General features: G+C 72.0%; 48 protein-coding genes, 1 pseudogene and 1 riboswitch (1 of these 50 only partly in view). Of the genes and pseudogenes, 26 read left to right on the top strand and 23 right to left on the bottom strand.

The window, feature by feature from the left end:
• The 10 genes in view from ACZ6I3_RS34710 to ACZ6I3_RS34665 are tightly spaced (at most 6 nt apart) and all read right to left on the bottom strand, a layout consistent with a single transcriptional unit that may run on beyond the window.
• On the bottom strand, positions 1-1,372 hold the 5' portion of the coding sequence (locus ACZ6I3_RS34710; RefSeq protein ID WP_469420150.1) for an NADH-quinone oxidoreductase subunit N. 152 nt of this gene lie to the left of the window's left edge; only the first 1,372 of its 1,524 coding nucleotides appear in the window; it begins with the start codon at positions 1,370-1,372; its stop codon lies beyond the left edge, outside the window.
• Positions 1,369-2,943 carry a complex I subunit 4 family protein gene (locus ACZ6I3_RS34705; RefSeq protein ID WP_469420149.1) on the bottom strand — a complete coding sequence of 525 codons (1,575 nt, stop codon included), beginning with the start codon at positions 2,941-2,943 and terminating at the stop codon, positions 1,369-1,371. Before ACZ6I3_RS34705 ends, ACZ6I3_RS34710 begins: the two co-directional genes overlap by 4 nt.
• Positions 2,944-2,949: 6 nt before the next feature.
• The gene (locus ACZ6I3_RS34700; protein WP_469420147.1) at positions 2,950-4,944 is read right to left on the bottom strand and encodes an NADH-quinone oxidoreductase subunit 5 family protein; all 1,995 of its coding nucleotides are present in this window, start codon (positions 4,942-4,944) and stop codon (positions 2,950-2,952) included.
• Entirely contained in the window at positions 4,941-5,354 is a 414-nt protein-coding gene (nuoK, locus tag ACZ6I3_RS34695; RefSeq protein WP_469420145.1) for an NADH-quinone oxidoreductase subunit NuoK, read from the bottom strand. Before nuoK ends, ACZ6I3_RS34700 begins: the two co-directional genes overlap by 4 nt.
• Positions 5,354-6,100 (bottom strand): NADH-quinone oxidoreductase subunit J family protein, encoded by a 747-nt coding sequence (locus tag ACZ6I3_RS34690; RefSeq protein WP_469420143.1) that lies wholly within the window; start codon positions 6,098-6,100, stop codon positions 5,354-5,356. Before ACZ6I3_RS34690 ends, nuoK begins: the two co-directional genes overlap by 1 nt.
• Positions 6,097-6,783, bottom strand: coding sequence for a NuoI/complex I 23 kDa subunit family protein (locus ACZ6I3_RS34685; RefSeq protein ID WP_469420142.1), 687 nt, complete (start codon positions 6,781-6,783; stop codon positions 6,097-6,099). Before ACZ6I3_RS34685 ends, ACZ6I3_RS34690 begins: the two co-directional genes overlap by 4 nt.
• A gap of 2 nt (positions 6,784-6,785) precedes the next feature.
• The gene (locus ACZ6I3_RS34680) at positions 6,786-7,754 is read right to left on the bottom strand and encodes a complex I subunit 1/NuoH family protein (RefSeq protein WP_399018713.1); all 969 of its coding nucleotides are present in this window, start codon (positions 7,752-7,754) and stop codon (positions 6,786-6,788) included.
• Positions 7,751-9,364 (bottom strand): NADH-quinone oxidoreductase subunit C, encoded by a 1,614-nt coding sequence (locus tag ACZ6I3_RS34675; RefSeq protein ID WP_469420140.1) that lies wholly within the window; start codon positions 9,362-9,364, stop codon positions 7,751-7,753. Before ACZ6I3_RS34675 ends, ACZ6I3_RS34680 begins: the two co-directional genes overlap by 4 nt.
• Complete coding sequence (locus ACZ6I3_RS34670; protein WP_469420138.1) at positions 9,361-9,954, bottom strand: NADH-quinone oxidoreductase subunit B; 594 nt, start codon at positions 9,952-9,954, stop codon at positions 9,361-9,363. Before ACZ6I3_RS34670 ends, ACZ6I3_RS34675 begins: the two co-directional genes overlap by 4 nt.
• Positions 9,945-10,352 carry an NADH-quinone oxidoreductase subunit A gene (locus ACZ6I3_RS34665; protein ID WP_030234112.1) on the bottom strand — a complete coding sequence of 136 codons (408 nt, stop codon included), beginning with the start codon at positions 10,350-10,352 and terminating at the stop codon, positions 9,945-9,947. Before ACZ6I3_RS34665 ends, ACZ6I3_RS34670 begins: the two co-directional genes overlap by 10 nt.
• Before the next feature lie 220 nt (positions 10,353-10,572).
• Here ACZ6I3_RS34665 and ACZ6I3_RS34660 point away from each other — a divergent pair, with 220 nt between their 5' ends.
• The 5 genes from ACZ6I3_RS34660 (at position 10,573) to ACZ6I3_RS34640 (ending at position 17,402) form a co-directional block, all read left to right on the top strand.
• Complete coding sequence (locus ACZ6I3_RS34660) at positions 10,573-11,799, top strand: sensor histidine kinase (protein ID WP_469420136.1); 1,227 nt, start codon at positions 10,573-10,575, stop codon at positions 11,797-11,799.
• A gap of 143 nt (positions 11,800-11,942) precedes the next feature.
• Positions 11,943-13,307 carry a sensor histidine kinase gene (locus tag ACZ6I3_RS34655; protein WP_469420134.1) on the top strand — a complete coding sequence of 455 codons (1,365 nt, stop codon included), beginning with the start codon at positions 11,943-11,945 and terminating at the stop codon, positions 13,305-13,307.
• Positions 13,308-13,592: 285 nt separating this feature from the next.
• Positions 13,593-14,252: a response regulator gene (locus tag ACZ6I3_RS34650; RefSeq protein WP_469420216.1), complete on the top strand. Its 660-nt coding sequence runs from the start codon at positions 13,593-13,595 to the stop codon at positions 14,250-14,252.
• A 149-nt stretch (positions 14,253-14,401) separates the two neighbouring features.
• Entirely contained in the window at positions 14,402-16,330 is a 1,929-nt protein-coding gene (locus tag ACZ6I3_RS34645) for a 2-oxoacid:acceptor oxidoreductase subunit alpha (protein WP_469420133.1), read from the top strand.
• Positions 16,323-17,402 (top strand): 2-oxoacid:ferredoxin oxidoreductase subunit beta, encoded by a 1,080-nt coding sequence (locus tag ACZ6I3_RS34640; RefSeq protein ID WP_469420131.1) that lies wholly within the window; start codon positions 16,323-16,325, stop codon positions 17,400-17,402. The genes ACZ6I3_RS34645 and ACZ6I3_RS34640 overlap by 8 nt, the downstream gene beginning before the upstream one ends.
• Positions 17,403-17,433: 31 nt before the next feature.
• Here the strand turns inward: ACZ6I3_RS34640 and ACZ6I3_RS34635 are convergent, their stop codons facing one another.
• Positions 17,434-17,820, bottom strand: coding sequence for a winged helix-turn-helix transcriptional regulator (locus ACZ6I3_RS34635; protein ID WP_469420130.1), 387 nt, complete (start codon positions 17,818-17,820; stop codon positions 17,434-17,436).
• A gap of 91 nt (positions 17,821-17,911) precedes the next feature.
• On the opposite strand from ACZ6I3_RS34635, the gene ACZ6I3_RS34630 reads away from it, so the two are divergent.
• The 5 genes and pseudogenes from ACZ6I3_RS34630 (at position 17,912) to ACZ6I3_RS34610 (ending at position 21,674) form a co-directional block, all read left to right on the top strand.
• Positions 17,912-18,766 carry an SDR family oxidoreductase gene (locus ACZ6I3_RS34630; RefSeq protein WP_469420128.1) on the top strand — a complete coding sequence of 285 codons (855 nt, stop codon included), beginning with the start codon at positions 17,912-17,914 and terminating at the stop codon, positions 18,764-18,766.
• Between the two features lie 138 nt (positions 18,767-18,904).
• Positions 18,905-19,918 (top strand): EamA family transporter RarD, encoded by a 1,014-nt coding sequence (gene rarD / locus ACZ6I3_RS34625; RefSeq protein WP_469420126.1) that lies wholly within the window; start codon positions 18,905-18,907, stop codon positions 19,916-19,918.
• 53 nt (positions 19,919-19,971) lie between these two features.
• Positions 19,972-20,094 (top strand): annotated as a pseudogene (locus ACZ6I3_RS34620) (winged helix-turn-helix transcriptional regulator); the annotation flags it as partial.
• 7 nt (positions 20,095-20,101) lie between these two features.
• Complete coding sequence (locus ACZ6I3_RS34615) at positions 20,102-20,575, top strand: VOC family protein (protein WP_469420125.1); 474 nt, start codon at positions 20,102-20,104, stop codon at positions 20,573-20,575.
• 151 nt (positions 20,576-20,726) lie between these two features.
• Positions 20,727-21,674: a M28 family metallopeptidase gene (locus tag ACZ6I3_RS34610; protein WP_469420124.1), complete on the top strand. Its 948-nt coding sequence runs from the start codon at positions 20,727-20,729 to the stop codon at positions 21,672-21,674.
• 6 nt (positions 21,675-21,680) lie between these two features.
• Here ACZ6I3_RS34610 and ACZ6I3_RS34605 read toward each other — a convergent pair whose 3' ends face one another.
• A complete protein-coding gene (locus ACZ6I3_RS34605; protein WP_469420122.1) occupies positions 21,681-23,555 on the bottom strand; it encodes a tetratricopeptide repeat protein in 1,875 nt (624 codons plus the stop codon).
• Between the two features lie 173 nt (positions 23,556-23,728).
• Between ACZ6I3_RS34605 and ACZ6I3_RS34600 the strand changes: the two genes are divergently transcribed.
• From ACZ6I3_RS34600 to ACZ6I3_RS34590, 3 genes are all read left to right on the top strand, one after another.
• Complete coding sequence (locus ACZ6I3_RS34600) at positions 23,729-24,220, top strand: DUF6668 family protein (RefSeq protein WP_469420214.1); 492 nt, start codon at positions 23,729-23,731, stop codon at positions 24,218-24,220.
• 83 nt (positions 24,221-24,303) lie between these two features.
• Positions 24,304-25,683: an amidase family protein gene (locus tag ACZ6I3_RS34595; RefSeq protein WP_469420213.1), complete on the top strand. Its 1,380-nt coding sequence runs from the start codon at positions 24,304-24,306 to the stop codon at positions 25,681-25,683.
• 111 nt (positions 25,684-25,794) lie between these two features.
• The gene (locus tag ACZ6I3_RS34590; protein ID WP_469420121.1) at positions 25,795-26,376 is read left to right on the top strand and encodes a flavodoxin family protein; all 582 of its coding nucleotides are present in this window, start codon (positions 25,795-25,797) and stop codon (positions 26,374-26,376) included.
• Between the two features lie 3 nt (positions 26,377-26,379).
• Here the strand turns inward: ACZ6I3_RS34590 and ACZ6I3_RS34585 are convergent, their stop codons facing one another.
• The 4 genes from ACZ6I3_RS34585 to ACZ6I3_RS34570 all read right to left on the bottom strand — a co-directional run bounded on the left by ACZ6I3_RS34585 (position 26,380) and on the right by ACZ6I3_RS34570 (position 30,769).
• Positions 26,380-27,255 (bottom strand): ABC transporter permease, encoded by an 876-nt coding sequence (locus ACZ6I3_RS34585; protein WP_469420119.1) that lies wholly within the window; start codon positions 27,253-27,255, stop codon positions 26,380-26,382.
• Entirely contained in the window at positions 27,242-28,240 is a 999-nt protein-coding gene (locus tag ACZ6I3_RS34580; protein WP_469420118.1) for an ABC transporter ATP-binding protein, read from the bottom strand. The genes ACZ6I3_RS34585 and ACZ6I3_RS34580 overlap by 14 nt, the downstream gene beginning before the upstream one ends.
• 59 nt (positions 28,241-28,299) lie before the next feature.
• Positions 28,300-29,526: a LolA family protein gene (locus ACZ6I3_RS34575; RefSeq protein ID WP_469420117.1), complete on the bottom strand. Its 1,227-nt coding sequence runs from the start codon at positions 29,524-29,526 to the stop codon at positions 28,300-28,302.
• 232 nt (positions 29,527-29,758) lie between these two features.
• Positions 29,759-30,769, bottom strand: coding sequence for a polyprenyl synthetase family protein (locus ACZ6I3_RS34570; RefSeq protein WP_469420116.1), 1,011 nt, complete (start codon positions 30,767-30,769; stop codon positions 29,759-29,761).
• 506 nt (positions 30,770-31,275) lie between these two features.
• Positions 31,276-31,450: riboswitch (cyclic di-AMP (ydaO/yuaA leader) on the top strand.
• Positions 31,451-31,453: 3 nt separating this feature from the next.
• Here ACZ6I3_RS34570 and ACZ6I3_RS34565 point away from each other — a divergent pair.
• Positions 31,454-32,221, top strand: a complete 768-nt coding sequence (locus ACZ6I3_RS34565; RefSeq protein ID WP_469420114.1) for a transglycosylase SLT domain-containing protein — start codon at positions 31,454-31,456, stop codon at positions 32,219-32,221.
• Here ACZ6I3_RS34565 and ACZ6I3_RS34560 read toward each other — a convergent pair.
• On the bottom strand, positions 32,185-33,033 hold the full coding sequence (locus tag ACZ6I3_RS34560) for an HAD family hydrolase (protein WP_469420113.1): 849 nt from the start codon (positions 33,031-33,033) through the stop codon (positions 32,185-32,187). The genes ACZ6I3_RS34565 and ACZ6I3_RS34560 overlap by 37 nt on opposite strands.
• Before the next feature lie 186 nt (positions 33,034-33,219).
• Between ACZ6I3_RS34560 and ACZ6I3_RS34555 the strand changes: the two genes are divergently transcribed.
• The 3 genes from ACZ6I3_RS34555 (at position 33,220) to ACZ6I3_RS34545 (ending at position 36,535) form a co-directional block, all read left to right on the top strand.
• The gene (locus ACZ6I3_RS34555) at positions 33,220-34,290 is read left to right on the top strand and encodes a GNAT family N-acetyltransferase (protein ID WP_469420211.1); all 1,071 of its coding nucleotides are present in this window, start codon (positions 33,220-33,222) and stop codon (positions 34,288-34,290) included.
• A gap of 41 nt (positions 34,291-34,331) precedes the next feature.
• The gene (locus tag ACZ6I3_RS34550) at positions 34,332-35,696 is read left to right on the top strand and encodes a glycosyltransferase (RefSeq protein ID WP_469420112.1); all 1,365 of its coding nucleotides are present in this window, start codon (positions 34,332-34,334) and stop codon (positions 35,694-35,696) included.
• 83 nt (positions 35,697-35,779) lie between these two features.
• Complete coding sequence (locus tag ACZ6I3_RS34545) at positions 35,780-36,535, top strand: polysaccharide deacetylase family protein (protein WP_469420111.1); 756 nt, start codon at positions 35,780-35,782, stop codon at positions 36,533-36,535.
• A gap of 16 nt (positions 36,536-36,551) precedes the next feature.
• Here the strand turns inward: ACZ6I3_RS34545 and ACZ6I3_RS34540 are convergent, their stop codons facing one another.
• From ACZ6I3_RS34540 to ACZ6I3_RS34520, 5 genes are all read right to left on the bottom strand, one after another.
• Positions 36,552-37,703 carry a glycosyl hydrolase gene (locus ACZ6I3_RS34540; protein ID WP_469420110.1) on the bottom strand — a complete coding sequence of 384 codons (1,152 nt, stop codon included), beginning with the start codon at positions 37,701-37,703 and terminating at the stop codon, positions 36,552-36,554.
• A complete protein-coding gene (locus ACZ6I3_RS34535; protein ID WP_469420108.1) occupies positions 37,700-38,152 on the bottom strand; it encodes a hypothetical protein in 453 nt (150 codons plus the stop codon). Before ACZ6I3_RS34535 ends, ACZ6I3_RS34540 begins: the two co-directional genes overlap by 4 nt.
• On the bottom strand, positions 38,149-39,954 hold the full coding sequence (locus tag ACZ6I3_RS34530) for a glycosyltransferase (protein WP_469420106.1): 1,806 nt from the start codon (positions 39,952-39,954) through the stop codon (positions 38,149-38,151). Before ACZ6I3_RS34530 ends, ACZ6I3_RS34535 begins: the two co-directional genes overlap by 4 nt.
• A 228-nt stretch (positions 39,955-40,182) precedes the next feature.
• Complete coding sequence (locus ACZ6I3_RS34525; protein ID WP_469420105.1) at positions 40,183-42,468, bottom strand: lipopolysaccharide biosynthesis protein; 2,286 nt, start codon at positions 42,466-42,468, stop codon at positions 40,183-40,185.
• A gap of 4 nt (positions 42,469-42,472) precedes the next feature.
• Complete coding sequence (locus ACZ6I3_RS34520; protein WP_469420104.1) at positions 42,473-43,720, bottom strand: DegT/DnrJ/EryC1/StrS family aminotransferase; 1,248 nt, start codon at positions 43,718-43,720, stop codon at positions 42,473-42,475.
• Between the two features lie 310 nt (positions 43,721-44,030).
• Here ACZ6I3_RS34520 and fahA point away from each other — a divergent pair, with 310 nt between their 5' ends.
• From fahA to ACZ6I3_RS34480, 8 genes are all read left to right on the top strand, one after another.
• Positions 44,031-45,248 carry a fumarylacetoacetase gene (fahA, locus tag ACZ6I3_RS34515; protein WP_469420102.1) on the top strand — a complete coding sequence of 406 codons (1,218 nt, stop codon included), beginning with the start codon at positions 44,031-44,033 and terminating at the stop codon, positions 45,246-45,248.
• Positions 45,249-45,490: 242 nt separating this feature from the next.
• Complete coding sequence (locus ACZ6I3_RS34510; protein ID WP_184591929.1) at positions 45,491-46,429, top strand: M56 family metallopeptidase; 939 nt, start codon at positions 45,491-45,493, stop codon at positions 46,427-46,429.
• Between the two features lie 164 nt (positions 46,430-46,593).
• Positions 46,594-47,394 carry a GntR family transcriptional regulator gene (locus tag ACZ6I3_RS34505; protein WP_469420101.1) on the top strand — a complete coding sequence of 267 codons (801 nt, stop codon included), beginning with the start codon at positions 46,594-46,596 and terminating at the stop codon, positions 47,392-47,394.
• A gap of 33 nt (positions 47,395-47,427) precedes the next feature.
• Positions 47,428-47,655, top strand: a complete 228-nt coding sequence (locus ACZ6I3_RS34500; protein ID WP_010986276.1) for a 4Fe-4S dicluster domain-containing protein — start codon at positions 47,428-47,430, stop codon at positions 47,653-47,655.
• 15 nt (positions 47,656-47,670) lie between these two features.
• On the top strand, positions 47,671-49,047 hold the full coding sequence (locus ACZ6I3_RS34495; RefSeq protein ID WP_469420100.1) for an ABC transporter substrate-binding protein: 1,377 nt from the start codon (positions 47,671-47,673) through the stop codon (positions 49,045-49,047).
• On the top strand, positions 49,044-49,979 hold the full coding sequence (locus ACZ6I3_RS34490) for an ABC transporter permease (RefSeq protein ID WP_469420098.1): 936 nt from the start codon (positions 49,044-49,046) through the stop codon (positions 49,977-49,979). The genes ACZ6I3_RS34495 and ACZ6I3_RS34490 overlap by 4 nt, the downstream gene beginning before the upstream one ends.
• Positions 49,963-50,784: an ABC transporter ATP-binding protein gene (locus ACZ6I3_RS34485; RefSeq protein WP_469420096.1), complete on the top strand. Its 822-nt coding sequence runs from the start codon at positions 49,963-49,965 to the stop codon at positions 50,782-50,784. The genes ACZ6I3_RS34490 and ACZ6I3_RS34485 overlap by 17 nt, the downstream gene beginning before the upstream one ends.
• A gap of 11 nt (positions 50,785-50,795) precedes the next feature.
• Positions 50,796-53,615, top strand: coding sequence for a fumarate reductase/succinate dehydrogenase flavoprotein subunit (locus ACZ6I3_RS34480; RefSeq protein ID WP_469420094.1), 2,820 nt, complete (start codon positions 50,796-50,798; stop codon positions 53,613-53,615).
• 44 nt (positions 53,616-53,659) lie between these two features.
• Here ACZ6I3_RS34480 and recQ read toward each other — a convergent pair whose 3' ends face one another.
• Positions 53,660-55,693 (bottom strand): DNA helicase RecQ, encoded by a 2,034-nt coding sequence (gene recQ / locus ACZ6I3_RS34475; protein WP_469420093.1) that lies wholly within the window; start codon positions 55,691-55,693, stop codon positions 53,660-53,662.
• A gap of 200 nt (positions 55,694-55,893) precedes the next feature.
• Here recQ and ACZ6I3_RS34470 point away from each other — a divergent pair, with 200 nt between their 5' ends.
• Positions 55,894-56,496 carry a Uma2 family endonuclease gene (locus ACZ6I3_RS34470; RefSeq protein WP_469420091.1) on the top strand — a complete coding sequence of 201 codons (603 nt, stop codon included), beginning with the start codon at positions 55,894-55,896 and terminating at the stop codon, positions 56,494-56,496.
• The last annotated feature ends 141 nt before the right edge of the window (positions 56,497-56,637 follow it).

Raw genomic sequence — 56,637 nt, 5'->3', positions numbered from 1 at the left:
TCGTCCACTGGAGGTAGTAGAACAGCGCGATGACGACGTTGACGGCCATGATCACGGCCAGCCAGCCGAGGCCCGCGTCGACGGCCGCCGCGAAGACGGTGACCTTGGCGAAGAGGCCGATGATGCCCGGGGGCAGTCCGGCGAGGCAGAGCAGGAAGAACGCCAGGAGCAGCGCGGACAAGGGGTTCGACGCGTACAGGCCTCGGTAGTCGGCGACGCGGTTGAGGGACTTCGTACGGCCGACGAGCGCGGCCACGGCGAAGGCGCCGAGGTTCACGGCGCCGTACATCAGGGCGTAGGCGACGGTGGAGCCGACCGACTTCTCGGCGTCCCCGGAGTACGCGGCGGCGGCGATCGGTACGAGCAGGTAGCCGGCCTGGCCGACGGACGACCAGGCGAGCAGGCGGACCGCGCTGTACGCGCGCGTGGCCTGCTGGCGCAGGGCTCCGACGTTGCCCACGGTCATGGTGAGCGCGGCCAGGACCGCCAGGGCCGGGCCCCAGAGGTCGGCGTACGACGGGAGGGCCACGACCGTGACGAGGATCAGGCCGCTGAAGCCGACCGCCTTGCCGATGACCGACAGGTAGGCGGCGATGGGCAGGGGCGCTCCCACGTAGGTGTCGGGCACCCAGAAGTGGAAGGGCACGGCGGCCGTCTTGAAGGCGAAGCCGACGAGGGTGAGGACGACGCCGGTCTGGGCGAGTGTGTGGAGCTGTCCGTCGACGTCCTGGATGCGGTCGGCGACCTGGGTGAGGTAGAGGGTGCCCGTGGAGGCGTACACGAAGCTGATGCCCATGAGGCTGACCGCGGTCGCGGTGACCGAGGACAGGAAGAACTTCAGGGCCGCCTCGGAGGACTTCCGGTCGCCGTACTTCAGGCCGACCAGCGCGAAGGCGGGCAGGGAGGCGACCTCCAGGGCGACGATCAGGGTCGCGAGGTCCCGGGAGGCGGGCAGGAGGGCGGCGCCGGCCGCGGAGGACAGCAGCAGGAACCAGTACTCCCCTTCGGGGAGCTCTTTGCGGCCGTCTTTCAGAGCGGTGACCGACAGAAGGGCGGTGAGGAGGGCCCCGCCGAGGACCAGGAACTGGATGACCAGGGTGAAGCGGTCGGCCGTGTAGCTGCAGGCGGCGGCGTCGCCGGTCAGGCAGAAGGTGCTGCGGTCGCCCTCCAGGAGGGGCAGCAGCATCAGTGTGGCGGCGGCCAGGCCCGCCACCGATGTCCAGCCGAGCAGCGTCTTCCGGTGCTCGGCGACGAACAGGTCGGCGACCAGGACGACGAGTCCGACGACCGCCGCGATGGTGGGCGGCGCGATCGCGAGCCAGTCGACGGACTGGACCAGCGACGCGGCCAGGGGCTGGGCCGGGGAGCTCATCGGTTTCCTCCTGCGAGGAGCTGCTGGACGGCCGGGTCGCTCAGGCCCAGGAGGGCCCTGGGCCACAGGCCCGCGACGACGGTGAGGGCGACGAGCGGAGTCCAGGCCGCGAACTCGTACGAGCGCACGTCGGTCAGTTTCGGGGCGTCCTGGGGAAGGGCGCCCATGCAGACGCGGCGGACCACGATCAGCAGATACGCGGCCGTCAGCAGGGTGCCGAACGCGGCGATCGCCATGAAGGTGAGGAAGGCCGGTCGGCTGAGGCCCGCGGCGGGCTGGAACGCGCCGAACAGTGCCAGCATCTCGCCCCAGAAGCCGGCCAGGCCCGGCAGGCCGAGCGAGGCGACCGCGGCGAAGGCGAGCAGGCCGCCGAGGCGTGGGGCCTTGCCGTAGAGCGCGGCTCCGGTCTCCTCGGCAAGAGTGTCGAGGTCGGTGGTGCCGGTGCGGTCCTTCAGCGCGCCGACCAGGAAGAAGAGCAGGCCGGTGATGAGGCCGTGGGCGATGTTGGCGAAGAGGGCGCCGTTCACGCCGGTCGGGGTCATGGTGGCGATGCCGAGCAGGACGAAGCCCATGTGACCGACGGACGAGTAGGCGATGAGGCGCTTGAGGTCGCCCTTCGCGCCCTGCTTGGCGAGGGCCAGGCAGGCCAGGGATCCGTAGATGATGCCGACGACGGCGAGCGCCGCGAGGTAGGGCGCGAAGGTGCGGAAGCCGTCGGGCGCGATGGGCAGCAGGATCCGGACGAATCCGTACGTACCCATCTTCAGCAGGACACCGGCCAGCAGGACCGAGCCGACGGTCGGCGCGGCGGTGTGGGCGTCGGGCAGCCAGCTGTGCAGCGGCCACATCGGCGTCTTGACCGCGAGCCCGATCCCGATCGACAAAACGGCGATGACCTGCACGGATGTGCTCAGCGACCGGCCGTTGTCAGTGGCGAGTGCCATCATGTCGAACGTGCCCGCCTTGAGCCCGATCAGGAGCAGGCCGAGCAGCATGACCACGGAGCCGAGCAGCGTGTAGAGGATGAACCGCCAGGCGGCTTGGCTCCGGCCCTCACCGCCCCAGCGGGCGATGAGGAAGTACATCGGGATGAGGACCATCTCGAAGGCGAGGAAGAACAGCAGCAGGTCGAGGACGGCGAAGGTCGCGAGAGTGCCGGACTCGAGGACGAGCAGCAGGGCGACGAAGGCCTTCGGGGTCGGGCCTTCGGGCATCTTGAAATAGGAGTAGAGCGCGCAGAGGAAGGTCAGCAGCGCGGTCAGGACCAGAAGGGGGAGGGAGATGCCGTCGATGCCGAGGTGGATGCGTACGTCGAGTGCGGGGATCCAGCTGATGTCCGTGCTGGCCTGCATCTTCGACGGCTGGTCGTGGTCGAAGCCGAGCGCGAGGACGATCGCCGCGATGAGGACCGCGCCGGTGACGGTGACGCCGTGCCGGAGCACCGCCTGCTCGGGTGACTTCCCCTTCAGCCCGGGCGGAGCCGGCAGGAGAGCGGCGGCGGCGCCGAGGAGCGGGCCGACGACGATGAACGCCAGAAGGACCTGCATCACGGACTCGTTGATATCGATCACGCCTGCTCACGCTCCCGTGGCGACGAGGACGGCGGCGACCGCGAGGACGACGGTGCCGGCGAGCAGCGCGCTCACATAGGTCTGGACGTTGCCGGTCTGGGCGCGTCGCACGGCGGCGCCGAGCCAGCGGGGCAAGGCACCCGCACCGCGTACATAGGTCTCGACGACCTCGCGGTCGAGGAACCGGACGAGGCTCGCTCCGGCCTGGACCGGGCGGACGAAGAGTGCCGTGTACACGGCGTCCAGGTGGAAGCCGACGGCCGCGTGCCGGTGCAGGGGGCCGAGCAGGAGCCGTCCCGGGTCGGCGGGGTCGGGCGCGTAGGCGATGTCCCCGTAGGCCGGTTCGTGGGTGGCGATGGCTTCCGCCTCGACCTGGGCGGCGTCGCCCTCGGGGTGGGCGGCGACCGCGCCGAGCGGGACGCGGGCCGCGAGCGCGGTGGTGTGCCGCCAGGCGCCGTAGGTGACGATGCCGCCGACCAGGGCCACGCCGGTGCCGAGCACGGAGGTGGTGAGCGTCGGGCCGAGGTCACGGCCGTCGAACCAGTCGGGCAGCACGCGGAACGCGAATCCGCCGAGGGCCAGGGACGGGACGGCCAGCACCCACAGCACGACGGTCATCGTCAGCGGCTCCTTGCCGTGGTCGGGGGCTTCGGTGCCCCGGCCCCGGAAGGCGAGCAGCCACAGGCGCATCGCGTAGGCGGCGGTGAGCACGGCCGTGAGCAGGCCGGCGACGAGGACGATCCAGCCCGCGGCGGCAGGGGCGTGCTCGGTGTGTCCGGTGACGACGTGCTCGGCGACGCCGAGGACGGCTTCCTTGGAGAAGAAGCCGCTGAAGGGCGGGATCGCGGCGAGTGCGAGCAGCGCCACGGTCATCGTCCAGTAGGCGTCGGGGACGCGGTCGCGGAGGTTCCGCATGCGGGACATGGCGGCGAGCGAGTTGGTGCCGGCGGCGTGGATGATCACGCCGGCCGCGAGGAACAGCAGCGCTTTGAAGGCGCCGTGGGACAGGAGGTGGAAGACGGCGGCTCCGCGGTCGCCGACGGCGAGGGCGCCGGTCATGTAGCCGAGCTGGCCGATCGTCGAGTAGGCGAGGACGCGCTTGATGTCGTCCTGGGCGAGCGCGGCGAGCCCCGAGCCGGCCATCGTGACGGCGGCCATGACGGCCAAGACGACCATCGCGGCCTGGGAAGCCTCGAAGACCGGGAGGAGACGGGCGATGAAGTAGACACCGGCGGCGACCATCGTCGCGGCGTGGATCAGCGCGGAGACGGGGGTCGGGCCCGCCATCGCGTCGGGGAGCCAGGTGTGCAGCGGGAACTGCGCCGACTTGCCCGCCACGCCCGCGAGGAGCAGCAGGGCGATCAGCGTCGGGTGGTCGAGCGAGCCGCTCGCGACGGCCCCGAGGACCTTCGTGATGCGGAAGGAGCCGGCGTCGGTGGCGAGGGCGAACAGACCGATGAGGAAGGGAACGTCGCCGAGCTTGGTGACCAGGAAGGCCTTGAGGGAGGCGGCGCGGGCCTCCGGGGTCTCCCAGTAGTGGCCGACCAGGAAGTAGGAGCAGATGCCCATGACTTCCCAGCCGACCAGCAGCACGATCAGGTCGCCGGAGTAGACGACCAGGAACATCGCGGAGGTGAACAGGGAGACGAGGGCGGCGTACGAGGGATAGCGCGGGTCGTCGCGCAGATAGCCCGTCGAGTAGATCTGCACACAGGAGGCGACGAGGCCGACCACGAGGGCGACTAGGGCGGCGAAGCCGTCGATGTGCAGGGCGAGTTCGATCGGGACCGAGCCGGTCGGGGTGAGTTCCGTGGCCGCGTTGAGGGCCGTGTCACCGCCCTGGCGTGCGGCGACCAGCGCGGCGAGCACCAGGGAGGCGAGGGTCGGCAGGACGGCGAGCGGGCGGACGAAGCCGGGTGCCGTGCGGCCCAGGAGCAGGCCGGCGGCGGCGCCGAGGAAGGGAAGGAGGGGGACGAGGACGGCGAGGGTGGTCGTGGTCACGCGGTGGCCTCAGCCTTCTGGGCCTCGCCGGGCTGCTCGGCCGTGCGGGCGTCGCTGTCGTGGCCGTCGGGGTCGTGGTCGTCCGGGTCGTGCCGTTCGGCGGTGTCGCGGAGCTTGTCGATGTCCGCGGTGCCGCGGTTGCGGTGGACGGCTAGGACGATCGCCAGGCCGATGCCGATCTCGGCGGCGGCGATGGCGATGGTGAACAGGGTCAGGGCCTGGCCGGAGTGCAGGGTCTCCTCGGCGGTCTTGCTGAGCCAGACGTCGAAGGCGACCAGGTTGAGGTTGACGGCGTTGAGCATCAGCTCGACCGACATCAGGACCAGGATCGCGTTGCGGCGGGCGAGGACGCCGTACAGGCCCGTGCAGAAGAGGAGGGCGGAGAGGACGGCGGGATAGGCGAGGTGCATCAGCGCGTGCCTTCCTTCTGGCTCCGGTCCGTCTCGTTCGGGTCCTTCTCGCTGCGGTCCTTCTCGCTGCGGTCCTCTTCGCTGCGGTCCTTTTCGCTGCGGGCGGCTGGGGTGCGATCGGCTGGGGCGGTCCCGGGCGCCGCGTCGGCCTTCGCCTTGCGGGACAGGACGATCGCGCCGACCAGGGCGGCGAGGAGGAGGACGGAGAGGGCCTCGAAGGGGAGGACCCAGTTCTGGAAGAGGCTCGCGCCGGTGGCCTCGGTGGAGCCGGCGGCGGGGCCGTTGAGGTCGATCCAGGTCGTGCGGAAGGCGTCGACGACGACCCAGACCAGGGCGGCGGCCGCGGCGAGGGCCACGGTGAGGGCGGCCCAGCGGTTGCCGGAGTCGGCGTCCGGGGAGCGGCCGATCGGGGCCCTGGTGAGCATCAGTCCGAACAGGAGGAGGACGACGACGGAACCGACGTAGATGAGGACCTGCACCCAGGCGATGAACTCGGCGGTGAGCAGGAGGTACTCGACGGCCAGGCCGCCGAGGGTCACCACCAGCCACAGGGCGGCGTGCACCAGCTGCCGCGTGGTGACGGTGACGATCGCGGCGCCGAAGGTGACCAGGCCGACGAGGAGGAAGGCGATCTCGACGCCGGTCGGGGAGAGGAAGCCGTGGCTTTCGGCGGCCGTGGTGGTGGCGTGTGCTGCGGTGGTGGTGGCGTGTGCCGCTGTTGTGGCTGCTGCTGCGGCCAGGGTCATTCCTGTCCCTCCTGCCCGTCCGCGGGGCGCTGCCTCGGCTGGTCGGTCTGCTGCCGGGAGTCGCCTGCCGGGCGGGTGGGGGCTTCCGCCGCGCGGGCCTGCTCGTCGGCGGCGGACTCGGTGGGCGCGGGCTGCTGCTGGGCCGCGAGTTTCTCGGCGGTCTTGCGGGCGGTGGCGACTTCCTTCGGCTCCTCCGCGGCGGGGTCGAGGGCCGGCGGGGCCGGGACGGTCCACATCCACTCGCGGAGTTTGTCGCGCTCGTGGGTGAGTTCGTGGATGTCGGTCTCGGCGTACTCGAACTCCGGGGACCAGAACAGGGCGTCGAAAGGACAGACCTCGATGCAGATACCGCAGTACATGCAGAGGGCGAAGTCGATGGCGAAGCGGTCGAGGACGTTGCGGCTGCGTTCGCGGCCGCCGGGGGTCGCCGCCGGGACCGTCTCCTTGTGGGAGTCGATGTAGATGCACCAGTCCGGGCACTCGCGGGCGCAGAGCATGCAGACCGTGCAGTTCTCCTCGAACAGGCCGATCACACCGCGGGTGCGGGGCGGGAGGTCGGGCTGGGCGTCCGGGTACTGCGCGGTGACGGACTTCTTCGTCATCGTGCGGAGGGTGACGGCCAGGCCCTTGGCGAGGCCACTGCCTGGGATGCGGGGCCGGGAGGGCGGGAGGGACGCAGCCATGGTTACTGGATCACCACCTTGACGACGCCGGTGAGGGCGATCTGGGCGAGGGAGAGGGGGACGAGGAGGGTCCAGGCGAGCTTCTGGAGCTGGTCCTCGCGCAGGCGCGGGTAGGTGACGCGCAGCCAGATCACGAGGAAGGCGAGGACGGCGGTCTTCAGCAGGGTCCAGACCCAGCCGAGGCCGTCGGCGCCCCAGGGGCCGTGCCAGCCGCCCAGGAAGAGGACGGTGGTCAGACCGCACAGGACGACGATTCCGGCGTACTCGGCGAGGAGGAAGAGGGCGAAGCGGAGGCCGGTGTACTCGGTGTAGGCGCCGAAGATGATCTCCGAGTCGGCGACGGGCATGTCGAAGGGAGGGCGCTGGAGTTCGGCGAGGCCGGCCACGAAGAAGACGATCGCGCCGACGATCTGCCAGGGCAGCCACCACCACTCGAAGGCGTCGAGGATGCCGGGGAGGGAGACCGTGCCGGCGGCCATCGCTACCGAGGCGGCGGTCAGGAGCATCGGCAGTTCGTAGGCGAGGAGCTGGGCGGCGGTGCGGAGGCCGCCGAGGAGGGAGAACTTGTTCGCCGACGCCCAGCCGGCCATGAGCGATCCGAGGACGCCGACGCCCATGACGGCCAGGACGAAGAAGACGCCCGCGTCGATGACCTGGCCGACGGCTCCCTCGCCCGGCCCGATGGGGATGGCGAGCAGGACGAGGAGGTACGGCAGCAGGGCTACGGCGGGGGCCAGTTGGAAGATACGGCGGTCCGCGCCCGCGGGGACGATGTCCTCCTTCTGCGCGAACTTCACGCCGTCGGCGACCAGTTGGGCCCAGCCGTGGAAGCCGCCGGCGTACATGGGGCCCAGGCGGCCCTGCATGTGGGCCATGACCTTGTGTTCGGTCTGGCCGATGATCAGGGGGAAGGTGAGGAAGACGACGAAGACGATCAGGAGTCGCAGGGTGACGTCGAGCGCGTCGTTCACCGCGGGCCTCCTGCGGGGTCTTGGTCTTCGGGGTTGTCCTTGGGCTCTGTGGGCTCGGGGGGCTCCGAGTCACCCGAGGGCTCGGGGGTGGGCGACTGTGCGGGCTCGGGCGACGGTTCGGGTTCGGGTTCCGCTTCGTCGAAGGCCGGGCGGGCGTGGTGCCAGGGGGCGTCCGAGCTGCGCGGAGTGCGGGAAGACCTGCCCGGCCCCCGGCTGTCGCTCGGGTCGGACGCGGCGCGTTGGCTCGAGCTGCCCTCCGACGCGCTGCGCGCGCGGCGCGGTCCGGCCGACGGGGCCGGAGGTGCGGCCTCGGCGGCGGGAGGCTCCGGTTGCCCGGTGGCCGGCGTCTCGGTGCCGGGCGCCGCTGCTTCGGAACCGGGCGGCGGCGGTTCGGACCCGGTCGCCGGGGACTCAGAGCCGGGCTCCGGGGCCCCAGGGCCGGTCGCCGGGGATTCCGATCCGCCGGGCGTCTGGCTCACCGAGCCGTCCGCGGCGGTACGGGTGCGGCGAGGGGCGGCGGGGGGCGAGGGGGGCGTGTTCCCGGGCGTGGTCGTGCTCGCCGAACCCTCGCGCGGAGCAGCCGGGGCCTGAGCGTCCGGGTCACCAGCAGCGACCTGGCTCGCCGAACCCTCCGCCGCCGTACGCGCACGGCGCGGAGCAGCCGGGCCCGGGGCTTCCGGAGTACCAGCATCGGCCTGGCTGGCCGAACCGTCCGCCGACGTACGGTTGCGGCGCGGTCCGGTCGGAGCTGAAGCAGGCGACTCCCCCGCCGAGGACTGACTTGCCGAACCCTCCGCCGCCGTGCGCGCACGGCGCGGGACAGCCGAGGCCGGAGCCTCCGGAGTACCAGCGGCCGCCTGGCTCGCCGAGCCCTCCGCCGCCGTGCGCGCACGGCGAGGGGCAGTCGGGGCCGAGGCTTCCGGGGCACCGGCACCGGCCTGGCTCGCCGAGCCCTCCCCCGCCGTACGTGCCCGTCGTGCAGGGCGATCACCTGCGGCGCGGGGCGTCGCGCCCCGGGCAGGGCGGGACGGGGCCGGGGGGAGTTGGCCCTTGAGGGGGCCCCATTCGTTGGGGTCGGGGACGCCGGGTGGGAGCATCTGGCGGCGTTTGGGGCCGCCGTGTTCGGACTCGCCGGGTTCCTTCGCGCCGGGCCAGGCCTTGACGACGCGGGCGGCCAGGACGAAGTCCTTGCGCAGGGGGTGGCCCTCGAAGCTGTCGGGCAGGAGCAGGTGGTCGAGTGCCGGGTGGCCTTCGAAGGCGATGCCGAACATCTCGTGCGTCTCGCGTTCGTGCCAGGCGGCGCCCGCGTAGACACCGACCGCCGAGGGCAGGGCGGGGGACTCGTGCGGGACGGTCGTACGGACGAGGAGGCGTCGTAGGGGGGAGAGAGCCGCCACGTGCGCCGTGACGCGGAAGCCCGTGCCCGGTTCGTCGACCGCGCTCAGCCAGTCGAAGTAGGTGCAGCCGAGCCGGTCGCGGGCGGTCTCCAGGGCGGAGATCCAGGTCGCCGGGGGGACGTCGACCGTCAGGACCTCGTACGACTCCTCGGCCGTGGCGTCCGGGCCGAAGAGTTCCTCGGTGGCGGCGGGCAGCCAGCCGGCTGCGGTCATCGTCCCTCCCCGGAGGTATCGGACGGCGGTCGCACCAAGCCGCTCTGCAGCGCCGCCGCGGAGGGGCGTTCCGTGCCGTACCGCTCCCCCAGCGACTCGCGGGCGATCTTCTCCTGGAGCTTGAGGATGCCCTGGAGCAGCGCTTCCGGGCGGGGCGGGCAGCCGGGGACGTAGACGTCGACGGGGATGATCTGGTCGACGCCCTTGGTGACGGAGTACGAGTCCCAGTACGGGCCGCCGCAGTTGCTGCACGCGCCGAAGGAGATGACGTACTTGGGCTCCGGCATCTGCTCGTAGAGGCGCTTCACGGCCGGGGCCATCTTGTCCGTGACCGTGCCGGAGACCACCATCAGGTCGGCCTGGCGGGGGCCCGGTGCGAACGGGATGACGCCGAGCCGGATGAAGTCGTGGCGGGCCATCGACGCGGCGATGAACTCGATCGCGCAGCAGGCCAGGCCGAAGTTGAAGACCCAGAGCGAGTAGCGGCGGCCCCAGTTGAGGATCACCTTCATCGGCTCGGGCGCGAGGCGCGCGAGGGCGCCGAGCCGCTTCGGCTCGGGCAACAGAACGGGTTCGGGGGTCACGTCCATGCCAGGACGCCCTTCTTGTATGCGTAGAGCAGGCCCACGGCCAGGAAGCCGAGGAAGATGAACATCTCCACCAGGGTCGCCGCGCCGTAGCCGGGGGCGGCGAAGACGGTCGCCCAGGGGAAAAGGAAGATCGAGTCGACGGCGAAGATCACGTAGAGGAAGGCGTAGACGTAGTAGCGGACCTGGGTGTGGGCCCAGCCCTCGCCGACGGGGTCGACACCGCACTCGTAGGTCAGGAGCTTCTCCGGCGTGGGGACCACGGGCCGCAGCAGGCGGCCGGCCCCGAAGGCGACGGCGACGAACAGCACGCCGACGACGGCGAGCAGTCCGACGACCGAATAGGACTGGAAGTAGTCCGCCGCGACGACGGTCGTGGTGACGACGGTCGGTTCCGGCACGTCCGTCCCTCGCTCCCTTGAAACTCGGACCTGGCGCGACGATCCCCCGGCTCACCCGGACGCCGCTGTTCGACGATCTGTACGCACGGGAGTCTAGGCCCTGATAAAGGCAGGGTAAGCAGCCCGTCACGCCCTGGCATGCGGGGGTGGGGTTTTCCCCAGTGGATCCTGGCGGGCCACCTCATGGCGCGGCTGCCCGCGGCCGGGCACGCTAACGCGTATGACCGAACGCTTCCCGTCCACCGGCTCGAAGGCGGCCGCGACGACGGCCGGGCAGGACGACCGCCCGCCACCGCCCCGGTTCGCCTACGACCGGCACACGTGGAAGGAGATCGCGCACCTCCTGGCGAACCTTCCTGCCTCCCTGCTCGGATTCACCTATGTCATGACGGTGCTGTTCACCAGCTTCTGGCTGACCGTCACGGTGATCGGGTTCCCGCTGCTCGCGGCCGGGCTCATGGGCGCGCGGCAGCTGGGCAAGCTGGAGCGGGCGCGGGCCAGGGCGCTGCTCGGGGTGCGGGTGGACGAGCCGAGCCGGCTGCCGCTGCGCGGCTCGGGCGGCTTCCTCGCCCAGGTGTGGATGTCGCTGAAGGACCCGGTGGGCTGGCGTGCGGTGCTGTACGAGTTCATACGGCTGCCGTGGGGCGTCCTCACCTTCACCATCACGCTGGCCTCGCTGTTCGTGCTGTGGCCGGTGCTGCCGTATGTCGCGCGGGGGCTGGCCAACGCCGACCGGGCCATGGTGCGCGGACTGCTGTCGCCCTCGGACGAGCTGGAGCGGCGGATCGCCGAGCTGGAGTCGGACCGGGGGGTCGTGGTCGACACGGCCGCTGCCGACCTGCGGCGCATCGAGCGGGACCTGCACGACGGGGCGCAGGCCCGGCTGGTGGCCCTGGCCATGGGTCTCGGCCTGGCCAAGGAGAAGGTGCTGGAGGACCCCGACGCGGCGGCGGCGATGGTCGAGGAGGCGCACGGCGAGGTGAAGCTGGCGCTCCAGGAGCTGCGGGATCTGGCCCGCGGGATCCATCCGGCGGTGCTGACCGACCGCGGCCTGGACGCGGCCCTGTCCTCGGTCGCCTCGCGCTGCACGGTCCCGGTGAAGGTGACGGTCGACCTGCCCGCGCGGCCGGTCGCGGCCATCGAGGGCATCGCCTACTTCACGGTCTCGGAGCTGCTGCAGAACGTCAGCAAGCACAGCCGGGCGAGGTCGGCGTCGGTGGATGTGTGGTGCACGGCCGACCGGCTGCTCATCCAGGTGTGGGACGACGGGCGCGGGGGCGCGAGTCTCGACGGCGGTACGGGGATGAAGGGCCTGGCCGACCGGCTGGGCGCTGTGGACGGCCTGTTCGTCCTGGAGTCGCCCGAGGGCGGCCCGACGACGATCACGGCGGAACTGCCGTGGCGCGACCGCCGGGACGCCTCCGCCGCGGGCACCGGCAGCCGCTGAGCCGCACCGGGAAGCCGCTGGGCGGGAGGTGGGGAAAACCCCCCGTCCAAGACGCCGACGGACTCCATGGTCCGCCGACCTGCGGCGGAGCAGGGTGGAGGTATCGAGAGCACAGCCGCAGGACGAGGAGAAGGACGACGCCGATGGCCACGGAGTACGGGCAGGGATACGGGTTCGACGGCGGTCCCGGGTTCCACGGGAGCACCGAACGACGGCGGCACCGGCTGCCCGTCGCGCTGCGGGCGCCGGTCGAGGGCCGCACGTGGCGGGAACTCGGCTACGTGCTGCTCAGCCTGCCGATCAGCATCACGCTGTTCGTCTACGCGGTGACGATGGTGTCGCTGGGGGCGGGGCTGCTGGTGACGTTCCTCGGCGTGCCGGTGCTGGCGGCGGCGCTCGCCGGGTGCCGTGGCTTCGGGGCGGTGGAGCGGCTGCGGGCGCGGGCGCTGCTGGACCTGGAGGTGGCCGGGCCCGAGCCGCTGCGGATGAGGAAGCCGGGCGCCATGGCGTGGATGGGGGCCGTCCTCAAGAGCGGCGCCTCGTGGCGGGCCCTGCTGTACGCGCTGCTGCAGCTGCCCTGGGCGGTGTTCTCGTTCGCCGTCGCCGTGAACGTGTGGGTGCTGGGCTGGGGGCTGTTGACGTATCCGCTGTGGTTCTGGGTGTTTCCGATGTACGCCGGCCAGGACGGGATCCAGCTGTACGGCGACGAGACGCACCAGGTCTTCCTCGACAACCCCTTCGAGATCACGATGACCGCGCTGGTGGGGGTGCTGGTCACGATCGCCGTGCCGTGGATCCTGCGGGCGCTGACGATGGTGGACCGGCTGCTGGTGCACGGGCTGCTCGGGCCGTCGCGGCTGGCCTCGCGGGTGGTGGAGCTGGAGTCGGACCGGGGGGTCGTGGTCGACACGGCCGCGGCCGACCTGCGGCGCATCGAGCGGGATCTGCACGACGGGGCGCAGGCCCGGCTGGTGGCCCTGGCCATGGATCTGGGGCTGGCGAAGGAGAAGCTCCAGGAGGATCCGGAGGCGGCCGCGCGGATGGTGGACGAGGCGCACGGTGAGGTGAAGACGGCGCTGCAGGAGCTGCGGGACCTGGCCCGGGGGATCCATCCCGCGGTGCTGACGGACCGGGGTCTTGACGCGGCGCTGTCGGCGGTGGCCTCGCGGTGCACGGTGCCGGTTCAGGTCGAGGTCGATCTGCGGGAGCGGCCGGCGCCGGCGATCGAGGGGATCGCGTACTTCACCGTCTCGGAGCTGCTGCAGAACGTCAGCAAGCACGCGCGGGCGACCTGGGCGGGTGTGGAGGTGTGGCGTACGGAGAACCGGCTGATGCTCCAGGTCGTGGACAACGGCGCGGGCGGGGCCGACGTGTCCCAGGGCTCCGGCCTGGCGGGGCTGGCGGAGCGGCTCGACGCGGTGGACGGGATCCTGGTGGTGGACTCGCCGGCGGGCGGGCCGACCCGGGTGACGGCGGAGTTGCCGTGGCGGGGCGCGTACGTGCGGTGACCTCCGGTCGGGGCGGCGGGTGAGGGTACGTTCCGTCTCCGGCTCGCCAGGGGGCTCCGCCCCCTGGACCCCCGGCCTATGGCCACCCGCCACCCGCCACCCGAATCAGTCGGACAGGAAGTGAGCCCTCCTCACCGATTCGGTCGGACAAGAAGCCGGTCCTACCCCCCATCCACCCCCCGATCCTGAAATGCTGGACCCGTCGCACGGGTGGGCGCGCAGCCGTTGTGGGCTGCGGACGGGCGGCAGCGGGCTGTGGGGGGCCGGAACATCGTGGAGGACAGGGTGCGGGTGGTCATCGCCGAGGATTCAGTGCTGCTCAGGGAGGGCCTGACCCGGTTGCTGACCGACCGCGGGCACGAGGTCGTCGCCGGGGTGGGTGACGGCGAGGCGCTGATCAAGACCATCACCGAGCTGGACGCGCAGGGCGAGCTGCCGGATGTCGTGGTGGCCGATGTGCGGATGCCGCCGACGCACACCGACGAGGGGGTGCGGGCGGCGGTGCAGTTGCGCAAGGCGCACCCGGGGCTCGGTGTGCTGGTGCTGTCGCAGTACGTGGAGGAGCGCTACGCCACGGAGCTGCTGGCGGGGTCCAGCCGGGGCGTCGGCTATCTGCTGAAGGACCGGGTGGCCGAGGTCCGTGAGTTCGTGGACGCGGTGGTGCGGGTCGCCGACGGCGGTACGGCCCTCGACCCGGAGGTGGTCGCGCAGCTGCTGGGCCGCAGCCGCAAGCAGGACGTGCTCGCGGGGCTCACGCCGCGGGAGCGGGAGGTGCTGGGGCTGATGGCCGAGGGGCGGACGAACTCGGCGGTCGCCCGGCAGCTGGTGGTCAGCGACGGCGCGGTCGAGAAGCACGTCAGCAACATCTTCCTGAAGCTGGGGCTGTCGCAGAGCACCGGGGACCACCGCAGGGTCCTGGCCGTGCTGACGTACCTCAATTCCTGACATGGGCGGCACGGGTGCGTGATCACCCCAAAGTCGCGTCCAAGATGCGAATGACACAAAGAAGGCGACCCTTACGGTCGTAGGGTTGATCCTGGGAGGCCTGCGGGAAGGCCTGTCCGGGACAGCCGCCTCGAGGGAGGTCCAGTTCAGTGACCAGCCAGGTCAGTAGCCCAGCGGAGCAGGCCGACGGACCAGTCGTAGGAGAGCAGCGCAAAGCGGGGGGCGCCAAGGGCGTCCGCCGTCTCGACCGGGTGATCATCAGGTTCGCGGGGGACTCGGGTGACGGTATGCAGCTCACCGGTGACCGCTTCACCTCGGAGACCGCGTCGTTCGGCAACGACCTGTCGACGCTGCCGAACTTCCCGGCCGAGATCCGGGCGCCCGCCGGGACCCTGCCGGGTGTGTCGTCCTTCCAGTTGCACTTCGCCGACCACGACATCCTCACGCCCGGTGACGCGCCGAACGTGCTGGTGGCGATGAACCCGGCCGCGCTGAAGGCGAACATCGGCGACCTGCCGCGCGGCGCCGAGGTGATCGTCAACACGGACGAGTTCACCAAACGGGCGATGCAGAAGGTCGGCTACGACACCAGTCCGCTGGAGGACGGGTCGCTGGACGGCTACCACCTGCACCCGGTGCCGCTGACCACGCTCACCGTGGAGGCGCTGAAGGAGTTCGACCTCAGCCGCAAGGAGGCCGAGCGCAGCAAGAACATGTTCGCGCTGGGCCTGCTGAGCTGGATGTACCACCGGCCCACCGAGGGCACGGAGAGGTTCCTCCGGTCCAAGTTCGCGAAGAAACCCGACATCGCGGCGGCCAACATCGCCGCGTTCCGGGCGGGCTGGAACTTCGGCGAGACCACCGAGGACTTCGCCGTCTCCTACGAGGTGGCCCCGGCGGCCACGGCGTTCCCGCCGGGTGTCTACCGCAACATCTCCGGCAACCTCGCCCTGTCGTACGGCCTGGTCGCCGCGAGCCGGCAGGCGGATCTGCCGCTGTATCTGGGGTCGTACCCGATCACTCCGGCGTCGGACATCCTGCACGAGCTGTCCAAACACAAGAACTTCGGCGTGCGGACCTTCCAGGCCGAGGACGAGATCGCCGGTATCGGGGCCGCGCTGGGCGCGGCCTTCGGTGGTTCGCTGGCCGTGACCACGACGAGTGGTCCCGGGGTGGCGCTGAAGTCGGAGACCATCGGCCTGGCGGTCTCCCTGGAGCTGCCGCTGCTGGTCGTGGACATCCAGCGCGGCGGGCCGTCGACGGGTCTGCCCACCAAGACCGAGCAGGCGGATCTGCTCCAGGCGATGTACGGGCGCAACGGCGAGGCCCCGGTGCCGATCGTCGCGCCGTGCACCCCGGGGGACTGCTTCGACGCGGCCCTGGAGGCGGCGCGGATCGCGCTGACGTACCGCACGCCGGTCTTCCTCCTCTCCGACGGCTATCTGGCCAACGGCTCCGAGCCCTGGCGGATCCCCGACCTGGACGAGCTGCCCGACCTGCGGGTGCGGTTCGCGCAGGGCCCGAACCACACCCTCGACGACGGTTCCGAGGTGTTCTGGCCCTACAAGCGCGATCCGCGGACGCTGGCCCGGCCCTGGGCGGTCCCGGGCACTCCGGGTCTGGAACACCGGATCGGCGGCATCGAGAAGGAAGACGGCACCGGCAACATCTCCTACTCGCCGGCCAACCACGACTTCATGGTCCGCACCCGGCAGGCCAAGATCGACGGCATCGACGTCCCGGACCTCGTGGTGGACGACCCGCACGAGGCCAGGACCCTCGTCCTGGGCTGGGGTTCGACGTACGGGCCGATCACGGCGGCCGTGCGGCGGCTGCGCCGAGCCGGGGAGTTTGTCGCGCAGGCGCATCTGCGCCATCTCAACCCCTTCCCGAAGAACCTCGGCGCGGTCCTCGGGCGCTACGACAAGGTGGTGGTGCCCGAGATGAACCTCGGGCAGCTCGCCACGCTCATCCGGGCGAAGTACCTGGTCGACGCGCAGTCGTACAACCAGGTCAACGGCATGCCGTTCAAGGCGGAGCAGCTCGCCGCGGCTCTGAAGGAGGCCATCGATGGCTGAGACGTCCACGCACGGCACGGGCACCGTCGAAGCGCTCTCCCTCGTCCCCAAGGCCGAGGCGAAGCAGTCGATGAAGGACTTCAAGTCCGATCAGGAAGTGCGCTGGTGCCCCGGCTGCGGCGACTACGCCATCCTCGCGGCGGTGCAGGGCTTCATGCCCGAGCTGGGCCTGGCGAAGGAGAACATCGTCTTCGTCTCGGGCATCGGCTGCTCCTCCCGGTTCCCGTACTACATGAACACGTACGGGATGCACTCCATCCACGGCCGCGCCCCCGCCATCGCCACGGGTCTGGCCTCCTCGCGCCGCGATCTGTCGGTATGGGTCGTCACCGGTGACGGCGACGCGCTGTCGATCGGCGGAAACCACCTGATCCACGCGCTGCGCCGCAACGTCAACCTCAAGATCCTGCTGTTCAACAACCGGATCTACGGTCTGACCAAGGGCCAGTACTCGCCGACCTCCGAGGTCGGGAAGATCACCAAGTCGACGCCGATGGGCTCGCTGGACGCGCCCTTCAACCCGGTGTCGCTGGCGATCGGCGCGGAGGCCTCGTTCGTGGCGCGGACGGTCGACTCCGACCGCAGGCATCTGACGGAGGTGCTGCGCCAGGCCGCCGCCCACCAGGGCACGGCCCTGATCGAGATCTACCAGAACTGCAACATCTTCAACGACAACGCCTTCGAGGTCCTCAAGGACAAGCAGCAGGCCGAGGAGGCCGTGATCCGGCTGGAGCACGGCAGGCCGATCCGCTTCGGCTCCGACCTGGCCAAGGGTGTCGTACGGGACCGGCTGACCGGGGACCTGAAGGTGGTCGCGGTGACGCCGGACAACGAGGACCAGGTGCTCGTCCACGACGCGCACTCCTCGTCCCCGACCACGGCGTTCGCACTGTCCCGCCTGGCCGACCCGGACACCCTGCACCACACCCCGATCGGCGTCTTCCGTGCCGTCGACCGGCCCGTCTACGACATCCAGATGACCGACCAGCTCGACCAGGCGATCGAGCAGCACGGCAAGGGCGACCTGGGCGCGCTGCTGGCGGGCGGGGACACCTGGACGGTCGCCGGCTGAGCCCTCGCTGGAGCACCGAGGCCCGGGACCGCTAGGAAGCGGCCCGGGTCTCGTCGTAGGTCAGGCGGGCCTTCTCCACGTCGTCCATGCGGTCGTGGGTCCACTGGGCGAGCGCCTTGACCTGCTCGGCGGCCTCGCGGCCCAGGTCGGTGAGGGAGTAGTCGACGCGGGGCGGGATCACCGGCTTGGCGTCGCGGTCGACGAGGCCGTCGCGCTCCAGGGTCTGGAGCGTCTGCGTGAGCATCTTCTCGCTGACGCCCCGGGCGCCGTTGCCGTACCGGCTGATCGCCCGGCGCAGCTCGCTGAACCGGTACGGGCGGTCCAGCAGCTCGATCAGGACGAGCACGCCCCAGCGGCTGGTGACGTGTTCCAGGACGAGCCGGTGCGGGCACAGGGCCTCACTATCACTTACTGCCATGCCAGTACCTTACTTCAAAGTGGGTACTTTCGAAGAGTTAGCGCTTCTCCTAGGGTTAGTGCCACCGCACCCCACAAGGAGAGTCATCACCATGAGCATCGTCGTCACCGGAGCCACCGGACAGCTCGGCCGTCACGTCGTGGAGCAGCTGCTGGAGAAGGTTCCCGCCGAGCAGATCACCGCGGTCGTGCGCAACGCCGAGAAGGCCGCCGACTTCGCGGCTCGCGGGGTGAAGATCGCACTGGCCGACTACAACGCCCCCGCGTCCTTCGACGGCCTCTTCGCCGCCGGCGACAAGGTCCTGCTGATCTCGGGCAACGAGTTCGACAAGGGCCGGGTCGCCCAGCACGAGGTCGTCATCGACGCCGCCAAGGCCGCCGGAGTCGCCCTGCTCGCCTACACCAGCGCCCCGGGCACCCTGACCGCCGCGCTCGCCGACGACCACCGCGGCACCGAGGAGGCCCTGCTGGGCTCGGGTGTGCCCTACGCGCTGCTGCGCAACGGCTGGTACCACGAGAACTACACCGAGAACCTCGCCCCGACGCTGGAGCACAACGCGGTCGTCGCCGCAGCCGGCGAGGGCAGGGTCTCCTCCGCCTCCCGCGCCGACTACGCCGCCGCCGCCGTCGCCGTGCTGACCGGCGAGGGGCACGAGAACCAGACGTACGAGCTGGGCGGCGACACCGCGTGGAGCTTCGCCGAGTACGCGGCCGAGCTGAGCCGGCAGACCGGCAAGGAGATCACCTACAACGCGGTCACGCCCGAGGCGCTCACCGGCATCCTGGCCGGTGCCGGGCTGCCCGAGCAGTTCGCCCAGATCCTGGCCGGGGTCGACGCCTCCATCGAGAAGGGTGAGCTGGTCGTCTCGACCGGCGACCTGTCCCGCCTGGCCGGCCGTCCGACCACCCCGTTCTCCGAGGCCATCGCCGCCGCGCTCAAGGGCTGAACTCCCCCGGCGGGCCCTTGAGCCGCCCCACCCCCGGCTGTCATGACCGTATGCCGATACGGGCATGACAGCCGGGGGTGCCCGGCGTTACCTTCGTGGTCGCGGAAGACGACGTGCGAAGTGCGAAGGAGGGGGCCCGTGACCGGCAAGCCGAAGGGCGAGGCGCGGATAGGACTGCTGAACGGGTTCGCGGCCTACGGGATGTGGGGGCTCGTCCCCCTGTTCTGGCCCCTGCTGAAGCCGGCGGGGGCGGTGGAGATCCTGGCCCACCGGATGGTGTGGTCGCTGGTCTTCGTCGGCGCCGCCCTGCTCGTGCTGCGCCGCTGGGCCTGGGCCGGAGAGCTGCTGCGGCAGCCGCGCAAGCTGGCGCTGATCACGGTCGCCGCGACGGTCATCACCGTCAACTGGGGCCTGTACATCTGGTCCGTGAACTCCGGGCACGTCGTCGAGGCCTCCCTCGGGTACTTCATCAACCCGCTGGTCACCATCGGGATCGGGGTGCTGCTGCTGAAGGAGCGGCTGCGGCCGGTGCAGTGGGCGGCGGTCGGGACCGGCTGCACGGCGGTCGTCGTGCTGACCATCGGCTACGGACGGCCCCCGTGGATCTCGCTCGCCCTCGCCTTCTCCTTCGCCACGTACGGGCTGGTGAAGAAGAAGGTGGGCCTTGGCGGCATCGAGTCGCTGGCCGCCGAGACCGCGATCCAGTTCCTGCCCGCGCTCGGCTTCCTGGTGTGGCTGACCGGGCGGGGCGACTCCACGTTCAGCACCGAGGGCGCCGGGCACGCGGCCCTGCTCGCCTCGGCCGGCATCGTCACCGCGCTGCCCCTGGTCTGCTTCGGCGCGGCCGCGATCCGCGTGCCCCTGTCCACCATCGGCCTGCTGCAGTACTCCACGCCGGTCATCCAGTTCCTGCTCGGCATCCTCTACTTCCACGAGGAGATGCCGCCGGAGCGCTGGGCCGGGTTCGCGCTGGTGTGGCTGGCGCTGACGCTCCTCACCTGGGACGCGCTGCGCACCGCCCGTCGCGCCGCCCGCGCGCTCACCGACGAGATCAGCGTGCCCAGCACCACCAGGACGACCGGCACGACCAGCGCCGCCCGGAACGCCGAGAGCGTGGCCTCGGGACCGGACCCGGTGGACGCCAGGCCGTAGACCGCGGTCACCGCCTGGATGCCGATCACGGAGCCGAAATGCGTGGCGGCGGGTACGAGCCGACCTCCCTCGGCAGCACGCCGCACGCCACGATCCAGTCCCTGGTGACCTGGACGGAGGAACACCAGGACGAGATCGCCGCGGCCCGGACCGCGTACGGCACCCGCGCCGTATAACTGGTACATGACACAGACACCGGCACGTCCCGCCCCCGTGCACTGGAAGGTCGTCATCGACGCGAACGACCCGCACGCGCAGGCCGACTTCTGGGCCGCCGCGCTCCACTACGAGGTCGAGGACAACAGCGTCCTCATCGGGAAGCTGCTCGGCGCCGGTGTCGTGCCGGAGGAACTCGTCGTGGAGTTCCACGGCCGTCACGCCTTCCGGGACCTGGTCGCCGTACGGCACCCCGAGGACCCGTTCGAGGAGGAGAGCGGGACCGGGCTGGGGCGGCGGCTGCTGTTCCAGCGGGTGCCGGAGACCAAGACGGTCAAGAACCGGCTCCATCTCGATCTGCACCCGGGCGAGGGGCGGCGCGAGGAGGAGGTCGCGCGACTGGAAGGGTTCGGGGCGAGGGTGCTGCGGCGGGTCGCGGAGCAGGGCGGCGAGTGGGCTCTGATGGCGGACCCGGAGGGGAACGAGTTCTGCGTGCAGTGACAGCGGCGAACACCGGCCGTCCTCACAACGCCCTGTCCTGTTCAGACTCTTGACGGAGAGTCAGTACGAGCTTCACCATCCAGGCACCCCATTCACTCTGGGCGGCCTTCGGACACCCCACGGGCCGCCCGAAGGAACTCGGAGTCCCCACATGAAGCTCTCCGTTTCCGCGCGTGCCGTGGCAGCAGGCGGCATAGCGAGTGTCATGCTCCTGACCAGTGGCGCCGTGGCCGATGCCGCGTCCGCTCCCCCGAGACCGGCGGCGGCGCCCGACCTGCCCCTGGCGGGCGTCAAGGCCCACCTGACCCAGCTGCAGTCCATAGCCACCGCCAACGGCGGCAACCGCGCGCACGGCCGGACCGGCTACAAGGCCTCGATCGACTACGTGAAGGCCAAGCTGGACGCCGCCGGATTCACCACCACGCTCCAGCAGTTCACCGCCTCGGGACGCACCGGCTACAACCTGATCGCCGACTGGCCCGGCGGTGACGCGAACCAGGTCGTGATGGCCGGCTCGCACCTCGACAGCGTCTCCTCCGGGGCCGGCATCAACGACAACGGGTCCGGCTCGGCCGCCGTCCTGGAGACCGCCCTCGCCGTGTCCCGGGCGCAGTACAAGCCCACCAAGCATCTGCGGTTCGCCTGGTGGGGCGCGGAGGAACTCGGCCTGGTCGGCTCCCGCTACTACGTCAACCGGCTGACGACCGGGGACCGTTCGAGGATCAGCGCCTACCTCAACTTCGACATGATCGGCTCCCCGAACCCCGGCTACTTCGTCTACGACGACGACCCGGCGGTCGAGAAGACCTTCAAGGACTACTTCAGCGGCCTCGGCGTCCCGACCGAGATCGAGACCGAGGGCGACGGCCGCTCCGACCACGCGCCCTTCAAGAGCGCGGGCGTGCCGGTGGGCGGCCTGTTCACCGGGGCCAGCCGCGCGAAGACGGCGGCGCAGGCGGCCAAGTGGGGCGGTACGGCCGGGCAGGCCTTCGACCGCTGCTACCACTCCTCCTGCGACACCACCGCCAACATCAACGACACGGCCCTCGACCGCAACAGCGACGCGGTCGCGTACGCGGTGTGGGAACTGTCGGAGTAGTCCGGGTCACCCCTCCTGGTCGCGGGCGCGTTCCGTGAGGCGGCCCATGCGGGCCCGGGCCGACTCCAGTTGCTCGACCTCCTCGGCGGCCGGACCGTCCTCGGCGGCGAGCTCGGTCCACAGGCCGATCAGGTCGCGCCCCAGCTCCAGGCCCACCGACGGGTCGCGCACGGCCCGCCAGGCGGTGGCCGCGCTCTGCACGTTGCCGTAGGCGGCCTCCGCGTCGCCCGTACGGCGGCGGGCACCGGCCAGGTCGAGCGACAGCCGGAAGGCACGGAGCGGGTCGCCCGCCAGGTAGGCGATGTACGCGCTGAGTTCACCCAGCCGGAGCACCTCGGGGTGCTCCGGCCCCAGCGCCGCCGACGCCTGTGCGACGGTCTGCTCCGCCAGCCCGGCCGCCGCCTCGATCCTGCCCTCCTTCACGGCCTCGTTGATCCGCGTGATCGGCTCCGCGACGAGGGAGGGGGTTGCGGAGTCGCCCGGGGTGCCGGGCGTTTCGTCCCCGAACATGGCCTCCGCGACGGCGTCGAAGCCGCGGGCGGGGGTGGGCTTGGCGTCGAGGTCGGCGAGCAGCTCCGCTTCGAGCACCGGGTCGGGCTTCCTGGTGCGCCGGGGCGCGGCGGCGGGACCCGCTTCGGGGATGGGGAGCGGCCGCACGTCCATGGGCGGAGGCGGCCCGAACTCACCCGTCGGGGGCGCGACCGTGCCGGGCGGTGCGGCCGGGCCCGGGGGCGTGTCTTCGGGTGCGGGCGGCTCCTGTACGGCGCGCAGCCGGAACGTCGGGGCCGCGCCGAGATCACCGGGCTCCGGTACGGGGCGCAGGACGTGTGTGGCGCTGTCCCTGTGCGGGGGCTCCTGCTCCGCGGCGAGTGGCATCGGTCCGGGATCCTGAGGGGACGGTTCGGCAGCAGCGCCGGCCTCGGGCCACTCCGTCACCGGACCCGACGAGGGAAACTCCGCCGCAGCGCCCGACGTGGGGAGACCCGCCACCGGCCCGACCTCAGGCGGGTCGACAGCCGCACCCGCCTCGGGCCACTCCGTCACCGGACCCGACGAGGGAAACTCCGCCGCAGCGCCCGACGTGGGGAGACCCGTCACCGGCCCGACCGCGGGCGGGTCGACAGCCGGGCCGACCGTGGGCCGCTGCGTCGACGTGCCGGCCGTGGGTGGTTCCGATGCCGTGGGCGACTCGGCAGCCGCACCCGCCTCGGGCCACTCCGTCACCGGGCCCGACATGGGCAGCTCCGCCTCAGCGCCCGAGCTGGGCAGACCGGTCACGGGCCCGACCGCAGACGGCTCGGCAGCCGCACCCGCCTTCGGCCACTCCGTCACCGGACCCGACGAGGGAAACTCCGCCGCAGCACCCGACGTGGGCAGCCCCGCCACCGGCCCGACCGCAGGCGGCTCGACAGCCGGGCCGGCCGGGGGCCACTGCGTCGACGCGCCGGCCGTGGGTGGTTCCGTGGGCGGCTGCGCGGCCGGGGGCGCTTCCGGCGGGCGTCCCGCGACGGCCTCCTCCGGCGGGGTCGTACGGACCGGCTCGGCCGTGAAGTGGCTGGAGCCGTCCGGGTCGACCCGGAGGGGGACGACGTAGCCGATGCGCTCGTCGTGGATCGTGGCGAGGACGGCATGGCCGGTGGCGAGGGCGATGTGGTGGAGGCGGTTCAGGACGGCCTTGTGGATCTCCTCGCCGGGGGCCGCGAAGACCGGGACGCCGCCGACGGACGCACTGTCGGACACGCCCGCCGCTCCGGCACCGGCACCGGATCCGGCACCGTGTCCTGTTGTCCCGGGGACATGGACGTCGATCGGCGCCGCCGGAGTCGCCGCGTGTGCGGCCTGTTTCTGTTCCCGCTTCTTCTCGCGGCTGAGTCGCGACATCGTCCCCTCACTCGGCGTCGTACACCTACTTGTCGAGTGTGTCCGCTCGCTCCCGTTTCTCACGTCACCGCGGTGTCACAGGCTCGTCCCAAGGACTGTAGGCCCCGGCGCGCGTTGTTCCTGCCAGCATGAAGATCGGGAGTACGAGGGAGGAGAGGTGCGTGCAGACAGGCATGCGACAAGGCCCGGAGATCTGGATCCGCGGCCCGGTGGCCACCCCGGAGCCGGGACCGCCGGAGCCGGCCCACGCCCATGCCGGGGCCCGGCGGTTCTCCTGGGTCGGCACGCACGGCGGCGCGGGCGTCTCCACGCTCGCCGCGGTCTACGGCGGTCATGACAGCGGCCGCGCCTGGCCCGGGCCGGGCGACCCGCCGTCGGTGCTGCTGGTCGCCCGGACGCACGCGGCCGGGCTGGACACGGTCGCCGGTGCGGTGGAGATCTTCCGGCGCGGTCAGGCTCCGCCGGGGCTCGACCTCGACGGCGTCGTCCTCGTGGCGGACGCCCCGGGCCGGCTGCCGCGCCCGCTTGCCCAGCGGGTCAAGTCCCTGGAGGCGGTCATCGACGTGTACCGCGTGCCGTGGGTGCCGTCCTGGCGGCTCGGTGAACTGGGCCACCCGCCGCGCGAGACGGCGCCCCTGGCCAGACTGACGGGAGCGGCACGCTGACGGCCGCGCCCCTGTCGGCGGGGGAGATCGCGGCGGGCGTACGGGCCCGGGAGCTGCGCGCGGTGGACGTGGTCGCGGCGGCGCTGGAACGGATCGACCGGGCCGATCCGGAGCTGTGCGCGTTCGTCGAGGTGTGGCACGAGGAGGCGCTGCGACGGGCGGGCGAGGTGGACACGCTGCTCGACGGGCGTTCCGGGGGTGTCCCTCGCACGAGTGGAGCCGACGGCTCCGAGCACCTCCGGCGCGCGGGCGGAGCCCTCGACGGGGTGGGGAATCTCCCCTGTAGGAGCACAGCCGCCAGACCCGGGGGTGTCCCTCGCACGAGTGGAGCCGACGGCTCCGAGCACCTCCGGCGCGCGGGCGGAGCCCTCGACGGGGTGGGGAATCTCCCCTGTAGGAGCACAGCCGCCAGACCCGGGGGTGTCCCTCGCACGAGTGATGCCGACAGCTCCGGGGATGCCCCTCGCACGAGTGGTGCCGGAGGGGCAGGGGGTGTCGCCGACGGGTTCGCGGAGGGCGGGTCGCTGCCGCTCGCCGGTGTGCCCATCGCCGTGAAGGGGCGTCACGGGATGCGTGCGGCGGGGCCGCTGGTCGCGGCCGGAGGGATCGTCGTGGGGGCGACCTCCGTGCCCGGGCCGGGGACGCCCTGGCAGACCTGGGGGCTCGGCGCGCGCGGCCGGACCGTCAACCCGTGGCGGGCCGACCGCACTCCGGGCGGTTCCTCGGCCGGGTCGGCGGTGGCGGTGGCGGCCGGTCTTGTGCCGCTGGCGACGGGCAGTGACGGGGCCGGGTCGGTGCGGATCCCGGCGGCGTGGTGCGGGGTCGTCGGGCTGAAGACCACGGCCGGACGGCTGCCCTCCGCCGACCGTACGGGGCTTGCCGTCCCCGGCGTGCTCGCCCGCTCGGCGTCGGACGCGGCGTGCTGGTGGCAGGTGGTGACGGGTGAGCCGGAGCCGGTCCCCCCGACCCTGCCCGTCACCGCCCTCTGGTCGCCCGACCTCGGTTTCGCCGGGCCCGATCCGGAGCCCGTCGCCCTCGCCCGGGCGGCGGTGGAACGGCTCGTGGCGGCGGGTGTCGTACGGCTCGTACGACCGCGGGTGCCGCCGCGGCTCATGGACCCCGGGCCCGCGTGGCTCGCCCTGCGCGCACCCGGTGCCGACCTGGCCGGGGCCCACCGCGTCCGGGCGGAGAACGACCGGCGGCTGGCCGGGCTGTTCGGCGATGCCGAGCTGCTGCTGACGCCCACGGCACCCACCGCGCCGCACGGCCACGAAGGACCAGGGGACCGTTACTCCACCTCGCTCACCTGGGCGTTCAACCTCAGCGGGCATCCGGCGCTGAGCCTTCCGGCGGGCTTCGGCGAGGACGGCTGCCCGGCCGGGCTGCACCTGGTCGCGCCGCACGGGCGGGAGGCGCTGCTGCTGGCCGTGGCCCGGGAGGCGGAGGCGCGTATCGGGAGCTGACGGCGCCCCGGGCGTGCGGCCACCCCTGGCGGATTTGAATGCGCGCGCATATGATGCAAGCGCCTGTAATCGCCGCACGCCTTTCTTCACGCCTTTCTTCTGGGGGACGCCATGACCCGCCGCTTCCTTTTCGTCCTGGGCAGCGCCCGTACCGAGGGCAACTCCGAGCTGCTGGCCCGCCGGGCCGCCGAGCAACTGCCCCCGGACGCCGAACAGCAGTGGCTCGACCTCTCCGAGCATCCCGTGCCCGACTTCGAGGACCTGCGGCACGACAGCGACCATGTCCGCCCCACCGAGGGCAACCACGCCCTCCTGCTCGACGCCACGCTCGCGGCGACGGACATCGTGATCGTCACGCCCCTGTACTGGTACTCGGTCTCCGCGCAGACCAAGCGCTACCTGGACTACTGGTCGGGCTGGCTGCGCACGCCCGGCCTCGACTTCAAGGCGACCCTGGCCGGACGCACCCTGTGGGGCGTCACCGCCCTCGCGCACCGGGAGGAGGTGGTCGCCGACCCGCTGATCGGGACGCTGCACAACTCGGCCGCGTACCTGGGGATGCGCTTCGGCGGGGTGCTGCTCGGCAACGGCAGCAAGCCCGGTGACGTGCTGAACGACACCGAGGCGCTGACCCGGGCGAAGACGTTCTTCTCCCAGGAGGCACCGCCCGCCCGGTTCCTGTACGAGAAGTGAGCCCTACGCGGTGATGTCCTTCGTCGTGAAGCGGGCCCAGGCCGCGGAGCCGAACACCGCCGCGTACAGGGCCTGGAGGCCGAGGTTCTTCGTCAGGTCGTCCCAGTAGACCGGCTCGCGCATGAGGTCGGCGAAGGACAGCCAGTAGTGCGAGAAGAAGTACGGCTGGAGGGCGTGCAGCTGCGGGATCTGGTCGAGGATCTGGACGGTGATCAGCAGGCCGACGGTGGTCGCCATCGCCGCGATGCCGCTGCCCGTGAGCGTCGAGACGAACAGGCCCAGCGCCGCGACGCCGATCAGTGACGCGGCGACGGCGAGGGCGATCAGCAGGGCTCTGCCCAGGCCCTCGGCGAAGCTGATCCGCGTACCGGAGATGGTCGTCAGGTCGCCCAGCGGAAACAGCAGCGCGCCGACCGTCAGCGCCGAGACGGCGACCACGAGCGTGGCCGCCAGGCAGAAGATGACGACGGTCGCGTACTTGGTGAGCAGCAGGCGGCTGCGCCCGGCCGGGGCGACCAGCAGATAGCGGAGGGTGCCCGCGTTCGACTCGCCGGCGATCGCGTCACCCGCGACGACGCCGATCGCCATCGGCAGGAAGAAGGGGAGGGTGGCGGCCAGGGCGGTGAAGACGAGGAACAGGCCGTTGTTGGTGATCTGCGAGATGAAGGCCGGTCCTCCCCCGCCGCCGGCCGACGATCCGTCGCCCGTTTCGATCTTGACGGCGATGCCGACCAGTACGGGCACGCCCGCCAGGACGGCCAGCAGCGCGAGGGTGCGCCAGCGCCGGAAGGTCGTGGTGAGCTCGCTGCGCAGCAGCCCGAAGGTCCAGAGCGGGCTCACCGGGCGTACGGCGACCCGCGCCGTGTCAGCCCGCGACATCGAAGCCCTCCCCCGTCAGTGCCACGAACGCGTCCTCCAGCGAGGCCCGTTCGACCGTGAAGCCCCGCACCCGCACCCCGGCCGTCACCAGCGCGGCGTTCACCTCGGCGAGGTCGCGGTCCGGCGGTTCGCCGGTCACCCGGTCGTCGGTGACGACGACGTCGCCGACGCCCTGCTCCTTCAGCACCCGGGCCGCCTCCGCCGGGTCCGGCGTGGTCACCACCAGCCTGCCGCGTGCCCCGGCGGACAGCTCCGCCACCGGGCCCTGCGTGATCAGACGGCCCTGGGCCATCACGGCCGCGTGCGTGCAGACCTGCTCGATCTCGTCGAGCAGATGGGAGGAGAGGAAGACGGTCGTGCCGTCCGAGGCCAGCTCCCGGATCAGGGTGCGGATCTCGCGCATGCCCTGCGGGTCGAGGCCGTTGGTCGGCTCGTCGAGCACCAGCAGCCGGCGCGGCTGGAGCAGCGCGGCCGCCAGGCCCAGGCGCTGTTTCATGCCCAGCGAGTACGCCTTGGCCTTCTTGCCCCCTGCGGCCGTCAGGCCCACCCGGTCCAGGGCGGCGGCGACCCGGGCCCGCCGGGTGCGCGGATCGGCGGCCGGGTCGGCCGAGTCGTACCGGATGAGGTTGTCGCGGCCGGAGAGGAAGCCGTAGAGGGCCGGGCCCTCGATGAGGGCGCCGACGTGCGGCAGCACGGCGCGGGTGGCCCGGGGCATGGGCTGCCCGAGGACCCGCGCCGTGCCGGAGGTGGCCTCGATGAGGCCCATCAGCATGCGGATGGTGGTGGTCTTGCCGGAGCCGTTGGGGCCGAGGAAGCCGAAGACGCTGCCCGCCGGGACGGTCAGGTCGAGACCGTCGACGGCGAGTTGTCCGCCGCGGTAGCGCTTGGTGAGCGCGTGGGTGGCGATGGCCGGTTCCCCGGCCGCGGCATCCGCGCCGCTCGGCTCCGGCACCCGCTCGGGCTCCGTGGCGGACGGTTCGCCCATCGGCTTCCTCGTTCTCCTGACGTCCCGGGGGCTGCGGACGTCCTGTGGCGGTACGGGACCTACTTGCCGGCGTCGGCCGCCTTCACGAGCGCGTCCTTGGTGACCAGGCCGACGTAGACCTTGCCGTCGTCCGTGATCAGGGCGTTGACCAGGCGGGTCGAGAAGACCGTGCCCGAGCCGAACTTGCCGGTGACCTTGTCGCCGAGCGAGTTCATGAAGCCGCCGAGGTCGCCGCCGGCCTCGCCGGAGGGCACGCCCTCGCCGCCGGTGTCGAAGGTGGCTATGGCGTTCCAGCCCTCGCCGATGGTCTTCATGCCGTCGAGGTCCTGGCCGAGGTCCTTCTCCGACTTCGGGAGGGACTTCGGGGCGTGCTCGCGCGCTTCGGCCTCGCCGGACGCCTTCGGCTCCGAGGCCTTCTCCTCGGTGACCTTCGCCCCCTTCGGCGGGGTGAAGTCGAAGGTCGAGGCGGCCGGCTTGGCGAAGTCGACCTGGGTGAAGCCCGCGTCGACGACGGCGGAGCCACCGCTCGCCGGGGTCAGCGTGAACTTCAGCGGCGTGCCCGTCTTCGCGTCCACGGCCACGGTGATCGCACCGACCGTGGAGCCGGACTGCTTCGGCTTGATGAGCAGCTTGTAGGCGTCCCGGCCGGCGACCTGGGCGGTGCCGTCGACGGTCACGGAGGTCGTGTCGTCGGCGGCCTTGAGGGCCTCCTCGGCGAAGTCCTTCGGCGTGGCCGGCGGCTGCTGCCGGTCCTTGCCGCTCTCGGCGGCGGTGCCGTGGTGGACCTCGTTCGACTTGCTGTCGTAGGCCCAGACGTCCTTGCCGTTGTGGACGATGCTGTACTCGGCGGCGTTCTCCAGCAGCGACAGCTTCTGCCTGTCCGGGCCGTCGGCCGCGACGCGCAGGGTGTGCGTGCCGGAGGCCAGTTCGGTGAGCTTGGCGGTCGGGTCGGCGGAGGAGCCGCCCTCGCCCCCGCCCGCGGCGCCGGACATCAGGCTGCTCTCCAGACCGCCGAGGTCCGGCAGTCCGAGGTCCGTGCTGATCTTCACGGTGCCGGACAGCTGCTGGACGTCCGACTTGGCGATCTTCTCGATGAGCTGCTGTGCGGTGATCTTCGGGAGGTCCGGGTCACCGGAGTCGGCGAGCGCGGGGACCAGCCCGATCGTCGCGGCCGCCACCCCCATCACCGTGACCGGTACGACGTACCGTGCGGCCTTGCGCCGTCCGGAACGCTGCTCGTCGACCTCCCCGGCGGTCGTGCTGTCGTCGGATGCGTACGGTGCCATGTGTGCCCTACCTCCGTGGTCGGCGGCGGCTGTCCGTGTCGTCCACGCACTCGTCCCTGAGCCGCCATTCTCACCCGAACAGGTGAGGAGTGGTGTCTTTCCGTGGTGTCCATCTGACCAAATCGGCCAGGGCAATACGTCAGACCCCGGACTCAACTCCACGTACTGCTGGGGTATGACACGGAGGGACGGCTCCTCCCCCGACCCGTAGGGGTCGTACGGGAAAGACCGGCTAGCCGGCCCGGTGCACGACCGCGTCGCACAGCTCCACGAGTGCCGTCTTCGCGGCGCACTCGGGCAGGGGGGCCAGCGCCGAACGGGCGTCCTCGGCGTAGCGGACGGTGTCCTTCCGGGCCTGTTCCAGCGCCGGGTGGGCGCGCAGCAGGCGCAGGGCCTCGGCGTGCCGCTGGTCGTCGGTGAGGTCGGAGTCCAGCAGCTCGCACAGGGCGATGTCATCCGCGAGCCCGAGCCGGGCCGCCCGCTCGCGCAGCCGCAGCACCGGCATCGTGGGGATGCCCTCGCGCAGATCGGTGCCGGGCGTCTTGCCGGACTCGTGCGAGTCGGAGGCGATGTCCAGGACGTCGTCGGCGAGCTGGAAGGCGACGCCGAGCCGCTCGCCGTACTGGGTCAGCACGTCCACGGTCGTCTCGCCGGCGCCGGACATCATCGCGCCGAACCGGCACGACACGGCCACCAGCGAACCGGTCTTGCCGCCCAGCACGTCCAGATAGTGCTCGACGGGGTCGCGGCCGTCCTGCGGTCCGGCCGTCTCCAGGATCTGTCCGGTCACCAGCCGTTCGAACGCCTCGGCCTGCACCCGCACCGCCTCGGGGCCGAGGTCGGCCAGGGTGTGCGAGGCACGGGCGAAGAGGAAGTCGCCGGTGAGGACCGCGACGGAGTTGCCCCAGCGGGTGTTCGCGCTCGCCACCCCGCGGCGCACCGTCGCCTCGTCCATCACGTCGTCGTGGTACAGCGTGGCGAGGTGGGTCAGCTCCACGACGACGGCCGACGGCACGATCCCGGGCGCGTACCGGTCACCGAACTGGGCGGACAGCATCACGAGCAGCGGACGGAACCGCTTGCCACCGGCCCGCACCAGGTGCTGGGCGGCCTCCGTGATGAAGGGCACCTCGCTCTTGGTGGCCTCGAACAAGCCTTCCTCGACAGCCGCCAACCCGGCCTGGACATCGGCTTCCAGAGCCTGGTCCCGCACGCTCAGCCCGAACGGCCCGACGTCGGTCACGAGGGGTCTCCTGTCTGCTGTGTCTGCCGGTGATTACGCGGATTGTCGATAGGTCGCTGCCATCACTCGAGTCAGCGTATCCGGTCACGTTTCGATCACCGCCAGCGCCCATGGTTACAGGCCGGGTGGTATCTGATCACGACCGTTATGTTTTCGATCAGCTCATAAGAACAGACATTTATCGACTTACCAGGAGGTAGTGAGATATACACGATTTGCCATGACGATTGAGCAAATTCCCATTGGCGGTAATTGCCCCACAGGCTCGTGATCAGTGAGTTGAGTCACGTTAACCCCTGTGCCGCGCCACCCGGGCATCGACCCGTACCCCCTTCAGCCGAACGCCAGTTGAACCTTGCCTGTCGCAAAGGATCAAGCGGGCCAAATGCCCCCGACCAAGGTCAACCGCGCGATATGTGACTCCGGTGCTTGTTCCCGACATGTGCTTTCGCATACGTTCCCGGCCTGTCCGGCGGACGCCGAATCCTGCCACCGCCCGGACCCCCACAACGAACCGACTCACTCACGCAGGGCAGGAGCGGGGGACCCAGGTAAGTCGCCGGTCCGCACAGCGGCACGGCTCGGGGTGAAGCCGCGCACGGCAGTACACCGCCGTACGCGGCCGGGCACCTCCCGGCCCGAACCCGACAGCTCACCTCGCAGGCGCCGGAGAGGAATTTCGCCATGGCCGGACGAGGCAAGCACCGTCGCCCCAGAACCAACCCGCTCTCCCGAGGTGTCGCCATCGCGGGCACCGGCGGAGCGGCACTCACCCTCCCGCTCCTCGGAGCCACCTACGCGAGCGCCGCCGAGGCGCCGCAGAGCGCACCCGCCGTCGCACAGTCCGTGCAGCGGGCCGCCCAGCCCAAGTCGCTCACGTACACCGTGGCCAAGGGCGACACCCTCTACCGCATCGCGGACAAGTACGACGTCGCGGGCGGCTGGAAGAAGCTCTACAAGGACAACCGCTCCGCCATCGGCGACAGCCCGAAGCTGATCCACCCGGGTCTGAAGCTGAAGGTGTCGACGACCAAGGCCGCCGCCGCCCCGAAGAAGGCGGCCAAGCCGGCCGCCGCGGCCAAGCCGGCCGGTGGCGTCGCCAAGGTCACCCAGGCCTCCGCCAAGACCTACGCCGACAACCTCGACGGTTGGATCCGCGAGGCGCTGGACATCATGGCGCAGAAGGGCATCCCGGGGTCGTACGACGGCATCCACCGCAACGTCATGCGCGAGTCGTCCGGCAACCCCCAGGCGATCAACAACTGGGACTCCAACGCGGTCAAGGGCACCCCGTCCAAGGGCCTGCTCCAGACCATCGACCCGACCTTCCAGGCCTACCACGTGGACGGCACGTCGTGGGACCCGTACGACCCGGTCGCCAACATCACGGCGGCCTGCAACTACGCGGCCGACCGCTACGGCTCGATCGACAACGTCAACGGCCCGTACTGATCCGCCCGGCCCAGCAGTCGCTCGAGGACGACGGCGATGCCGTCGTCCTCGTTCGACAGGGTGATCTCGTCGGCCACGGCCTTGAGTTCGGGATGGGCGTTCGCCATCGCGACGCCATGGGCGGCCCAGTCGAACATCGGGATGTCGTTGGGCATGTCACCGAAGGCGATGGTGTCCGCCGGCCGCAGCCCCAGATGCTCGGCCGCCAGCGCCAGGCCCGTCGCCTTGGTGACGCCGCACGGCTGGAGCTCTACCGTGCCGGGCCCCGACATCGTCACCGTCGCCAGTGAGCCGACCACCGAACGGGCCGTCGCCGCCAACTCGTCGTCCGTCAGGTAGGGATGGCGCAGCAGCACCTTGCTGATCGGCTCGCCCCACAGGTGGTCGCGCCGCTCGACCCGTACGGCCGGCAGGGTCGGGTGCGGCATCAGATAGCCCGGCTCGATGAGCGTGAGCCCGTCGACCCCGTCCTGGTCGACCGCGGCGTACACCTCCCCCACCTCGGCCTCGATCTTGCCGAGCGCGGTCTCCGCCAGTTCCCGGTCCAGGGTGATGGACCACAGCAGCCGGTCCGCGCCCGCGTCGTACACCTGCGCGCCCTGCCCGCACACCGCGAGCCCCGTGCAGCGGAGGTCGTCGAGGAGCGGTCGCACACGCGGCGCCGGCCGGCCCGTCACCACGAGGTGCTGCGCACCGGTGTCCACCACCCGCGCGAGTGCGGCGAGCGACCGGTCGGAGAGGGTGTCGTCGCCGCGCAGCAGCGTTCCGTCCAAGTCGGTGGCGATGAGTGAATATGCGATGGGTGCGGCCATGATCAGAGAATACGGACAGCGCGCCCGTTCGTTTCATCCCCCGGCGCACGCCGATTGCCCGGTTGAAGGCCTCTGTACCAGTTGGCAACAACATGGTCCGCTACCTACCGTCGGGGCCGTCTCGAGCGGTACCTTCCATGTGTCCAGGGGGGACTTGATCGGGGGGTCAGGTTGAGCAGTGGGCGCATTCGCGTGGCTGGGCCCGGGGAGCTCGGCGAAGGGGAGAAGGAGCGCTGGCGCGCACTGCGCGCTGCCTCCGAGGCACCGCGCAACCCCTTCATGGAACCGGAGTTCACCGAAGCCGTCGGCCTGGTGAGGCCGCGGGCACGGGTCGCGGTGGTGTACGAGGGTCTGGAGCCGGTCGGCTTCCTGCCCTACGAACGGGGCCCGTTGGGCCAGGGCCGGGCGATCGGGCTCGGCGTCTCGGACGCGCAGGGGGCGATCCTGCGGCCCGGCCTGGACCTGGACACGGTCCGGCTCCTCAAGGCCTGCTCGGTGTCGAGCTTCGCCTTCGACAACCTGGAGGCCGAGCAGCGGCTGTTCGTCCGGTACGCGGCCGAGGAGCACGCCACCTACGTCGTCGACGTGGAGAAGGGCTACGAGACGTACGAGTCGGTGCTGCGCGCCCAGTCGCCGAAGTTCCTGAAGACCACCCTGGCCAAGGAGCGCAAGCTGGGACGGCAGGCCGGCGAGACGCGGTTCGTGTTCGACGAACGCGACCCGGCCGCGCTGCGCACCCTCATGGAGTGGAAGTCGGCGCAGTACCGCAGGACGGGCCGGCAGGACCGCTTCGCACGGGAGTGGATCACCCGGCTCGTGGGACGGCTGGCCCGGACCCGGACACCGGAGTGCAACGGCACGCTGTCCGTGCTGTACGCCGGGGAGCGGCCCGTCGCCGCGCACTTCGGACTGCGCTCGGCATCCGTCCTGGCCTGCTGGTTCCCGGCCTACGACCCGGAGTTCGCGAAGTACTCGCCGGGTCTGGTGCTGCACCTGCGGATGGCCGAGGCGGCGGCCGCCGAGGGCATCGGCATGCTCGACCTGGGGCGGGGCGCGGCGGAGTACAAGGACGCGCTGAAGACGGGCGAACTGCCCGTGTACGAGGGTGCGGTGACGCGGCCGGGGGCGGGCGCGGCGCTGCACTGGCTGAGCCGCGAGCCGGCGCGCCGCGCGCACAGTTTCGTCCGGGGCAGGCCGCGGCTCGCGGCGCTGGCCGCGCGGACCCTGAAGGGCGCGGCCCGGCTGCGCCGTACCTGAGCACGAGTTCGTACCTGACACGAGTGGGGGGTGAGGGGCGCATGGCTCGTTCGTCGCGTGCGCGGGAGGAGATACGGCGGTTCCTGGACATCGGGGCGGTGCAGGTCGCTGAGCTGGATCTCGACGGCCTCGACGGTGACGAGGCCGTGCTCAGACCCGGGCCGGGGAGTCCGCCGGTGACGCACGGCGAGGTGTTCGTGCTGGTCCGCAGGGGTGGGCGGCCCGTGGGCACGCTGCTCGGGCGGGTGCCGGAGGGGGCGGACACGCGGGGGGTGCTGGCGGAGCGGGCGCGGGCGGAGTGTGCGCGAGCGGAATGTGCGCCCCTTTCTTCTCCTTCCGCGAGCGCGGACGCCGGTGCGCCCGGGGACGCGGGGTCTGCCGGGGAGCCTCCGTACGCCAGTGTCGTCGTCGCGACCCGGGAGCGGGCCGGGCAGCTGGCCCGCGCTCTGGACTCGCTGCTGGCGCAGGACCATCCACGGTTCGAGGTCGTCGTCGTCGACAACGCGCCCGTGACGGACGAGACGCGGGAGCTGGTCGAGCGGAAGTACGCCGAGCGCGTGCGGTACGTGTGCGAGCGGGTGCCCGGCCTCGCGGTCGCGCACAACGCGGGCCTCGCGGCCGTCCAGGGCGAGGTGGTCGCCTTCACCGACGACGACGTGGTCGCCGACCCGCGCTGGCTGACCGAGCTGACCACGCCCTTCGCCGCCGACGCCGGACTCGGCTGCACCACCGGGCTGATCCTGCCCGCGCGGCTGACGACCCCGGCCCAGGTGCTGCTGGAGAGCCACGGCGGCTTCGCGAAAGGCTTCACTCCAAGGACGTACGACCCGGCGCGTCCGCCGGTCGACGAACCGCTGTTCCCGTTCACGGCGGGGCGGTTCGGCTCCGGCGCCAACATGGCGTTCCGTACGGCGGTGCTGCGTTCCGTCGGCGGTTTCGACCCGGCCACCGGTGCCGGTACGGCCGCCCGGGGCGGCGACGACCTCTACGGCTTCGTCCGTGTCCTGGCCCAGGGGCACCGGCTGCGCTACACGCCGTCCGCGCTGGTGTGGCACCACCACCGGGAGACCTGGCGGGACCTGGAGACCCAGGCGTACGGCTACGGCGCCGGGCTCACCGCCTATCTGACCGCGGTGCTGGTGAACCGGCCCGCGCTGCTGCCGGCGTTCCTCGCGCGGCTGCCCCGCGGCCTCGCCCACGCCCGGACGCTGACGGCCGTACGCGAGACGGACGGGGGCGGGGCGCCGGGTGACCACGACGTGCGGACGCATCCCTGGCCACGGCGGCTGTCGCGGTTGCAGCGCAGGGGGATGCTGTACGGGCCCGTCGGCTATGTGCGGGCGCGGCGGGCGCTGCGCGCGACGGTCGGCGCGAAGGTTCGGGGGACGCTTCGGGGGGCGAGATGAGGACGTCGGCACGTACGCGTGGTGAGGGACCGATATCGCCCTCGGGCACTCCGGCCATCCCCGTCTTCCTGTACCACGCGGTGATGGACGACCCGCCTGGCTGGATCGCCGAGTTCACGGTCACGCCGAAGCAGTTCGCGGCCCACCTCGACGCCTTGGCGGACAGCGGCCGTACGCCCGTCACGATCAGCGCGATCGCCGACCACCTGGCCGGGCGGGCGCCGCTGCCGCCCCGGCCCGTGCTGCTCACCTTCGACGACGGCTTCGCCGATCTGCCCGGCCCGACCGCCGAGACGCTGGCCGGCCGCGGGCTGCCCGCCACCGCCTATCTCACCACCGGCGCCATCGCCCCGGGCGGCCGCAGTCTGCTGCCGCCCGCCCCGATGATGACCCTGGACCGGGCGGCGGAGCTGGAACGTTCCGGCATGGAGATCGGCAGCCACACGGTCAGCCACGCGCAGCTCGACACCCTGTCCGGCAAGGACCTGGCGTACGAACTGCGCACGTCGAAGGCCGTGCTGGAGGACGCCCTCGGGCACGAGGTCCGCCACCTCGCCTATCCGCACGGCTACAACAGCCCGCGGGTGCGGGCCATGTCGGCCCGGGCCGGCTACGAGACGGCGACCGCCGTACGGCACGCGCTCAGCTCCGACCACGACGAGCGGTACCGCATCGCACGGCTCATCGTCCGGCGAACGCACACCGTCGCCGATGTCGAGGACTGGCTGGCGGGGACGGGTGCGCGGGTCGCGCCGTACCGCGACGGGCCGAAGACGATCGGGTGGCGGTGGTACCGGCGGGCCCGTGCCGTCGTGCACGGGCCCGAGTTCGCGGGCTGACCCCGCTGACCGTGGGCTATTTGAGCGGCTGGTTCAGGTACGGGTCGGCGGCCGCCTTGCGCAGGCTGTCCCAGGCCGCGTCGTTGGCCAGCGCCAGGTTGCAGTGCGGTCCGGGGTCGCGGTAGTTCCACTGGAGGGCCGCCTTGACGCCTTCCAGGCCCTTCAGCACCCCGGGCACCTGGGCGTACCACTCGGCCTGCCGCTGCGGGCGGGCCGAGTCCTCGGCGGTTCCGAACTCGGAGAGCATCAGCGGCTTGTCGTCGGAGATGTTCTCGCGGATCCAGTCGTGCGCGGCGTTCTGGGTCTGCGCGAAGCTCATCCAGCCCGCCTTGTGGCAGCGGTAGTAGTTGTACTGGTTGTAGCCGATCCAGTCGACGTACTGGTCGCCGGGATACATCCGCTTCATCTCGTCGGCGTGGTCGAGATAGCCGGTGGTGATCCACGTCCACACCACGTTGTCGACGCCCAGCTCGCGGAACCGGTCGTGGATGTGCCGGTACGCCTTCACGTAGTCGGCGGGGGTGCCGTTGTCCGGGGTGCGGGTGTCCATCTCCAGGTCGAAGGAGAGGAAGACCTTCTTGCCGTACTCCTTGACGCGCCGGGCCTGGACGTCGATGACCTTGTCGTCCAGCTCGCCGGACGCGATCTGCTTCCAGGTCGGCTGCTGCTTCTTCGTGCCGCCCCACCACTTGCTCTCCCAGGACAGCAGCAGCAGGCGGTCCTCGCCGACGCGCCGTTCCTCCGGGGTGAGCAACTGGCCCTCACGGCGGGTGCCCTGGGGCAGCGACATGTCGTGGTACGTGTACACGATGTCCAGCTCGCGGCCCACGCGCTGCTCGTAGGCGCGCACCTTCTCGGGCAGGTCGCCCCGCTCATGCGGTACGAACGCGCCGAACCAGGCGCCGCAGGGCGGTTCCAGGAGGGCCGTGGGACGGCAGTCCGCCTTGGCGCCGGCGCCCTGGGGGTCCGGTCCGGAGGCGTCCCGGAGGGCGAGGGCGCCGACCAGGACCGCGCTGACGACCGTCGCGGACGTGATCAGCAGACGGCGCCGGCCCGATGCGAACGGGCCGGCGGCCGGCCGCTCCCCGGTCGTCGTGTTCGGGTCGCGGCGAAAGGGGCGGTGGGATCGGCGGGGGCGGTCGGACCGGTGGGGACGGTTGAACCTCACTGAGCGGAACCCTTCGGTGTACTCGGCGTCGTCCTCGCCGCTGTGCTCGACTGCGGGGAGGCGCGCAGCGGCGGACAGAACGCGGCGAGCGTGGTCAGCAGAGTCAGCGTCAGCAGCACCCGCTGCGCGCTGAAGGTGTGCGTGGCGATCAGCACGGTCGCGGCGAGCATCACGGCACCGATGCTCATGAACAGCACCAGCATCAGCCGCTCCAGCAGGTCGGAGTGGCGTGCGAAGTCCGGGTCCCGGCGCTCCACGGGCCCTTCGGCGGGCCGCGCCCCCAGTGCGGGGGCGCAGACTCTGACCATCGCCGCGCCCGGGCCGGCCGCCAGGAAGAGGACGACCGCTGCGCCCCGCAGCGGCGATCCGCCGGGCAGGGCGAGCGCGGCGAGCGCGAGCCAGCCGCCGAACGGCGGCAGCATCCGGACCACGAGTTCCTGCGGTGTCATCGCTCCGCTCCCTCGGACTGCTTCAGTACGTAGAGCCATCCGGCGCTGTTCTGCGCCACGAGCCGGAACCGCGGTGAGGCGGCGACGGACTTCCGGACGCGGTCCAGCTGCGCCTTCGTGAGCTGGCCGTTCATCTCGGAGTTGGCCAACTGCCCCTGGGTGAGCAGGAAGTAGGCCCGGGCCGGCCGCTCCACCCCGGCCATGTCACTGGCGAGGGTGGCGGCCGGTTTCTGGACGATCCGGTCGACGTGACCGCGGGCGTCGTCGAGGAACCAGTAGTGGTCGACGCTCCAGTAGGAGTCGTACGCGAGCGGGTAGTTGCGGTTGGCGGCCACGACGAGCGAGCCTTCGGGCGCCTGGTCGAACAGCTGCCGTACGAGGTCCACCTCCTGCGGCGGGAAGTAATTGATCCGGTCCTTGCCGGAGTAGGCCGGGACGAACGCCAGGGTTCCGCCGAGCAGCGCGGCCAGCGGCAGCCAGACGCCGAGCATGCCTTTGGGGGAGGCGGTCTGCCGGCCGCCGGCTTCCCGGGCGGCGGCGTCGGCGGCCAGGGTGCGGACCTTGGGCAGCAGCGCGGCGGCGGCGAAGAACGCGGCGCCGGGCAGCATGAAGAGCAGCACCCGGAAGATCATCTCGCTGCCGTAGCTGCTGGCCGCGAACATCGGCAGCGGGGCCGCGGCGATCAGCAGCAGCGGCCGGGCCCGGTGCCGCAGCACCCGTTGGCGCAGCACGCCGAGCGCCGCGAGCAGCAGGACGGAACCGGACAGCAGCCGGGCCGCCCAGGAGGTCGCGATCGCTCCGGTGCCGGTCGGGGTGGCGCCGTACCCCGTCTCGACGTTGGCGCCGACGTCGCCGACCGAGCGGATCATGTCCGGCATCGCGGCGGACAGGAAGGGCAGCGCCGCCGTGAGACACCAGGCCAGGAAGATCACGACGGTCGTGGCCACCGGGACCCAGTCGCGGTAGCGGCGGCTGAGGCACAGGGCGAGCAGGCAGACGACCAGCATGCCCGGGGTGAGCTGGTGGGAGATGACGATCGCCACGAGCATGACGGTGATCACCACCGTCCACACGGCCTGCCGGGGCTGCCCGCGCCGCACCGCGGACCGGCCGAAGCGGCGCAGGACCACGGCCAGGACGCCGACATGCAGCGCGTAGGCCACGGACTGGGGCGAGAAGTAGTCCTGCCCGACCCAGTTGGCGACGCAGAAGAGCCAGACCGCGGTCCAGATCAGCCGCCGGTCCTCGGTGAAGGTGCGGTAGATCAGCAGCAGCGGGAGCAGCAGCATCAGACTGGAGGCCAGGGGCCACCAGGCCATGAACATCGCCGCCGAGTCCACGCCCAGCAGCCGCACCAGGGCGGCCTGGGCGGCGAAGAAGCCCGGCCACTGGTCGTACACCGCCATGTCGCCGACCTGGTCGGCCGTTTGCAGGCCGCCGGCCGTCAGCAGATGGTCGATGACCGCCTCGTGCTTCCACGCCCAGGCGTACAGCGGGGTCGGGTAGACCACGGCCTGGGTGGCCCGCTCCATCACCAGCAGCCCGAGAACGTACGCGGCCGCCCAGCCGCCCCGCCGGCGCGGATCGCGGACGGTGAACCAGAAGCCGGTGGTGAGCACCGCGAGGCCCGCCCAGAAGGTGGGGTGCAGCGCGGTGACCAGGCCGTAGTCGTCGAGCCGCGAGACGTCGGTGTGCCGCACGGCGTACACCCAGAGGGCGAGCGCGGCGAACAGCGGCACGCCGGGCCAGGCGAGGGCGCGGCGCCCGGGCCAGACGGGAGGCAGATCGGACAGGTCCGTCACGGGCTCATGGGCGGGGCTCGACGACTCCGAGGAAGTGGAGCTGGAGGACTGGCTGGAGGTCTCGGGGTGGGGAGCCGACGAGTCCGCTTGGTCCCGGGCGGGTGTGGGTTCTGGCGTGGATCTCTCCCGTGGAGTTGCTGGCGGACGCACGGTGGTTCCCCCCTGGCGATTCGGCTCTGTTCGACTCTGTTCGGCGCTGGATCGTGTCTGTTCGACGCTGGATCGTGATCAGTCGCTGGGCCGGCCGCGCGGTGGTCCGTCGGCCGTTCGGTTGGATCTGGAGCGGGAGCGCGTCCACGCCGACGCGGCGCGGCGGAGCAGCAGGAGCAGGACGAGGGCGGCGAGCAGGGGCGGCGCGACGGGTGCGAGCGCGTCGCGCCACACCCAGCCGCCGACCGCGACGAGATACAGAACCCCCCAGCGCCCCGGCCACGTCAGCCGCCCGCCCGCGCTCGCGAGCAGCAGCCACAGCGGCACGAGGCACAGCAGCTGGCAGACCGGCGGCGCCCAGCGCAGCAGCGGCTCGGGCCCTTCGAGCCCCAGTGTGTCCGCGAGGAAGCCGGCCGTCTTCTCGTACAACGCCCCGTCCACCGGCCGCGGTTCCCGACCGAGGGCGACCGGTGCGGTGTACAGGGCGAGCAGGGCCGCGTACAGCGCCGTGCCGGGCAGCCACGGGTCGCGCCGGGCGCACAGCGTGAGCGCGGCGACGAACACCACGAGCAGCAGACCCCCCGAGGTGAGCGACGGCAGCGGCAGCCCCTCCAGCAGCTGACGTCCGGTCAGTGCCGCTTCGGAGGGGTCGTCGAGCCAGGGCAGGTCGCGCAGCGGCGCCAGGAAGAAGACGGTGGCGACACCGAGCAGGCTCCAGAGGGCGCCTCTGAGCCGCCGTTCCTGCGGCTCCTGGTCGGTGAGCGGTTGTCCGGGGTCGTGCGGTGGTTCTCCGGACTCGTGAGAAAGCTCCCGGGGTGGCCCCTCCGGCCGCACGATCAGCGCCAGGGTGTCCGCCTGGAGCGCCTCGCGTTCGTACCCCGGTCGGCCGATGAACAGCGTGACCGTGTCCTGGTCACCGCCCTGGCCGCCGTCCTTGGGCTGGTACGCGGCCCGGCGCGCCCAGGTCGTGCCGTATCCGGCGGTGGCGTTGAGTTTGGCCCAGCGGGTGCCGTAGGAGGGGTCGTCGGGGGTACGGACGGGAGGCGCGCCGTCGTTGTGACGCAGTGCCGCGCGCAGCCCGACCGAGGAGACGACGGCGATCAGCGTCATGCTCAGCAGCACCGCCCAGCCGGCGCCCGCGATCCCCGCCGGGGTGAACAGCACGGCCGCGCTGCCCAGCACCAGGACGCACATGGCGCCTTGGAGCGCGGCCAGCACACCCGTACGCCCCTGGACGCGCAGTACGCCGATGTACAGCTCCACCACGACCCGCGGCAGCGCGCCGAGGGCGAGCAGCCGCAGCACGGTCGAGCCGTGCTCGGCGTAGTCCGGGCTGAAGGGCGTGAGGATGTACGGGGCGAAGAGGACCAGCACCAGCACGACCGGGACCAGCAGCAGCGTCATGCGCCGCAGGGCGCCCCGGACACCGTCGGCGAGTTGGCGCGGGTCGTGCGAGGCGTGCGCGGTGAGGGACGAGGCCATGTTGATGGCCATGAACTCCATGGTGCCGCCGACGGTGTACGCCACGTAGAAGTAGCCGTTCTCCGCGGCGCTGAAGCGGACCGCGACCATCACCGGCAGCAGGTTGATCATGGCCAGGCTGAACAGCGCGCCCAGTGAGTCCCCGGCCAGGAAGCGGCCCATGTCGCGGAGTCTCGGTGGCTCCTTCTCGCGGTCGTGTGCCGCTTGGCCGGGGATGAGCCTGCGGAAGATCAGCCAGCCAAGCGGCAGGGTGGAGAAGGCGATCGCCGCCGCCCAGGAGACGAAGATGCCGAGGACGGGCAGCGTGCCGGCGAATACGGCGAGCAGGGCCAGTTTCCCGACCGAGAACACCGCGTTCCCGGCCGGCACCCACTCCGCCTTGCGCAGTCCGGTGAGCACACCGTCCTGGAGGGTGAGCAGCGCCCAGGCCACGCACGCCGCGACGAACACCGCCCCCGCCATGGGGGTGCCCAGGGGGGCGTACGACGCTCCCCAGGCGTCGAGTGTGAGCAGGAAGACGGCGGCGGCCAGCGCCACGACCAGCGAACTGGCCGCGTACGTGCCCCACACCAGGCGCCCGGTCTCCCGTCCCGCGCGCGGGACGAAGCGCACGACGGCCCCGATCATCGTCGTCGCGGTGATGCTGGCGAGCAGCCGCATCGCGGCGATCGCGGCGGAGCCCTGGCCGACGGCCTCCTCGGAGTAGTAGCGGGCGGCCACCAGCCAGAATCCCAGCCCCAGCACGGCGGACACGCCGGTGCTGAGCATGAGGAAGTAGGCGTTCTTGAACAGCGAGTCGTGCGTGTGTTCGCTGTCGGCAGGCCGTGGCCCGCCCCCGTCCGCGCGCGTGGGGGCGGGCTCGTGCACCTGGATCTCAGTCACGGGACTACCCCAGCCCTCCCGGTGTCGGCCTGCTCCCGGGCAGCTCCCCCGGTGCTTCGACCGGTTGTGCCCCGGACCGCTCCAGCACCTCGACGGCCGTCCGCGCCCGCAGCGGATCCACGGGCAGCGCGTGCCGCGCGAACCAGCGGGCCGCCTCGGGGGCCGGTGAGGGGTCGGTGAACTCCGCTCCGGCGTAGTCGTCCAGAGGCGGGTCGTAGAGGTAGCCGACGATGATGCCCCGTCGCGCCAGTGCCACGATCGCCGCGTCCCGGTCCGCCACGAACAGCGGGACGCGGAACAGCGGCTGGGTGCCGTACGCGTCGCGCGGCTTGGCCCAAGGCGTGGACAGCAGCAGTTCCGTGCCCGCCCGGCAGGCGTCGAGCACGTCGTCGAGCCGGTCGAGCTTGCGCCCGATGCGCCGCAGCCGCAACAGGCCGGACTCCTGGCGGTAGTCGTGCATGTCGACCCGCACCCAAGGGTGGTGGGCCTCGAGCCCGGGCGCCCGGCGCTCGGCCTGGGCGAGTTCGTCCGGGCGCAGCGGCATCCGGATCTCCTCGCGGTCCGCGAGGCCCAGCAGCCGGATCGCGGCCCAGGCGGCGCGCCGCAGCCGCAGCCCGCGCACCGTCGCCTCGGCGAACGGCCGGACGGCGTAAGCCAGTTCGGAACTCGCCCGGCGCGGTTCGAGCAGCCCCGCGCAGGTCTTCTCCACCGCCTCCCGCAGCCCCGGATCGGCGAGCGAGAGCATGCCTCCGGCCTTGGCGCCCACATGCTTGGACAGGCTGAACGCGGATGCCTCCCCCCACGCCCCGACCGGCCGGTCCCCCACCCTGCTGCCGATGGCGTGCGCCGCGTCCTCGAACAGCGGGATCCCGAGCGCGTCGCACTTCCGCCTGAGGCGCGGCGCCGGGTCCGGGTTCCCGTACAGGTTCGTCGTGAGCACGGCCGACACCGAGCGCCAGGTTTCCTCGGGCACGGCGTCGACGTCGATGGACGCGTCGAGCGGGTTCAGCGGCGCCTGCACAGGGCGCAGTCCGGCCGCGAGCACGACGAAGAAGATCACGTCGTCGTTGACCGGCGACATCAGCACCCGTCCGCCGGGCGGGCACCAGTGGCGCAGCGCCACGTACAGCCCGAAACGGCACGACGGTACATACACACATTCCCGGCCGAGCCGGACGCGCATGGCCTCTTCCAGCCGCTTCGGCTGTGGACCACGCCGCACCGAGCCCGGACCGGCCTCCCCTATGGCCATCCGCCCCCCTGGTGTGCCATGGGAACGCCCCCTCCCCGAGGCCTTCCGGCACCCGCCCAGAGTCGCCCCGTTCGCACCGCTCCGTCAAGATTGCGTCGCGTCCTGTGGATAACTTCCGGCACGTACGAAAGTGTCGCCTCCTCCGCCCCGTCCGAGTCGCACCGAGCGGTCACCCCCACACCCACCTGCCCCGTTCGCCCGGATCCGCCTCCTCGGACTCTGCCCATGACCGGCGTGCCACCCGTAACGTGTGGCACGACCACGAACACGTGGCGACGACATGGCACACCCGAAAGCGAGGCAGCACCCGATGCCCCCCTTCGATGTCCCCGAGGGCGACCCCTTCGGCCCGCACAATCTGCCGTACGGCGTGTTCTCCCTCCCCGGCTCGTCCCACCGGTCCGTGGGGGTCCGGCTCGGCGACCATGTGCTGGACGCCGGTGCCGCGGCCCACGCGCTCGGCTCCCCGTACGCCGCCCTGCTCGCCCGGCCGACCCTCAACCCGCTGCTGGCCGCGGGGCGCACGGCCTGGTCGGACGTGCGCCGGGCGCTGACCGCCTGGGTGACCGTGCCGTCCCACCGCGAGACCGTCGAACCGCTGTTCCACCCCCTGTCCTCGGTGACCCTGCACCTGCCCTTCGAGGTCGCGGACTACGTCGACTTCTACGCCTCCGAGAACCACGCCCGGAACGTCGGCCAGATCTTCCGCCCCGACGCCGAGGACTCCCTCACCCCCAACTGGAAGCATCTGCCGATCGGCTACCACGGCCGCTCCGGCACGGTCGTCGTCTCCGGCACGGACGTCGTACGCCCCTCGGGCCAGCGCAAGGCGCCCGCCGACGCCGCTCCCGTCTTCGGACCGTCCGTCCGCCTGGACATCGAGGCGGAGGTCGGCTTCGTGGTCGGCGCGCCGTCCCGGATGGGCGAGCCGGTGTCCCTCGACGGCTTCCGCGAGCACGTCTTCGGCCTCTGCCTCCTCAACGACTGGTCCGCGCGCGACATCCAGGCCTGGGAGTACGTCCCCCTCGGCCCGTTCCTCGGCAAGTCCTTCGCCACGTCGGTGTCGGCGTGGATCACCCCGCTGGACGCCCTGGAGGACGCCCGGGTGGCCCCGCCGGCCCGGACGCACGAGCTGTTGCCGTACCTGGACGACAGCGACGAGGAACCCGGCGGCTACGACCTGCGGATCAGCGTCGCCGTCAACGGCCACGTCGTCTCCGAGCCGCCCTTCTCCACCATGTACTGGACGGCCGCCCAGCAGCTGGCCCACATGACGGTGAACGGCGCCTCCCTGCGCACAGGCGACCTGTACGGCTCGGGCACGGTGAGCGGCCCATCGGACCGGGAGCGGGGCTCGCTGCTGGAGCTGACCTGGAACGGCCGCGACCCCCTCGAACTCCCGGACGGCAAGCGGGCGTTCCTGGAGGACGGCGACGTGGTGACCCTCTCGGCCTGGGCCCCGGGGCCGGACGGTGTGCGGGTGGGGCTCGGCGAGGTGACGGGGCGGGTGACACCGGGACCGGAGTGAGCCCTCGCGGCAGGGGCGAGTCCGGCCGACAGTCGCCCCTCCCGGCTCCTCCGATGGTGTTCGACTCCTGACTCACACCGCCCGGCCCGTCATACTGGGCGTCGGGCGGTGCGTCCGCCCGCGCGCGTTGCACGGCGCTTTCGGCGAGCACTTCGGCCGTGGCACCGGCGCGCACAGCAGCCGCTCTTCCTCGCATCACCCGTAGCCGCCCCTCTTCCGACCAGGAACCGGAGCCCGTGGCAATGACCGTCTGCCTGCTCCTGCTGAGTGTTGTCGCCGTGACGGCCGCCGTGCCCGTGCCCCGGGCGCTGACCCGGTCCGCGTGGCCCGAGCGGGAACCGGTGGTCGCGCTGTGGGTGTGGCAGTGCCTGGTCGCCACCGTCCTGCTGTGCTGCGTGACGGCTCTCGCGCTGGGTGCCGCCGCCGTGTTCGGCACGGTCCGCGCCCAGCTCTTCGCCCCGGCGCCGCCCGCCGTGACCGCGGCGTACGACCTCTCCACCGCCCCGCCGTGGGCCGCCACCCTCACCCTGCTGCTGGCCTGCGGCGCCGCCTGGACGACCGCGATGCTCGCGCGCGAACTCGTCGAGGCCCGCCGGCGCCGCGCCCAGGCCCGAGCCCATCTACGCGAACGCGCCCCCGACCTGCCGGCCGGCCTGCCCGCCGCCCGCGGTCCCCTGCTGGTACTCGAGGACGAGTACCCCGACGCCTGGTGGATGCCCGGCAGTCCCTCCCAGCTGATCGTCACCACGGGCGCCCTGCACCGTCTCACCGGCCACCAGCTCGACGCCGTCCTCACCCACGAGCGCGGCCACGCCCGCGCCCGCCACGACTGGCTGCTGCACCTGTCCACGGCTCTGGCCACCGGCTTCCCCCGCATCCCCCTGTTCGCCCACTTCTGCGACCAGACCCACCGCCTGGTCGAACTGGCCGCCGACGACACCGCTTCCCGCCGCTGCGGCCACCTGACCACCGCACTGGCCCTGATCGAGCTCAACCAGCACCGCGGCGTCCTGTCCTGCGCCTCCAGCCACCGACTGCTGGGCGAACGGGTCGACCGGCTCCTGGAACCGCCGCCCCGGCTGGGCCGCAGGCACCGGGCCCTGACGACCACCACGGCCGCGCTCGTACCGCTGCTGCCCCTGCTGATCGCGTTCGCCCCGGGCCTCACGGCACTGTCGTAGCCGTACCGGCCGGGAGCCGACCCGGTGGATCTGTCCACGGAACGGCCCGAGCCGTGGTGGCGGATCTCCCCACGGGCCCGCCGAAGCCGCAGCTCAACAGTCGAACCGGTCACATTCCCGGTGGCGCAACACTCCCGCAACACTACTTTTCCTATCGGATAGGTATGGTCCGAGCCATGCCCATCGACCGCAGCCGAGACCACGCCGGACCGGGAGCCGCGACCACCGTCGCCGCCCACCGCGCGCGGCGACGGCTGCGCGCCGACCGGGCCCGGCAACTGGCGGACCTGCTCCGCCAGCAGACGCTCACCGGCGCCTTCCCCGGCGGCACTCTCCCTCACGAGTCGACCCTCGCCGCCGACTACGGCGCCAGCCGCAACACGGTCCGCGAGGCGCTCGACCTGCTGCGGGCCGAGGGCCTCGTGGAGCGCCGGCCCGGCGTCGGCACCGTGGTCGTGGCCCACAAGTACCCCCACGGTCTCGACCGCCTGATGGGCCTCGCGGAAACCCTCCGCGAACACGGCCGGGTCACCAACGAGGTCCGCACCATGGGCCCCGCCCCGGCACCCGCGCCGGTCGCCGAACGCCTCCACCTCGCGCCCGGCACCGACGTCCTCTACATCGAACGCCTGCGCCGTCTCAACGGCCTCCCCCTGTCCCTCGACCTCACCTACGTCCCGCTCGACATCGGCACCGAACTGCTCGGCGCCGACCTGGAGAACACCGACGTCTTCCGCCTCCTGGAAGCCGTCACCGGCCGGCCCCTCGGCCACGCCGAGATCACCCTGGAAGCGGTCAGCGCGGACACCCACTCGGCCGCCGTGCTCGAGGCCCCGCGCGGCACCGCCGTCCTCATGCTGGAACGCCTCACCCACCTCGCGGACGGCCGCCCGGTCGACCTGGAGTTCATCCGCTTCCGCGGCGACCGCATCACCATGAGCGGCCTGCTGCACCGGACTCGGTAACCGCCCCTCTCGCGCAGATCCCTGGAGACAGCCATGCCCTTGGCGCCCCAGCGGGCCGACGTGCCCGTGACCATCGACGAGTCGAAGTGCATCGACGGCTGCACGCTCTGTGTGGACATGTGCCCGCTGGACTCCCTCGCCATCGACGAGAGCAACGGCAAGGCGTACATGCATGTCGACGAGTGCTGGTACTGCGGCCCGTGCGCGGCCCGATGCCCCACCGGAGCCGTCACGGTCAACATGCCCTATCTGCTCCGGTGAGAGGCCCGAACCGCCATGTCCCGAACCAGCACGTCCCGAACCACACCGAAACGCACAGCGGTCGCGGTGTCCGCCGTCGTCCTCCTGCTCCCGCTCAGCGCCTGCGGCGGTGACGCCGAGGCCGGCAGCGGCTCCACGGTCACCGTCACCGTCGGCTACCAATCCAGGACGATCAACACCGTCACGGCGGGCACCCTGCTCCGCTCCCTCGGCTACTTCGAGAAGCAGCTCAACGCCCGCCACGACGGCATCACGTACAAGGTGAACTGGCAGGACTACGCCACCGGCGCCCCCATCACCGCCCAGATGACCGCCGGGAAGATCGACATCGGCTCGATGGGCGACTTCCCGCTGCTCATCAACGCCGCCCGCGGCAAGCAGCTGAACAGCCCCACCCGCCTGGTCTCGGTCACCGGCTACAACCTCCGCGGCGGCCTCAACACCATCGTCACCGCACCCGGTTCCCAGCTCGCCACCCTGAAGGACCTGAAGGGCAAGAAGGTCTCCACGAGCGTCGGCTCGGCCGCCGACGGCACCCTCGTACGAGCCCTGCAGCGCGCCGGCATCGACCCGGACAGCGGCATCGAGAAGCTCAACCAGCAGCCCTCCGTCGGCGCCTCGGCTCTCACCGCGGGCAGCGCGGACGCGCTGTCCCAGTTCGTCGCCTGGCCGGGCCTGCTCGCCTACCAGGGCAAGGCGAAGGCCCTGTACGACGGTGCCCGGCTGAATCTGCCCACCTTCCACGGTGTCACCGCCCGCGAGGACTTCGCCAAGGAGCGGCCCGCCGTGCTGGACGCGTTCCTGAAGGCGCAGGCGCAGGCGACGGACTATCTGAACGACCACCCGGTGGACGCCGCCGAGAAGGTCGCGAAGGCGACCGGCCTTCCCGCCGAGGTCGTCTACCTCTACAACGGCGCTCACGGCATCGCCACCTTCGACCCGGCGATCAAGCCCCAGCTCGTCTCCGCCCTGAAGAAGGACGTCTCGATCCTCAAGTCGGCCAAGCTCACCGGCGACGTGGACGTCGACTCCTTCGTCGACGACCAGTACGTGAAGAAGGCCCTCGGCCAGGCGGCGTACGCCAAGCAACTCGCCACGAAGCCCGCGCCGGCCGCGAGCGAGGCCTGGCCCAAGGGCGCCTCGAAGACCGTCACCTTCACCTCCCCCTCTCAGCTGCTGAATTACGTGGCCGGGCACCGCGACGCCGTCCGCGCCGCCTACGTCCCCGACACCACCACCGGCACCCAGTGGTTCGCCGACAAGGCCGTATGGGTGGCCGACGGCTCCAAACTGCTGCCCTTCGTCGCACCCGAGACCGCGCAGGCGTACATCGCCGGGCACAGCGGGGCGCGGGTCGTCTCCTACGCCGATGCTCTGGAGCAGGCGTCGTGAGGCGTTATGCGCTCCGCGTGGCCTCCCTGGCCGTCGCCCTCGGCCTGTGGCAGACGCTGACCAGCCTGAACGTCGACCTGTGGCTGCGCTTCTCGCAGTTCCCGACGGTCACCGACGTGGCCCGGGCCTTCGCCGCCCGGCTGTCCGGTCCTGACTACTGGACGGACCTGACCGACAGCCTCACCCGGATCCTCACCGGCTTCCTGCTGGCCGCCGTCCTGGGCGTCGCCACGGGCGTGCTGGTGGCGCGCTCGCGGCTCGCCGAGGACCTGCTCGGCCCGGTGCTGGAGGTGATCCGCCCGATCCCGGCCATCGCGCTCGTCCCCGTGGCGATCCTGCTCTTCCCCTCCAACGAACAGGGCATCGTCTTCATCACCTGCACCGCCGCCTTCTTCCCGGTCCTGGTCTCCACCCGGCACGCGGTGCGCGCCCTGACCCCCATGTGGGAGGAGGCGGTGCGCACCATGGGCGGCGGCCGGTGGCGGATCCTCGGCTCCGTCGTCCTGCCGGGCGCGCTGCCCGGCGTGTTCGGCGGCCTGTCCGTCGGCATCGGCGTGTCCTGGATCTGCGTGATCTCCGCCGAGATGATCTCCGGCCAGTACGGGGTGGGCTACCGCACCTGGCAGGACTACACCGTCGTCGACTACCCGGGTGTGTTCGTCGGCATGGTCACCATCGGCGTGCTCGGCTGGCTCACCTCCACCGCCGTGGAACTGCTGGGCCGCCGCCTCACCCGCTGGCTGCCCCGCACCGCCTACGTCCCGGGCGCCCGGCCGCCCAGGCCCGCCCGGTCCTCCCGGTTCTCCCGGCCCTCCCGGTTCGCGAAGGTCACGCCGGCCGCACCCGCCGCCGCGTCGAGCGGACCCGTATCCGGGGGCCCTGCATCCGGGGGCCCCGCATCCGAGGAGGCACGCGATGAGCACCTCGTCTGACACCGTCCCGAACACCGCGCCCGAGGCCGTCCGGGACGCCTCGCCCGAGCCCGATGCCACCGCGACGCCGGTGCGCGGCACCCGGCTCACCTTGTCGGGCGCCTCCCTCGGCCGCCCCGGCGCACCCGCCCTGGACGACGTCGGCCTGGACATCGCCCCCGGCGAGATCCTCACCGTCGTCGGCCCGTCCGGCTGCGGCAAGTCGACCCTCCTGCGCACCCTGGCCGGCCTGCTGCCACCGCTCTCCGGGGAGATCACCCAGGACGGGCACCCGCTGACCGGCCCCGCGGCCGACCGCGCCCTGGTCTTCCAGGAGGACGCCCTCCTCCCCTGGCGCAGCCTGCGCGCCAACGTCGAACTGCCCCTCGCCATCAGCGGCGTCTCCCGCGCCGAGCGCCGGGAACAGGCCCAGGCCTGGCTGGAGCGGGTCGGACTCGGCACGCGGGCACGGCAGTTGCCGCACCGGGTCTCCGGCGGGCAGCGCCAGCGCGTCCAGCTGGCCCGCGCCCTGGCCGCACGCCCCCGCGCCGTCCTGATGGACGAGCCGTTCGGCGCGCTCGACGCCCAGACCCGGGCGGGCATGCAGGACCTTCTGGTGGAGGTGCTGCACGGCACGGGCGCGACCGTCGTCTTCGTCACCCACGACGTGGACGAGGCCCTCTTCCTCGGTGACCGTGTCGCCCTGCTCGGCGCGGGCGGCCTCGTCGCCGTACGGGACATCCCCCGCCCGCGCGACCGGGGCGCACACGACGACCCCGCTCGCGTGGCCCTGCGGCGCGACGTCCTCACCTCGCTCGGTACGTGAAAGGCACCCCGGTGACCACCTCCGTGACCCCCCCTGCGGACACCTCCCTGGCCGTCCCGTCCCTCGCCGACGCCGAGGAACTGACCTGCGACGTCCTCGTCATCGGCGGCGGCACCGCCGGCACCATGGCGGCACTGACCGCCGCCGAGCACGGCGCGAACGTGCTGCTGCTGGAGAAGGCCCACGTCCGCCACTCCGGCGCGCTCGCCATGGGCATGGACGGCGTCAACAACGCGGTCATCCCGGGCCGCGCCGAACCCGACGACTACGTCGCCGAGATCACCCGCGCCAACGACGGCATCGTCGACCAGTCCACCGTCCGCCAGACCGCCACCCGCGGCTTCGGCATGGTGCAGCGGCTGGAGTCGTACGGCGTGAAGTTCGAGAAGGACGAGCACGGCGACTACGCGGTCCGCCAGGTCCACCGCTCCGGCTCCTACGTGCTGCCGATGCCGGAGGGCAAGGACGTCAAGAAGGTCCTGTACCGGCAGCTGCGGCGGCGCGAGATGCGGGAGAGGATCCGCATCGAGAACCGGGTGATGCCGGTGCGTGTCCTCACCGCCGAGGGGCGCGCCGTCGGCGCGGCGGGCTTCAACACCCGCACCGGGCAGTTCGTCCAGGTCCGCGCGGGCGCGGTGATCCTCGCCACCGGCGCCTGCGGCCGCCTCGGCCTGCCCGCCTCCGGCTACCTGTACGGCACCTACGAGAACCCCACCAACGCGGGCGACGGCTACGCCATGGCCTACCACGCGGGCGCCGAGCTCACCGGCATCGAGTGCTTCCAGATCAACCCGCTGATCAAGGACTACAACGGCCCGGCCTGCGCCTATGTCGCGAACCCCTTCGGCGGCTACCAGGTCAACCGGCACGGCGAGCGCTTCGTCGACTCCGACTACTGGTCGGGCCAGATGATGGCCGAGTTCGCGGCGGAGGTCGCCTCCGACCGGGGCCCGGTCTACCTGAAACTGAGCCACCTCCCCGAGGAGTCGGTCTCGGCCCTGGAGACGATCCTCCACTCCACCGAACGCCCGACCCGCGGCACCTTCCACTCCGGCCGCGGCCACGACTACCGCACCCACGACATCGAGATGCACATCTCCGAGATCGGCCTGTGCGGCGGCCACTCCGCCTCCGGCGTCCGGGTGGACGACCAGGCCCGTACGACCGTGCCCCGGCTGTACGCGGCCGGCGACCTGGCCTGTGTGCCGCACAACTACATGATCGGCGCGTTCGTGTACGGCGACCTCGCGGGTGCGGACGCGTCCCAGTACGCGGCATACGAAGGGGAGTTGCCTTCCGAGCAGCTCCGGGAGGCGCACGAGCTGATCTACCGCCCGCTGCGCAACCCCGACGGCCCGCCGCAGCCCCAGGTCGAGTACAAGCTGCGCCGCTTCGTGAACGACTACGTGGCCCCGCCGAAGTCCGGCGCCCGGCTGTCGCTGGCCCTGGAGTCGTTCGAGCGGATGCACGCCGACATCGCCGAGATGGGCGCCCACACCGCGCACGAACTGATGCGCTGCGCGGAGGTCACCTTCATCCGCGACTGCGCGGAGATGGCCGCCCGGTCCTCCCTGGCCCGCACGGAGTCCCGCTGGGGCCTCTACCACGACCGCCTCGACCACCCCCGGCGCGACGACGCGTCCTGGTTCCACCACCTCGATCTGCACAAGTCCCCCTCTGGTGCGATGGAGTTCACGGCCCGTCCCGTGGCTCCCTATCTCGTTCCGGTCGACGGCTTCACCCCTGTGGGCGGACCCTCCCGGCTGATCGGCGAGGTCCACGCCGAGGACGTGGCGATGGCGGGGCCGCGGGATGTGGCTCCGGTGGCGGCCCAGGTGGGGGCTGCCGGGGCTGAGCAGGCGCAACGGCCCGCGCCGTCCTCGTCCCCCGCTCCCGCCCCCGAGCAGTCCTCCGCCCGCCTCCTCGAACTCGTCGCCCTGGCCGATGAGGAGCCCGAACTCGACGCCCTTCAGCCCTACCTGACCGACCCCGCGCCCGCCGTCCGGCGCGAGGCGGTCGCCGTACTCACCGAGACGCTGCCACCGGGAACGGGCCGCGCCCTCGCCGCCGCCCTGCGCGACACCGCCGCCGAGGTACGGGCGGCAGCGGCCGCGTCACTTCGGGAGCTCGTCGAGACGCTCCCGCCCGAGCCCGACCTGCGCGACGGCCTCGCCGCCGCCCTGGCCGAACCCGACGCGGTGGTCCGCGCCGCCGCGCTGGACATCCTGCGTGCCCTGCGCCTCGGGGACGCCGTCCTGTTCTCGCAGGCCGTGGCCGACGCCGACATCGCCGTCCGTATCGAGGCCGTACGCGCGCTGGTGTCGGTCGACGCCGCCGAGGAACTGGCCCGTGCGGCGGTCGACGACCCGTCCCGCGAGGTCCGGGTGGCGATCGCCAAGGGGCTGGCCACGGTGAGTGCCGAGCGACTGTCCGGCAGCCTTCCGGCCGGCTCCGATTCCGCCGCCGGCTCGATCGAAGCGGCCCTCACCGGCCTCCTCGACGACCCCGACGCCCTGGTGCGTGCGGCGGCCTACGGAGCACTGGGCACCACCGGCTGCCCGGCGCCCCTCACCACGCGTGCCGTGGCCGCCCTGTCCGAGCCGGCCTGGCAGGTACGGGCCGGAGCCGCCACGGCCCTGTCCGTCGCCGACCCGGAGGTGGCGGTCCCCGCCCTCGCCAAGGCCCTCGCGGACGCCAACGCCGATGTCCGCAAGGCGGCCGTCCTGGCACTGACCCGGCACCGCACCGCCGAGGAGGCCCGCGCGGCCCTCGCCACGGCGACGACGGACTCCGACGCGGACGTCAGGGCGTACGCGGCACGGGCGCTGTGACCGGTCCTTCCCCCGAAGCTATGTGACCCGGCCGGAGCCCGGCCTCATATCCAGTCGGGTTCCGGCTCCGTCATCTCGGGCCAGTCGTCCGGCTCACCCACCTGCCGGCCGGGCGCCTGGGCCGGAGCCCGGTCGGGCACCTGGTCCGGGGCCGAGGTGGGCACCTGGTCCGGGGCCGAGGCGGGCTGCCCGCCCAGTGACGCGAGGACCTCCAGCACGCCCTCCCCGTACGTCGCGAGCTTCTTCTCGCCCACCCCGCCGATCGCACCGAGCTCGGCCACCGACGCCGGCCACACCGTGGCGATCTCCCGCAGCGTGGCGTCGTGGAAGATGACGTAGGCCGGTACGCCCTGTTCGCGTGCCTGCTCGGCCCGCCAGGCGCGCAGCGCCTCGAAGGCCGGCACCAGTGCCTCGGGGAGCTCGGCGGCGGCCGCCTTGCCCTTGCGCTCGCCCCGCGCGGAGCCGGAGGCCGACGAGGACCCCGACCGGGAGGTCACCGGCTTCTTCGGCTCCTTGCGCAGCGGCACGTCCTGCTCCCGCCGCAGCACCGTCCCACTGCCGTCGGTCAGCACCAGCGTGCCGTACTCGCCCTCCACGGCGAGGAGCCCCTGGGCGAGCAGCTGCCGGACGACGCCGCGCCATTCGGCCTCGGTCAGCTCCTCGCCGATGCCGAACACCGACAGCTGGTCGTGGTCGAACTGGATCACCTTGCCGGTCCGCTTGCCCAGCAGGATGTCGACGATCTGCACCGCGCCGAACTTCTGCCCACGCTCGCGCTGCAGCCGCACCACCGTCGACAGCACCTTCTGCGCCGCGACCGTGCCGTCCCAGGTCTCCGGCGGGGTGAGGCAGGTGTCGCAGTTGCCGCAGCCGGCCGGGTCCGGGTCCTGGCCGAAGTAGGCGAGGAGCTGGCCCCGGCGGCACTGGACGGTCTCGCACAGCGCCAGCATCGAGTCCAGATGGGACTGGGCCCGCCGCCGGAAGGCCTCGTCGCCCTCGCCGGACTGGATCAGCTTGCGCTGCTGTATGACGTCGTTGAGTCCGTAGGCCATCCAGGCCGTCGACGGCAGCCCGTCACGGCCGGCCCGGCCGGTCTCCTGGTAGTAGCCCTCGACCGACTTGGGCAGATCGAGGTGGGCGACGAAGCGGACGTCCGGCTTGTCGATGCCCATGCCGAAGGCGATGGTCGCGACCACGACCAGGCCGTCCTCCCGCAGGAAGCGGGACTGGTGGGCCGCGCGGGTGCCCGCGTCCAGGCCCGCGTGGTACGGCACCGCCTCGACGCCGTTGCGGCTGAGGAACTCGGCGGTCTTCTCGACGGAGTTGCGCGACAGGCAGTAGACGATGCCCGCGTCGCCCGCGTGCTCCTCGCGAAGGAAGCTCAGCAGCTGCTTCTTGGGGTCCGCCTTCGGCACGACCCGGTACTGGATGTTGGGCCGGTCGAAGCTCGCCACGAAGTGGCGGGCCGCCGGCATGTTCAGCCGCTCGGTGATCTCCTGGTGCGTGGCACGCGTGGCCGTCGCGGTGAGCGCGATCCGCGGCACGTCCGGCCAGCGCTCGCCGAGCAGCGAGAGCGTCAGGTAGTCGGGCCGGAAGTCGTGGCCCCACTGGGAGACGCAGTGCGCCTCGTCGATCGCGAACACGGAGATCTTGCCGCGCGAGAGCAGATCGAGCGTGTTCTCCAGCCGCAGCCGCTCCGGCGCCAGGTACAACAGGTCCAGCTCGCCCGCGAGGAACTCGGCCTCCACCACCCGCCGCTCGTCGAAGTCCTGCGTGGAGTTGACGAACCCGGCCCGCACGCCGAGCGCCCGCAGCGCGTCGACCTGGTCCTGCATCAGGGCGATGAGCGGGGAGACGACGATCCCCGTGCCAGGCCTGACCAGGGCCGGCACCTGGTAGCACAGGGACTTTCCGGCGCCGGTCGGCATGAGCACGACGGAGTCACCGCCCGCGACCACGTGCTCGATGACCGCTTCCTGCTCGCCCCGGAAGGCCTCGTACCCGAAGACCCGGTGCAGCGTGGCCAGCGCCTCGCTCTGCGTCACTGCCATCTCGGCGATACCGCCTGTCCCACCCATCGTCGTGCCCCCCGTACGTCGTCCCTCGACCACTGCGTCCACGATAGAGGTCAGCACCGACAAGGCCGGAGTTATCCACAGGTCACCCCCACCCGTCCCAGTCAAGGACACGATCGTCGTTCACACGTTCGCGGGAGACCCGCCCGATTCCGGCGGATAGTCTGAATGCACCGGCGAGACTCCGTCCCCTGGGAGCACCGATGAGCGTCGCACCGAAGGCGTCCACGCCCAGCTGGCCGACCCCGCCGGAAGGCGGCTGGACCGCCGACGACCTGGACCGCCTCCCGAATCTGCCTCCGCACACGGAACTGATCGACGGGAGCCTCGTCTTCGTGGGTCCGCGGACTCTTTTCCACTCACGCGCTGTCGACTTCTTCAATTGGCAGCTCCAGTCTCTGGCCCCGTCGGAATTCGAGGTCATTCGCGAGTTCACCATCGACATCGACCGCCAGAACCGGCCCGAGCCGAATGTGATCGTGGTGCGCGAGGACGTGGTGGAGGACCCCCAGCAGACCCGGTATCCGGCGGAATCCGTCCTTCTTGCCATCGAGGTCGTCTCGCCGGACTCCGTCTCCCGTGACCGCGAGACCAAGCCGCTGAAGTACGCCAGGGCCGGCATCCCCCACTACTGGCGCGTGGAGAACGAGAAGGGCCTCGCCGCCGTGCACGCGTTCGAGCTGGAGCCCACCACCGGCGCGTACACCAGCATCGGCGTCGTCCGTGAGCGGATCAAGGTGAGTGCCCCGTTCCCCGTGGATCTGGATCTCACCGGCATCAAGGCACGCCGCAAGGGCGGCGAATAGCCACCAGGCACCGAAAGCGGGGGGGGGGGGGGGGGAAAAGGGGGGGGGGGGGGGGGGGCCCCCCGAAAAAAGCAACGAGAGAACCCAAAAACACCACCAACCCCCCCCACCCCGAGAAAAACGAGGGGGCCACCCAAACAA

The sequence above is a fragment of the Streptomyces sp. NPDC041940 genome (genome assembly GCF_055589465.1).
This window is presented reverse-complemented; position numbering and strand designations above follow the sequence as displayed.

What these genes read in the sequence shown, in the direction of transcription:
- nuoK (WP_469420145.1), bottom strand. Translation starts at nt 5,354, where the DNA reads ATGCACCTCGCCTATCCCGCCGTCCTCTCCGCCCTCCTCTTCTGCACG.
- ACZ6I3_RS34690 (WP_469420143.1), bottom strand. Translation starts at nt 6,100, where the DNA reads ATGACCCTGGCCGCAGCAGCAGCCACAACAGCGGCACACGCCACCACC.
- ACZ6I3_RS34685 (WP_469420142.1), bottom strand. Translation starts at nt 6,783, where the DNA reads ATGGCTGCGTCCCTCCCGCCCTCCCGGCCCCGCATCCCAGGCAGTGGC.
- ACZ6I3_RS34675 (WP_469420140.1), bottom strand. Translation starts at nt 9,364, where the DNA reads ATGACCGCAGCCGGCTGGCTGCCCGCCGCCACCGAGGAACTCTTCGGC.
- ACZ6I3_RS34670 (WP_469420138.1), bottom strand. Translation starts at nt 9,954, where the DNA reads ATGGACGTGACCCCCGAACCCGTTCTGTTGCCCGAGCCGAAGCGGCTC.
- ACZ6I3_RS34660 (WP_469420136.1), top strand. Translation starts at nt 10,573, where the DNA reads ATGACCGAACGCTTCCCGTCCACCGGCTCGAAGGCGGCCGCGACGACG.
- ACZ6I3_RS34655 (WP_469420134.1), top strand. Translation starts at nt 11,943, where the DNA reads ATGGCCACGGAGTACGGGCAGGGATACGGGTTCGACGGCGGTCCCGGG.
- ACZ6I3_RS34640 (WP_469420131.1), top strand. Translation starts at nt 16,323, where the DNA reads ATGGCTGAGACGTCCACGCACGGCACGGGCACCGTCGAAGCGCTCTCC.
- ACZ6I3_RS34635 (WP_469420130.1), bottom strand. Translation starts at nt 17,820, where the DNA reads ATGGCAGTAAGTGATAGTGAGGCCCTGTGCCCGCACCGGCTCGTCCTG.
- ACZ6I3_RS34630 (WP_469420128.1), top strand. Translation starts at nt 17,912, where the DNA reads ATGAGCATCGTCGTCACCGGAGCCACCGGACAGCTCGGCCGTCACGTC.
- ACZ6I3_RS34615 (WP_469420125.1), top strand. Translation starts at nt 20,102, where the DNA reads ATGACACAGACACCGGCACGTCCCGCCCCCGTGCACTGGAAGGTCGTC.
- ACZ6I3_RS34610 (WP_469420124.1), top strand. Translation starts at nt 20,727, where the DNA reads ATGAAGCTCTCCGTTTCCGCGCGTGCCGTGGCAGCAGGCGGCATAGCG.
- ACZ6I3_RS34605 (WP_469420122.1), bottom strand. Translation starts at nt 23,555, where the DNA reads ATGTCGCGACTCAGCCGCGAGAAGAAGCGGGAACAGAAACAGGCCGCA.
- ACZ6I3_RS34600 (WP_469420214.1), top strand. Translation starts at nt 23,729, where the DNA reads ATGCGACAAGGCCCGGAGATCTGGATCCGCGGCCCGGTGGCCACCCCG.
- ACZ6I3_RS34590 (WP_469420121.1), top strand. Translation starts at nt 25,795, where the DNA reads ATGACCCGCCGCTTCCTTTTCGTCCTGGGCAGCGCCCGTACCGAGGGC.
- ACZ6I3_RS34585 (WP_469420119.1), bottom strand. Translation starts at nt 27,255, where the DNA reads ATGTCGCGGGCTGACACGGCGCGGGTCGCCGTACGCCCGGTGAGCCCG.
- ACZ6I3_RS34580 (WP_469420118.1), bottom strand. Translation starts at nt 28,240, where the DNA reads ATGGGCGAACCGTCCGCCACGGAGCCCGAGCGGGTGCCGGAGCCGAGC.
- ACZ6I3_RS34575 (WP_469420117.1), bottom strand. Translation starts at nt 29,526, where the DNA reads ATGGCACCGTACGCATCCGACGACAGCACGACCGCCGGGGAGGTCGAC.
- ACZ6I3_RS34565 (WP_469420114.1), top strand. Translation starts at nt 31,454, where the DNA reads ATGGCCGGACGAGGCAAGCACCGTCGCCCCAGAACCAACCCGCTCTCC.
- ACZ6I3_RS34560 (WP_469420113.1), bottom strand. Translation starts at nt 33,033, where the DNA reads ATGGCCGCACCCATCGCATATTCACTCATCGCCACCGACTTGGACGGA.
- ACZ6I3_RS34550 (WP_469420112.1), top strand. Translation starts at nt 34,332, where the DNA reads ATGGCTCGTTCGTCGCGTGCGCGGGAGGAGATACGGCGGTTCCTGGAC.
- ACZ6I3_RS34545 (WP_469420111.1), top strand. Translation starts at nt 35,780, where the DNA reads ATGGACGACCCGCCTGGCTGGATCGCCGAGTTCACGGTCACGCCGAAG.
- ACZ6I3_RS34535 (WP_469420108.1), bottom strand. Translation starts at nt 38,152, where the DNA reads ATGACACCGCAGGAACTCGTGGTCCGGATGCTGCCGCCGTTCGGCGGC.
- ACZ6I3_RS34520 (WP_469420104.1), bottom strand. Translation starts at nt 43,720, where the DNA reads ATGGCCATAGGGGAGGCCGGTCCGGGCTCGGTGCGGCGTGGTCCACAG.
- fahA (WP_469420102.1), top strand. Translation starts at nt 44,031, where the DNA reads ATGCCCCCCTTCGATGTCCCCGAGGGCGACCCCTTCGGCCCGCACAAT.
- ACZ6I3_RS34510 (WP_184591929.1), top strand. Translation starts at nt 45,491, where the DNA reads ATGACCGTCTGCCTGCTCCTGCTGAGTGTTGTCGCCGTGACGGCCGCC.
- ACZ6I3_RS34505 (WP_469420101.1), top strand. Translation starts at nt 46,594, where the DNA reads ATGGTCCGAGCCATGCCCATCGACCGCAGCCGAGACCACGCCGGACCG.
- ACZ6I3_RS34500 (WP_010986276.1), top strand. Translation starts at nt 47,428, where the DNA reads ATGCCCTTGGCGCCCCAGCGGGCCGACGTGCCCGTGACCATCGACGAG.
- ACZ6I3_RS34495 (WP_469420100.1), top strand. Translation starts at nt 47,671, where the DNA reads ATGTCCCGAACCAGCACGTCCCGAACCACACCGAAACGCACAGCGGTC.
- ACZ6I3_RS34485 (WP_469420096.1), top strand. Translation starts at nt 49,963, where the DNA reads ATGAGCACCTCGTCTGACACCGTCCCGAACACCGCGCCCGAGGCCGTC.
- recQ (WP_469420093.1), bottom strand. Translation starts at nt 55,693, where the DNA reads ATGGGTGGGACAGGCGGTATCGCCGAGATGGCAGTGACGCAGAGCGAG.
- ACZ6I3_RS34470 (WP_469420091.1), top strand. Translation starts at nt 55,894, where the DNA reads ATGAGCGTCGCACCGAAGGCGTCCACGCCCAGCTGGCCGACCCCGCCG.